General features: G+C 43.0%; 32 protein-coding genes (1 of these 32 cut by a window edge). 5 read left to right on the top strand and 27 right to left on the bottom strand.

Going from position 1 to position 49,758, the window contains the following annotated elements; genetic code table 11:
* The 3 genes from G563_RS0122095 to G563_RS0122105 all read right to left on the bottom strand — a co-directional run.
* On the bottom strand, positions 1-2,757 hold the 5' portion of the coding sequence (locus tag G563_RS0122095) for a SusC/RagA family TonB-linked outer membrane protein (protein WP_028667230.1). 618 nt of this gene lie to the left of the window's left edge; 2,757 of the gene's 3,375 nt are visible here — the first part of the coding sequence; it begins with the start codon at positions 2,755-2,757; its stop codon lies beyond the left edge, outside the window.
* An 18-nt stretch (positions 2,758-2,775) separates the two neighbouring features.
* Positions 2,776-3,771, bottom strand: coding sequence for a FecR family protein (locus G563_RS0122100; RefSeq protein WP_028667231.1), 996 nt, complete (start codon positions 3,769-3,771; stop codon positions 2,776-2,778).
* 81 nt (positions 3,772-3,852) lie between these two features.
* Positions 3,853-4,518, bottom strand: a complete 666-nt coding sequence (locus tag G563_RS0122105; protein WP_229598550.1) for an RNA polymerase sigma-70 factor — start codon at positions 4,516-4,518, stop codon at positions 3,853-3,855.
* Positions 4,519-4,894: 376 nt separating this feature from the next.
* Here G563_RS0122105 and G563_RS0122115 point away from each other — a divergent pair, with 376 nt between their 5' ends.
* Positions 4,895-5,422: a DUF2911 domain-containing protein gene (locus G563_RS0122115; protein WP_028667233.1), complete on the top strand. Its 528-nt coding sequence runs from the start codon at positions 4,895-4,897 to the stop codon at positions 5,420-5,422.
* A 95-nt stretch (positions 5,423-5,517) separates the two neighbouring features.
* On the opposite strand, the gene G563_RS0122120 is transcribed toward G563_RS0122115, so the two are convergent.
* The 12 genes from G563_RS0122120 to G563_RS0122175 all read right to left on the bottom strand — a co-directional run bounded on the left by G563_RS0122120 (position 5,518) and on the right by G563_RS0122175 (position 26,905).
* Entirely contained in the window at positions 5,518-7,149 is a 1,632-nt protein-coding gene (locus G563_RS0122120) for an FAD-dependent oxidoreductase (RefSeq protein WP_051211129.1), read from the bottom strand.
* Entirely contained in the window at positions 7,146-8,720 is a 1,575-nt protein-coding gene (locus G563_RS0122125) for an FAD-dependent oxidoreductase (RefSeq protein ID WP_028667235.1), read from the bottom strand. The genes G563_RS0122120 and G563_RS0122125 overlap by 4 nt, the downstream gene beginning before the upstream one ends.
* A gap of 87 nt (positions 8,721-8,807) precedes the next feature.
* Positions 8,808-10,232, bottom strand: a complete 1,425-nt coding sequence (locus G563_RS0122130) for a RagB/SusD family nutrient uptake outer membrane protein (RefSeq protein ID WP_028667236.1) — start codon at positions 10,230-10,232, stop codon at positions 8,808-8,810.
* 20 nt (positions 10,233-10,252) lie between these two features.
* The gene (locus G563_RS35560) at positions 10,253-13,720 is read right to left on the bottom strand and encodes a SusC/RagA family TonB-linked outer membrane protein (protein WP_037327807.1); all 3,468 of its coding nucleotides are present in this window, start codon (positions 13,718-13,720) and stop codon (positions 10,253-10,255) included.
* Positions 13,721-13,750: 30 nt separating this feature from the next.
* Positions 13,751-14,764 (bottom strand): FecR family protein, encoded by a 1,014-nt coding sequence (locus G563_RS0122140; RefSeq protein WP_028667237.1) that lies wholly within the window; start codon positions 14,762-14,764, stop codon positions 13,751-13,753.
* A 49-nt stretch (positions 14,765-14,813) separates the two neighbouring features.
* Complete coding sequence (locus G563_RS35565) at positions 14,814-15,461, bottom strand: RNA polymerase sigma-70 factor (protein WP_229598551.1); 648 nt, start codon at positions 15,459-15,461, stop codon at positions 14,814-14,816.
* A gap of 194 nt (positions 15,462-15,655) precedes the next feature.
* Positions 15,656-18,814: a PVC-type heme-binding CxxCH protein gene (locus G563_RS0122150; protein WP_028667238.1), complete on the bottom strand. Its 3,159-nt coding sequence runs from the start codon at positions 18,812-18,814 to the stop codon at positions 15,656-15,658.
* A 62-nt stretch (positions 18,815-18,876) separates the two neighbouring features.
* Positions 18,877-19,713, bottom strand: a complete 837-nt coding sequence (locus G563_RS0122155; protein ID WP_051211130.1) for a ThuA domain-containing protein — start codon at positions 19,711-19,713, stop codon at positions 18,877-18,879.
* Between the two features lie 224 nt (positions 19,714-19,937).
* On the bottom strand, positions 19,938-21,443 hold the full coding sequence (locus G563_RS0122160; protein WP_028667240.1) for a RagB/SusD family nutrient uptake outer membrane protein: 1,506 nt from the start codon (positions 21,441-21,443) through the stop codon (positions 19,938-19,940).
* Positions 21,444-21,471: 28 nt separating this feature from the next.
* Entirely contained in the window at positions 21,472-24,900 is a 3,429-nt protein-coding gene (locus G563_RS0122165; protein ID WP_028667241.1) for a TonB-dependent receptor, read from the bottom strand.
* A gap of 268 nt (positions 24,901-25,168) precedes the next feature.
* Positions 25,169-26,257, bottom strand: a complete 1,089-nt coding sequence (locus G563_RS0122170; protein ID WP_028667242.1) for a FecR family protein — start codon at positions 26,255-26,257, stop codon at positions 25,169-25,171.
* Between the two features lie 57 nt (positions 26,258-26,314).
* Complete coding sequence (locus tag G563_RS0122175) at positions 26,315-26,905, bottom strand: RNA polymerase sigma factor (protein WP_028667243.1); 591 nt, start codon at positions 26,903-26,905, stop codon at positions 26,315-26,317.
* Between the two features lie 239 nt (positions 26,906-27,144).
* Here G563_RS0122175 and G563_RS0122180 point away from each other — a divergent pair, with 239 nt between their 5' ends.
* Together G563_RS0122180 and G563_RS0122185 are read left to right on the top strand one after the other, a co-directional pair.
* Positions 27,145-27,879, top strand: a complete 735-nt coding sequence (locus tag G563_RS0122180; RefSeq protein WP_028667244.1) for an EcsC family protein — start codon at positions 27,145-27,147, stop codon at positions 27,877-27,879.
* 142 nt (positions 27,880-28,021) lie between these two features.
* Complete coding sequence (locus G563_RS0122185) at positions 28,022-29,053, top strand: hypothetical protein (RefSeq protein WP_028667245.1); 1,032 nt, start codon at positions 28,022-28,024, stop codon at positions 29,051-29,053.
* 22 nt (positions 29,054-29,075) lie between these two features.
* Here G563_RS0122185 and G563_RS0122190 read toward each other — a convergent pair whose 3' ends face one another.
* On the bottom strand, positions 29,076-29,693 hold the full coding sequence (locus tag G563_RS0122190; protein ID WP_028667246.1) for a response regulator: 618 nt from the start codon (positions 29,691-29,693) through the stop codon (positions 29,076-29,078).
* A gap of 16 nt (positions 29,694-29,709) precedes the next feature.
* Positions 29,710-31,686, bottom strand: coding sequence for a tetratricopeptide repeat protein (locus G563_RS35570; protein WP_084650941.1), 1,977 nt, complete (start codon positions 31,684-31,686; stop codon positions 29,710-29,712).
* 200 nt (positions 31,687-31,886) lie between these two features.
* On the opposite strand from G563_RS35570, the gene G563_RS0122200 reads away from it, so the two are divergent.
* Positions 31,887-32,333 (top strand): hypothetical protein, encoded by a 447-nt coding sequence (locus G563_RS0122200; protein WP_028667247.1) that lies wholly within the window; start codon positions 31,887-31,889, stop codon positions 32,331-32,333.
* A 99-nt stretch (positions 32,334-32,432) separates the two neighbouring features.
* On the opposite strand, the gene G563_RS0122205 is transcribed toward G563_RS0122200, so the two are convergent.
* From G563_RS0122205 to G563_RS0122245, 8 genes are all read right to left on the bottom strand, one after another.
* Positions 32,433-33,002 (bottom strand): hypothetical protein, encoded by a 570-nt coding sequence (locus G563_RS0122205; RefSeq protein WP_028667248.1) that lies wholly within the window; start codon positions 33,000-33,002, stop codon positions 32,433-32,435.
* A gap of 395 nt (positions 33,003-33,397) precedes the next feature.
* Positions 33,398-34,288 (bottom strand): hydroxypyruvate isomerase family protein, encoded by an 891-nt coding sequence (locus tag G563_RS0122215; protein WP_028667249.1) that lies wholly within the window; start codon positions 34,286-34,288, stop codon positions 33,398-33,400.
* 7 nt (positions 34,289-34,295) lie between these two features.
* Positions 34,296-37,001 carry a c-type cytochrome gene (locus G563_RS0122220; RefSeq protein ID WP_028667250.1) on the bottom strand — a complete coding sequence of 902 codons (2,706 nt, stop codon included), beginning with the start codon at positions 36,999-37,001 and terminating at the stop codon, positions 34,296-34,298.
* A 181-nt stretch (positions 37,002-37,182) separates the two neighbouring features.
* Positions 37,183-38,691, bottom strand: coding sequence for a RagB/SusD family nutrient uptake outer membrane protein (locus G563_RS0122225; RefSeq protein ID WP_028667251.1), 1,509 nt, complete (start codon positions 38,689-38,691; stop codon positions 37,183-37,185).
* Between the two features lie 72 nt (positions 38,692-38,763).
* Entirely contained in the window at positions 38,764-41,859 is a 3,096-nt protein-coding gene (locus G563_RS0122230) for a SusC/RagA family TonB-linked outer membrane protein (protein WP_028667252.1), read from the bottom strand.
* Between the two features lie 443 nt (positions 41,860-42,302).
* The gene (locus G563_RS0122235) at positions 42,303-43,235 is read right to left on the bottom strand and encodes a sugar ABC transporter substrate-binding protein (protein ID WP_028667253.1); all 933 of its coding nucleotides are present in this window, start codon (positions 43,233-43,235) and stop codon (positions 42,303-42,305) included.
* A gap of 42 nt (positions 43,236-43,277) precedes the next feature.
* A complete protein-coding gene (locus G563_RS0122240) occupies positions 43,278-44,231 on the bottom strand; it encodes an ABC transporter permease (RefSeq protein ID WP_028667254.1) in 954 nt (317 codons plus the stop codon).
* A gap of 39 nt (positions 44,232-44,270) precedes the next feature.
* On the bottom strand, positions 44,271-45,758 hold the full coding sequence (locus G563_RS0122245; RefSeq protein ID WP_028667255.1) for a sugar ABC transporter ATP-binding protein: 1,488 nt from the start codon (positions 45,756-45,758) through the stop codon (positions 44,271-44,273).
* A 508-nt stretch (positions 45,759-46,266) separates the two neighbouring features.
* Between G563_RS0122245 and G563_RS0122250 the strand changes: the two genes are divergently transcribed.
* Complete coding sequence (locus G563_RS0122250) at positions 46,267-46,983, top strand: LytR/AlgR family response regulator transcription factor (protein WP_028667256.1); 717 nt, start codon at positions 46,267-46,269, stop codon at positions 46,981-46,983.
* Positions 46,984-47,323: 340 nt separating this feature from the next.
* Here the strand turns inward: G563_RS0122250 and G563_RS0122255 are convergent, their stop codons facing one another.
* On the bottom strand, positions 47,324-48,487 hold the full coding sequence (locus G563_RS0122255; RefSeq protein ID WP_028667257.1) for a Gfo/Idh/MocA family protein: 1,164 nt from the start codon (positions 48,485-48,487) through the stop codon (positions 47,324-47,326).
* A gap of 72 nt (positions 48,488-48,559) precedes the next feature.
* Positions 48,560-49,594 (bottom strand): sugar phosphate isomerase/epimerase family protein, encoded by a 1,035-nt coding sequence (locus tag G563_RS0122260; protein ID WP_028667258.1) that lies wholly within the window; start codon positions 49,592-49,594, stop codon positions 48,560-48,562.
* Between the last annotated feature and the right edge of the window lie 164 nt (positions 49,595-49,758).

Genomic DNA, 49,758 nt, shown 5'->3' on the forward strand with positions numbered 1-49,758 from the left:
GTCGAAATTCGTACCCAAAGGCTGCCCAATAAACCACCCGCTGGCAATGTCATCGTCTTCGATGCCGTCGTTGTTGATATCTCTGCCCGTGAGTTGTACGATTTTGTTTCTATTGAGCGAAAAAGCGATATTGGTATTCCATCCCCAATCGCCGCGTTCGATATTCTTGGTTTTGAGGTCTAATTCAAATCCTTTGTTTTTGGTTTTTCCAATATTGCGCAAGAAAACCTCAAAGCCGTTGGTATTCGGAATCGTTTGATTGAGGAGCAGGTCGAAGGTGTTGGAAACATAAAAATTGAGCGAAGCCGAAATACGACTTGAAAAAGCCTGAACATCGGTACCAATATTGAAACTTTCGGTGGTTTCCCAACCCAAGTTCGGATTGGCAAGCGTGGTAGGGATTAGACCGATTGATACGGGTTGGCCGTCTCCAAAAACATAATTTCGCTGTCCAACTTGGCTCAAAGAAGAGTATTCGCTCACGCCTCGGTTTCCATTGCGTCCCCACGAAGCCCGAAGTTTAAGAAAGTCAATTTTTTTAACATCCTTCATAAAATCTTCATCACTTATATTCCAGCTAAAAGCAGCGGAAGGGAAAGTTCCGAATTTACGCCCTTCTCCGAAAGCCGAAAAGCCGTCTCTACGCACACTTAAAGTAAAAAAGTATTTACTTTTCAACGAATAGCCCAAGCGCGCCATCGAAGAGATTTGGCGGTTTTGAGTTGCGCCTACGTCAATGGCATATCCTTCGCCAATTTCCAATGAATTGTAGCCCAAGGCATCGTTGAAAATATTTTGGCTTGATAGGAATGAAAACTGATTTGACAACTGATAAATCCCATAAAGTACCGTCAAATCAAGACTGTGGTCTTGGGCAAATCGGCGTTGGTATTTAAGAATATTTTCTAAGGTAAAATTCTGAGTTTCTCCGTGTCTTTTTGAACCAGAACCTAGGCGGTTGGTAGGGGCATAGGTAGGGCTGTAAGCGAATGTTTTAGAGTCGGTTCGGGTATAGCCTCCGTTGAGTTTATAGGTCAAACCTTCTAAAAGATTTACATCAGCGTAGGCATTGGCAAAGAGGATATTAGTGATTGATTTGTTGGTATTTAAGAGGGTTCCCAACAAGGGATTGGCTACTAAACCCCAATTTTGTGGAAGGGGATTTGGCGAAACACCATCCTCTAAATACAAGCTTGCAAAAGGGCTTAAATAAGAAGTAGCTACGAGGTTTGCTCTTACGCCTGAGTTATCTCTGGAAGAATATCCAGAATTGATACCCAACTTGAGCCAATCGGTAGCTTGTACGCCCAAGTTTAATCTACTCGACAACCGGCTGAAATTATCCCCTCTAACGGGCGATTTAGAGTCGGTATAAGCGCCCGAAAAAAAGTAACTTACCCTGTCTGTTTTTCCTGAGACATTGAGCTCATAATTAGACATCGGAGCACGTTGTTTGATTTCTTGGAAAGGGTCAATGGTTTTTCCAGCGGCAATATTAGCTTGCTCAATCACCGAAAATGGCACACTTCCTCCTTCGGCTTCTTCGGCATCTTTACGCGCCGCCAAATACTGCTCTGGTGTACGGTAAGCGGGTAAAAAAGCATAGTCAGAAGCACCCAAATAGGTAGTAAACGTAAATTTAGGCTTGCCTGATTTTCCTTTTTTGGTAGTAATCTCAATCACACCGTTGGTAGCCAAAGAGCCATAAATAGCCGTTGAACTGGCATCTTTCAGAATATCAATGGTTTCAATGTCATTGGGGTTGATATCGGCCAAATTTCCACCCGCGTAGATAATCCCGTCTAATACAATAAGGGGAGAACTATTGGCGGAAATTGAATTGATTCCCCGGATTCTTATGGTTCCGGCTTGTCCGGGACGACCATTGTCAATGACCTGCACCCCTGCCGTAGTTCCTCTCAGGATTTGTGAAGCATTGGTATTGGGCTGCAATCGAGTGGCTTCCACATCCACACTGGCGATGGCCCCCGTCAGGTCTTTCTTTTTCTGAGTTCCGTATCCTACTACTACTACTTCTTCTAGCGATTTGTTGTCAACATTCAGAGCAATAGACAATTGAGTGCGACTCCCTACTACCACTTCTTGTAGTACGTAGCCCACAAAACTAAACACCAGCACGGCATTGTCGTCAGGAACACTTAACGAAAACTCCCCGTCGGGATTGGTAGTAGTGCCTCGCTGAGTTCCTTTGATAATCACGTTTACGCCAGGCAAGGACTCTCCTTTTTCGGCATCGGTTACTTTGCCTTTTACGATTTTATCCACTACCCGATTGACTTCGCCCACGGCCGGCGCAAGCGCCTCTATGGCTGCGGGTGCGGATTGGCTTGGGGCTTTTGGGGCGGACGGAGCGTCACCTTCGGGAAATCGTGACACGTTTTGCTCCGACCTCCTTTCGGTACGTTTGTCGGTAATGACATAGCCTCCATTTTTTGATTTTTTGTAATACAGCCCCAAAGGTTTGAGAAGTGCTTCGAGATTTTGTTCCAATTTCGCATTCGGATTGACGACGTTGCTCATTACCATAAGCCCATCAACATTGCGGTCAAAAAACAAAATATCTACCCGATACTGCTCTTTTAGCTCGCGCAACACATCCTTTAGTTTCTTCTGGGAGGGTTTGTGGGAGGCGTCTTTGCTGTGGTTGGTTTGAGCACTGGCCAAAAATTGGGCAAAACTTGGCTGTACCCCTCCCAGCAATACCCCCAACAACAGGGTTTGTATTGTTTTTTTCATTCTTAAAAAACGTTAGAGTTATGGATTGGTGGTTATGATAATTTTCTTTCCTTCTTTTTGGTAAGTAAGATTAGCAGCTTCGGTAAGCGTTTCTAAAAGTTCTTCGGCATTGTGCGCCGTAAAAGACCCCGTAAGTGTCCATTGGGCAAGTTCGGTCTCGGGGATTTCGACAGTTACTCCAAAATTATCTTTAAACAATTGGGCTACTTCCTGCAAGGTAGTTTCTTCAAATACAAACCGATGATCTTGCCAAGCGGCGTAGTTTTGAGGCTCTTGAGTCTGATGTAAATTCACTTTCCCCCCTTCTCCGAGCGTTACCAAATCGCCCGGCTTCATCATGAGTTGTTTTTGATTGTTGCCTTCCTGATATCTCAGTTGTACTTTACCTTTATTTAGGACGACCTTCGCAACTTTCGGGCGGGTATTTACCACAAATTCGGTTCCTAGCACTACCACATCAAACTCTTGCCCCGTTTTGACAATAAACTTCTGATGATTAGGCAAATGCGTCACCGAAAAATTAGCCTCCCCTGTCAGATATACTTCACGGGTTTGGTGACCAAAACCAAAACGTGGCACTCGAAGCGACGAATTGGCATTGAGTACGATTTGGCTGCCGTCGCTCAATGTCAAACGTTGGGTTTGGCCATAAGCAGTCTGGTAAGTTTGGTACTGAATAGCATCTCTAAATAACCAGCCACTAACAGCTACTATCAATATTATCGACGCTGCCGCCCAAAACCACCACGGCATCCGTCGAGGGGATACCTCCAAAGTCTCTCCCTCTTCTTTTTGGCTCTGATAGCCTCTCATTCGTTCTTGATGCCGAGCTAGTGCAGCGTTGGCATCAGCAATATACTGTGGATGTTCGCTTTCCCACATAGCCAAGTAAGCATAAAACAACTCACGGTTTTCGTTGTTTTGCGCCCATTCCTCCACCATTTGCTTCTGAAAAACAGTAGCTCTACCAGCGAAGTAATTGAAAAGCATTTCTTTGGTTATGTGCATTTTCATGATGAAATGATTTAAAAACAAGACGTGTTGAAACGTCGAAAACACTTAGCGATGTGGATTATTTATTAGAATATTTTGGTCTCAAAGCCATCCTCCTCCGATGAACATCACGATAACAAGCCACTTATCTTTCAAAGAAGTCCGAATCTGACGGATGGCTTGGTACAAGTGAGCCTCAATGGTTCGCAGAGATAGATTGAGTTCATTGGCAATTTCTTGGTACTTTTTTCCTTCAAAACGATGCATGACATAGATTTGGCGGCGTTTCAAAGGCATACTGTTGATGGCATTTTCGACATCGTGATAGAGCTCTTCGTATTGGGTAATGGAGTCGGGCTCATAGGTGGTGGCTATCGAAAACTGCGTGGCATTGTCTAAGGACGTATTGCGACGCATTTCGCTTCTAACGTAGTCGAAAGCCCGGTGCCTCACCGATGTAAACAAAAACGCCCGAAAAGAAGTAGTAATGGTGCGGTATAAATGCTGTGTGTGAAACTCATAAAAAATATCCGAAACAATATCTTCGGCAATGGCCTTGGAAGAAACATAACGTACGGCATGGCTGCACAACAATGGGTAATATTGCTGAAACAACAACGCTATGCCAGTATCGGGGTTGGTCTCAAAAGCGACTCTAATCATCCGTTCGGGGTCAAGCACCGTATGTTTGGTTGAGGGATTTTCTCGCTCATGCCTCCCAAAAACCGGTTGGGCCTTATCTTCTTCCTCCATAGTATGCTTGACCATTCTCATTTTCTATATAAAGATAAGTTTTTTCTTGGAAACGTTTTATTTAAACCTGTTTTTGAGATAGACGTTTTTGTCCGCAGAAAACACTTAGTGAGAAATAGGATTTTTTTACTTATTTTTTTAATTTATATCAAAAGAAGACCTCGGTATTTCCAACGCCTCTTTCTTATCAGGGCCTTGCAATGCTATTTTTATGGCTTCTTCTTGAAAATACGCACTTCTAAAAACAGAAATCATCGTACTGATTATCAACAAATTACAAACTTGAACAAACTTGCTCCAATTTGAACACCGTTTGCATAGGTCTTCTATGTGTCTTTGCTGAGATTTGCGCTCTCAATTTTTATTTCAATTCTTAATTTTTATGTCAGCTATGCAAAAGAATGCAAAAATCACCCTGTCTTTACTCACGATTTTGGCAGTTTGTCTGGGAAGTTTTTCGGTTTGGGCTCAAGACAAAAACAGCCGGCCTAGTCCGCCCGCCCAAGTTTCTCAAAAAGTAGAAAATACCAACATTACCATCAGCTACGGGCAGCCTTCGGTAAAAGGTCGAAAAATATGGGGAGAACTCGTGCCTTACGGACAGGTATGGCGTACAGGTGCCAACGAAGCTACGACCTTTGAGATAAGCCAAGATGTGAAAGTAGAAGGGCAAATCTTAGCCCAAGGCAAATACGGCTTTTTTACCATTCCTAACGAAAAAGAATGGACGATTATCTTTAATAAAGTACCTAACCAATGGGGTGCTTTCAAGTATGATGACAAGCAAGACGCTTTGCGCGTCAGTGTAAAACCCAAAAAATCTTCAAAATTTCACGAACAACTTACCTATACCATTTCGCCTAAAGGAACAGTCGCGATTTTGTGGGAAAATTTAGAAGTAAACTTCAAGGTAAAATAAGAATCTACTAGCTCATTTACAGCCATTTTAACATTCATTTTGTGGGGGTCGCTTGCGGCGACCTCCACATTTTGCCATTTATTTAAACTCTTTTTCTATTCCAATCCCAATACCTGTTTACCTTCCAGCAGTTTGGCTTTCAGTTGGGGATAGTTTACGTTTTGAATCGTAGTTTTATTGTCTAGTGCCAGTGCCGCAGCCGTACCCGCCGATTGCCCCAAAATCATAAAAGTCCATTCCAGGCGAATCGCTCCGTAAGCAATATGACTTGATGAGGGGCAAGTAGGCGTAATTAAGTTGGTACATTGGGACGCTTTAGGAACCAAAGATCGGTACGAAATAGGCAACGGTTGCCAATAATCACCCCCAAATACAAAGCCTTCGTTGTAAGCGTAGCCGTCTTTGACGATGCGCCGCACGCTGTGTACATCTGTAGGCCAATACGCCATGCCGATAGGGTCAGATACGGGTGTGGGGTTTTGTTTTTTGACATGATGCTCCGTAATCACGTAATCAGACACCATTCGGCGCGCATCGCGTACATAAAACATTCGAGGCCAGCCGTCATTGTCAGTAAATTCATCTTTGGGCAACCCCCAACTAGCCCACTCTTTTTGCAAAGCGGAGTCGAGTTGGCCTACTTCAGGGTCATTGGCTAAGAAGTAAAAAAGCCCTTGCGTAAACGTTTTATGTTCTTCCAATATCCTTTCTCGCACAGCGTAGCTACCTTCTGGGTAGTCGATATTCATACCGTAGAGGTTATGCGATAGGTCGTGCCAAGCACCTAAGTCCGTTTTGCCGTTGGGAAGTCCTGCGCCAGGCCGATACAATTTTCCACCTGCTTTGATATACCGCAGATAAATCTCGTATTGACCTCGGTCGTAGTCCTTAGGTTTAGTAAACGGAATTTGATTGTCAGGATTTTTGGTCAAACACATCCGAAAACAAAACGCCTGTAGGCGTTTATCTCCCGCGCCAGGTGTTCCTAGAGGTTCGTTCTGAATCGTCGGAATCACTCCGCTGTTTGGATCATTGGGGTTTTTATAAGGGTTTACTTTGACCAAAAATTGTGCATGATCGGTTTCGGCACGAATACCGTTACGGGTTTCATGGTAAACAGAATTGGCCTCACGTCCTACCGTTGTACTGACACCAGCCCGCGCCAGCAAATCTCCTTCAATGGTCGCATCCACGAAAAATTTTCCCTTGAATACTTCTCCTTTTTCGGTACGAATTTCGGTAATAGTGGTATTTTTTTTACTGACCGCTTGGGGCGTTTCGGCCAAGCGTCTTCCCAGAAATACTTCGATTTTGTGTTCTTTTATCCAATCATTAAACACCTGTTCTGCTACCTTCGACTCAAACCGCCAGAGACTTGTGTTTTTTACTTTGTTATTGAGCGCGTTCTCAAAAGCCTCTTCTCTTCCATAGACTTTGGCGATACGGCGATAAAACTCCAGTGCTAACCCTCCCACGGCGGGGCTATTTTGAAAATCTTTATGATTGTCAATGTCAGTTCCACCAAGCCCTTCTACACTCATTCCGCCAATGTGCTTAGTGGGTTCGAGAAGCGCTACACTTTTCCCCATTTTGGCCAACTGAATTGCCGCCGTCACTCCTGCTGCCGTTCCGCCATAGATGACCACATCGTAAGAAAATTTGGTTTTTTGGGGCTGAAATGAAGTCAGCCCCAAAAAAGTGAAGAACAACGTCAGTGTTTTTCTCATTTTTTACCATCTTTTTCTCCATCCCAAATTTGGTGATTAATGCTCAAAATCACTCCTTTCTCTTTTAAATTTGTCTGTAAATCAGCGATGTCTAATTTCTGAACGGATTTTTTTTGACGAGCGGCCATTGCTGCGGCAATGCCAGCACTATTTCCTAGCTGCATCCAGGTACATTCCACCCGTGCTGAACAAAACGCGACATGCGACACCGATAAGCATACTGGCACAAGTAGATTGGTGCATTCTTGCTGCTTGGGCAAAATAGTACGGTACGAAAATTCGTAGGGTTTGGTCAATACTTCCCAGATTCGTCCTTCATTGACAAATTGGGTTTTAGATACAGCCACGCGTTGTACGTGATGACTATCTATCCAATGGGAGCCCAAACAAATCGCATCAGGTTTTGTACGTTCTTCCAAAATATCCTTTTGGGTCTGCACCAATTCGCCCTTCATTCGTCGTGCCTCACGAATGTAAAGATAATAGGGGAAATTTCCGTTGTCCTTGAACTCATCAGCCGTAAGACCATATTGATTTACCGCATCGTGTAAATTACGTGGGACCGAGGGGTCATTGGCCAAGTAATATAAAAGACCCAAAGTCCAGTTTTTATGGTCATCATAGATAGCTTTTCTTTCGGGATAATCGGCATCGGGGTAGTTGACATTCCCGCCAAAGTGCCCTAAAGAGATGATTGATTTCTGTTTGTTGTTGGTTTCGTATTTCCCTTTGGGATAATTCCAACCGTACAAATCAATGATGTCTTTGAACTTGACATTGGGCTCATTTTTAAGCCATCGCGAAAGCAATATATAACGCTGAGGTTCGTAACGTTCGGGTTTGGGAAAAGGAACTCGGTCGTCTCTTGTTGACATCATCACCCGAAAGTTATAATTCATCACCCGTTTATCGGCTTGCCCTTCGGTAAGTGTGCTTCGCTCGGCAAATCCAGGTAGTAGTTTGCCATTATCATCATAGGGAGAAGCTTCAATGGGAGTATCAATAAACCTTACACCCGCCAATGACTCACCATACTGGTCTTTGCTTTCACGCCCATACGTATAAGATACTCCCGACCGTGACATCAAATCTCCTTCATAGGTAGCATCAATGAATACTTTGCCCGTAACGGTGGTGCCGTTTGATAATGTAATGGTCTGAATAGCAGCATTTTTCTTATTTACTTTTTGGGCAAATGCTTCATAGACAACCTTGACGTTTGCTTCTCTCAAAAGGTCATTGAAGACTTTCTCGGCTACATGCGATTCAAAGTAAAACTCGGTTTTAGGTTTTCCGTAAAATTGACTCATACGACTATAAAACTCTAACGGTAATCCCGAAATAGTTTCTTCAATCATGTGTTCAGACTCGGCAGTGCCAATACCGCTGGTATTTAGTCCTCCGACATGTTTTGTCTGCTCTATGAGCATCACTTTTGCCCCTTCACGAGCGGCAGCCACGGCAGCAATGACACCGCCTGGTGTGCCGCCATATACCACTACATCGAAAGAAGCCTGAGCATACGCCAGCCAAGTATTCAGTATTAATAAGAGGGTAAGACAAATTTTCATATTAAAATAAAAGTGTAAAAGGTGAATATTAAAGCCATTCTGAGGGGTTAACCTTTAAGCTCAGAATGGCCATACTAGTATCAACAATCAATAACCAGGGTTTTGTACCAAAGCTGGATTTACATCAATCTCTTGAATTGGAATAGGATAAAGCAGGTGCTTTGCTTCGGCATTTATTCCTATTTTTTTCATCTTTTCAATGTATTTTCCTGTTCTTAGCAAATCCCAACGACGATGTCCTTCAAAACAAAGCTCCCAACTTCTTTCTTGCCAAATTGCCTCACGCAATTGTGTTTGAGTCAGGTTACTGAAGTCTTTTAAATCTGTTGGCGTTTTTCGTGCCCTTGCCCGCACGGTATTAATGGCCGTATAAGCCTCGGTGGTAGGGCCACTTAATTCATTGAGAGCTTCGGCATACATCAACAATACATCGGCATAGCGAATGACTAAAAAGTTGTTTCGCGCCGACTGCGACCCACAAGCCTGTGGATCCCAATATTTGTCCAAATGAGGCCCCGTACGCGAGGCTACTACGGTGCCGTTGGCTATTTTTTTCTCATAAATCACCGTTACGTCTTTCCGTAAATCTCCTGACAAGTATGAAGCCGCGTGCTGTGGTACTACTTGATAGCTTCCCCCCGTCAAATTAATAGGATAGCTGAAGTATATAGAAAAATTTACTGCCATTGGGCTGCCATACGCAGGCAAGACACAACTGTACTGAATCGAAAAAATATGTTCAGGGCCATTCTCTTTTTCGGGTAAAAAGACATCCTTAAAATCAGGGACCAAAGCGTATGTTTTTGAATCTATGACCTCTTTAGCTTTAGAAGCCGCATTGGCCCAGTCTTTACGGGTTAAATATACCTTTGCCAACATGGATTTAGCTGCCCCAATCGTTGCTCTGCCATTTTCGGAAGCTACGGTATATTTTACTGGGAGCGTTTTTTCAGCCTCTTGTAAATCAGAAATTATTTGCTGATACACTTTTTCGGCTGGTTCGCGGGGGATCTGCACATTGATAACATCATTGGAAACACTCGTTACAAGGGGTATATCTCCAAAAGCTCGTACCAAATTAAAGTAGGCCAACGCGCGTAAAAACTTGGCTTCGCCCACAATTTGATCCCGTAGCTTGGTATCCATCGTAATCTTAGGAACATTGACAATCACCCGATTGGCGCGGTCAATCAATACATAACTATTGGTGTAAAACCCATCAAACAAGCTCGTTCCACTGTTAAATAGATTCTTATGTATCTCATCTCCACTGCCATTGTCTTCGCGTACTTCGCATTCATCACTGTTGAGATCCGCCAAATTAATCATGGTCATGCCATAGACATTTTTGAGGCGGTCATATACGCCATTGATGGCAGAAGTGGCGTCGGCGGCAGAATTAAAGGAATTTGATTCTTCAAAAAAACTGAGAGGTACCTCTTCCAAGTTTTTTTCACATGCTGTCAACAGAAATACTGTGAGCAATGCCGAAAGTAAGGTTGTATTTTTCATCTTTAATTTTTTTAATCTGATCAGAAAGAAAGAGTAGCCCCACAAGTAAAGGTACGAGCGGCAGGATAAGCGTAATTATCGACACCGTATTGCACATTGCTCGTAAAATCAGAGTTTACTTCTGGGTCGAAACCACGATAAGAAGTAAACGTCCATAAGTTTTGGCCACTTATGTAAACGCGTGCCCGTTTAACAAACTTTGTCCGAAGGGGGAGTTGATAGCCCAATGATACATTTTTGACGCGGAGAAATGAACCGTCTTCAATGTAGAATGAGTCTGTTCCAGTGTTTCGCCATTGCCGAATCGACGGCAATGTATTCGAGGGTTTATCAGCCCGCCAAGCACCCTCAATGACAGTTCGGAGTAAATTATCACTGGGGTCTGACTGTTCCATTGATTTCCGTGTGACATTCAACAGTTTGTTTCCCTGTGTACCTTGCAGAAAAATAGAAAAATCAAAAGATTGGTAAGAAAGAGTATTAGTCAGGCCAAAAATAAATTTGGGAAGTCCAGTCCCCAAAATTTGGCGGTCGGTGGCTTCATTAAAAATGCCATCTCCATTTAAGTCCTTATAACGAATAGCACCCGGCAAATCTCCCGAACGAGCCAACGTTCCTGCTGCTTTGATTTCGTCGGCTGTTTGCCAAATACCATCAAAGACATTTCCGTAAAATGAACCAACAGACTCCCCAACTTTCACGATGGAATTGCCCGTAAAAAACTGGTCAGCGTTGTTGAGTCTGATCACCTTATTACGATTAAATGAGATATTACCATTGGTTTTCCATTGAAATTTGCCGTCTATATTGACCGAATTGACGCTCAACTCCACGCCTTTATTTTCTAAACTACCCACGTTTCTAGTAACACTTGTAAAACCAGTGGTGGCAGGTAGTTCAACACCTAACAACAAGTCTGTGGTCGTTTTGATGTAATAATCAGCGGTCAATTGAAGACGATTGTTGAATAATCCCAAATCAAAACCAGCATCAAGTTGGGCGGTTTTTTCCCAACGCAAATCTGGATTGGCGATGCGTGAAGCCTGAATCATCAACACTTCTTGGTCACCAAATACCGTACGTGCAGTGCCATACTGTGACAATGAATTGTAAAGACCAATGCCGTCATTGCCTGTGATACCATAACTCAAGCGCAGTTTTAGCTCACTTATCCAACGGTTATTTTTTAAAAAGTTCTCATCCGAAATCCGCCAAGCAAATGCTCCTGATGGAAAAAATCCGTACTTATTATTAGCTCCAAAACGCGACGAACCATCCACTCGACCCGTTATGGTGAGCAAATAACGATCTTTGAAGCGATAATTCAGCCTTCCTAAATAGGAGTTCAAGCCCCATTCCTGCACTCCACCCGTTGATGGAAGCGGTTTGTTTGCTAACCCAATGTTGTTGGCACCAAGGGTATAATTTGGAAAATCTTGCGCTTCGGCGTAGGTGCGTTCTTCACGATTGTTCTGAAATGTCACCCCTGCTACGGCATCCAATGTATGCTCATTAAAGGTCTTTGTATAAGTCAAGATGTTTTCATTCAGCAAATTAATGTTGTTAGAGGTACCATTACTTCCATAGCCATTCACGGTATTAGCGATGAGTGTCTGAGGCGTATAGAAGATGTTGCGACGAGAATTGAGAATATCCGTACCTATACTGATGCGTGCAGTCAAGCCCTCCGCGAGCGTAATATCCCCAAAAACACTTCCTAGAACACGGTCACTAGTGAGAAGATTGGTGCTAGTCCTAGCCACTGCCACAGGATTGGCGACCGAGCTAAATCCCGAACCTGGCCCTACATTTAGAAGCTGATAACTGCCCGTTGCATCATAAATAGGACTAGCAGGAGACGCTCGCAGTGCCAAGCCTACCAAGCTGCTACTGCCTACTTCGTTGACACTATTGTTATAACTACGGGTTATGGTAAAATTTGCCCCTATTTTTAGTCGATTACTGACTCTGGCATCTAAATTAATACGAGAAGTATAACGCTTGAAATTAGAAGTAATCACAATACCGTCTTGGTTAAAATAGTTGCCACTCACAATATACCTCAACTTATCTGTCCCACCCGAAACCGATAACTGGTAATTCTGCATGGGTGCTCCCTGAAAGATTTCTTTTTGCCAATTAGTACCCACTCCATACTCCGATGGTTTTTTGGGGTACGCTCCCGTTGGATTTCCGTAGCGTTCGGCAAAATTTAGATTTCTTAATTGCTCGTTTTTGGCAGCAGTATGCTCCTCAGCAGTAGCCATATCAAGCATCTTGGTGACTTTTTGATAGCCATAATAAACGTCGAAATCAACCGTAGCTTGTCCTTCTTTTCCACGCTTGGTAGTGACCAATACCACTCCATTGGCACCACGAGACCCATAAATGGCCGTAGCAGAGGCATCTTTTAATATTTCGATAGATTCGATATCATTAGGATTGATTGTCGCTAGTGGATTAGGATATAGTATTGAGTTGCCTGCTCCTGTTGCGGGGGCAGGATTAGTAACTGGAAAACCATCAATGACATAGAGAGGGTCGTTACTAGCTGAAATAGAATTACCACCTCTGATCCGAATCGTAATTCCACCGCCAGGAGCATTGGAGGAGTTGGTTACTTGCACTCCTGATACACGCCCTTGCAGGGCTTGGTTAAACGAACTCACGGGTTGAGCTTTCAATTCAGTCGACCCAATAGAACCCACTGCTCCCGTCAAATCTCGCTTTTTTACAGCACCATATCCCACTACTACAACTTCACTTAGGGCTTTGGTATCCGTTTTAAGACTAATATCAAATTGTGTACGATTACCTACCACTAATTCTTGTGATTCATAACCTACAAAGCTAAAAACTAGAATTGCCTTCTCATTAGGAACGGTGATTGAAAACTCTCCATTGGGATTGGTAGTAGCTCCTCGTTGGGTTCCTTTCAACAAAACATTTACACCAGGCAGCGCTTCTCCTTTATCAGCATCTACCACTTTGCCTTTGATGACCTGCTCTAAGGCATTTTGATGTGATACTCTTTGCAAAGGCGCTATTTCTTGAGAGGACTTTATTTCAACCATGGCAGCGTCCATTTCTTGCTGATTTGCAGAGGTATTTTCGGCGGCTTTTTGTGATTTTTTATCTGCAATCACTAAATAAGAACTGGTATTTACCTTCTTAAATCGCAACCCTAACGGACGTAAAATATGCGTTAAGTTTTTTTCTACATCCCACCGATTATTGATTACTTCTGGTCTTACGGTCATCCCTTCCACCACTTTTCGCTCAAACATAATTTCCACCCCATATTGGGTTTTTAGGTCGCTAAGTACGTCTTTGAGAAGACGAGAGGCACCATAGCGTGTCTGTTCGGTCGTCTTGTGAGGATTGTCTTGGGCTTTGGCAAAGGCTTGCGACCAGCCCAATTGCTTCCCAAAAAACAATACGCCTATCATAAGCCCCATTTTTGAGGCTTTTTGTATTTGTTTATTCATAAAAACTAGAGTTGAAAGTATGCTATCGAATTACTTGTCGGTCAGCTGTACGTGGTTTCCCTGTCTGACCACATTGATGTCTAAAAGTTCAGAAATAGAGCGTAACAATTCATCTACATTTTCGGCACGGAAAGAGCCCATAATTACGCGTTCGGCTAGCGGTTTTCCACTGATTTCTACCTCTAGACCATAGTTTTCTTGGAGTAGATACGCAACCTCTTGGAGGGTAGTTTCTTCAAAAACAAACCGTTTTTGTTCCCAAGCCGCATAGTTTTGGGGCTGATTGGTTACTTTTCGAGAAAGGCGATTTTGGTTATCAAGGGTTACCAAGTCACCGGGTTTCATCATCAAGTGTTTTTGGGTATTGCCTTCTCGGTATTGAACCTTTACTTTTCCTTTGTTGAGCACGACCTTAGAAATCCGCTGACGCGCATACACCGTAAACTCCGTCCCAAGTACCACTACTTCAAAGTTTTTATCGGTTTTTACCACAAACTTTTGGTGATTGGCTTGATGTGTCACTTCAAAATTAGCCTCTCCGACTAGGAAAACTTCCCGCGCTGTTTGGCTAAAGCCAAAACGGGGGATTCTCAATGAAGAGTTGGCATTGAGGGTTACGTGAGTACCATCCTTGAGGGTTAGTGCCTCTGTTTCGCCAAAAGTTGTTTGATACGTTTGATAAAGTATATTGTCTCGAAAAAACCACCCTCCTATTGTCAACCCCCCTACTACCATTGCCGCCGTCATACCCCACTTCCACCAAATGGTTGGTTTAAGAGGCAATATCAACTCTTCTGTTTCCTCAGAAGAAACAATGAGGGGTTCAACAGACTGAGGGTTGTTTTCCAAAAAAGCTTCATATTTCAGTAATGCAGCCTCGCTATCGGGCAAGTACTGCGGATGCGTACTTTCCCATTCTTCGAGCCATTCGTAATATTGCTCTTCATTGGTCTTGAGCCATTCTTCTACTAGCTTCCGCTGGAGTGGAGAGGCTTTGGATGCAAAATAGCTAAAAACCAATTCTTTGCTTATCTCTGTTTTCATCGATGGTGCTTTTACTATTAAAGATGAGAATCAGGCCAAATCCCCTTAGTCATAAATACATTTTAAGACCGCTCCGCATGATACCCAAGGCCTTTCCTAAGTGAACTTCTACGGTTTTGATAGAGATGCTTAGTTCATCAGCTATTTCTTGGTATTTTTTACCTTCAAAACGACTCAACAAAAAAACCTTCTGACACTGAGGAGGTAGCGTTTCGACCAATTCTTCCACCTTGCGGCATACTTCCTCGTACTGAGTGGCGTGGTCGGGCTGATGTCCCAAGGAGGATTCTCGCTGTATGGCTTGCTCTATTTCTTCGGTCTCTTTAAATTCCCATCTGAGATAATTGATAGCCTCGTTTCTCACACTCCGAAACAAATACAATCGATAAGAAGTAGCAATTGATTCATAGGCTTTTGTTTTCCAAAATTTACAGAACACATCCGCAACCAAGTCTTCGGCAATTTCTTTGGAATACACAAACCGAACGGCATGATTACACAGGGCCTTGTGATACCGCCTAAACAATAAAGCGCATCCTTTGGAGGGATTGTCTTCAAAAGTTGATTTCAGAAAAAACTCTGTATCATGCAATCGGCCTTTTTCTGGCAATGCCTCTGTATGGTCGCTTCTCTCCCCCGACAGCAATGATGACTGAGACTGCGCAGGTTGGTCGTCGGTATAATCTGGGAAAGCCACTTGCACCATATCAATTTTGGATAAAATTTTCTTTGACTCTTTATATAAAAGACAAGTTTCGGAAAAAGTCCCCTTAGTGTTTTGGATACTTTGTGAAATAAATTTTTGAGTGGCCAGAATTTTATCACAAAAAAAGGCTTTGCTGATGCCCACACACCATACAAAGCCTTTTTGAGGAAGTAATTATTTTAGGTTTATTTTTCTAAAGGATGTTCACTGAGGAGTTTGGTAGTGGTATAAAAATCCTTCTTACTTTCGGTAGCCGCCCGTACTTGTTTCACCTTCTCTGGTGATACAGCAGGCGCCTGATTACCGAAAGAATTACGAACATAAGTCAACACTGCCGCTACTTCTTTGTCGTTGAGCAACCCACCGTAGGGAGTCATTGGCACTTGACCCGCGTATTTTACGCCGTTGATTTCCAAAGGCCCCATGAGTCCTTTCAACACAATCTTGATAAGGCGTTCTTCACTGCCTTGCACCCATTTATTGCCTGTCAACGGAGGAAAACCCGACGCCGACAAACCTTTGCCATCAGCTTGGTGACAAGTGACACAGTAGCCTTCTTTGCCATAAATTTCTTTTCCCATTGCAAATAGCTCTGCCTCCGCACCTTTGAGGTTAGATTTGGTTTCGGCTTCTTTGGCTTTCTTGACTGAGGTTCCGCTTAAGTGAGCCACCGCCGTTTCGTGGGCATGAATCATCCACTCGTCAAGTGGTTTTTTTGCGGCTTCTGCCAAAATCGGCAAGCCTTTTTCTTTGGACAACCACGATGCGGCCACAATCGCCACTAGACGCACGCGACTGTTTTCGTCTTTTACTGCTTGCATGAGTAGCTCCGCTTGGTCAGCCACTTGATGCCCCGTGTATCTTACTACTTGTACGGCCGCCGCTCTTACGTGATAATCTTTGGCTTTGAGCAATTGACGTAGCAATTTTTGATCGACTTTGTCCAATCCCCAGCTCACCCAAAGCCCTTCTAATAAATAGTGCTCATAACGAGGGGCTTTTTTATCGAGTTTGGCAATCCAAGCGTTTAGTTTTGTAAGCACTTGAGCAGTATTATGCTCTCTCAATTCGCGACGCGTCCGATAACGGGTACGGTATTCGGGCAGTTTAAGGTTTTCGAGTAGCTCATCAATGCTCGCCCCATCTACTTTAGCGGGTTTGACGAGAGGACGTGAAGGATACGTAATCCGATATACCCGCCCGTGCATGTGGTCGCGGAGGGGGTCGCGGGCGTTGTGCTGCATGTGTCCAATCAGGATATTGTGCCAATCAATCACATACAAGGAGCCATCAGGTGCAAATTCCATATCTACTGGGCGGAAGTTGCGGTCTTCGCTCACAATCAAATCTACCAAATGACGGCTTTTATAACCCGTGCCATCATCTACCATGCTATGGGCTTTGGTCCCCAAAAATCCGATGGTATTGTTGATGAGAAGTGCCCCTTGAAGTTCGTCAGGAAAATGACGGCTTGATACAAACTCCAAGCCTGAGGTAGGCCGTACCCGATGCTTATCTTCTATTAACTGAAACGACTTGTGGGTGGCTTCGCCGTAGCGAGGCAATACGCTTCCCGGAAGCATCCAACGCACGTCAGGGCTAGAAGTTTCGGCAAAGAAAGGCTGTCCCCATTCATCAAAGGCGATTCCCCAAGGATTTGGAATAGACAACTGAGCCGTTCGTTCTAATTTTTTGAGTTGTGGGCTATAACGATAAAATCCGCCATTGGTAGCCCTCACTGTGCCATAAGAAGTTTCTACACTTGTGTGCAAAAACACACCCTCTCCGGTATAGATAGCTCCTGAGGGATCGGCACAAAAAGCACTACTGTTGTGGTGTGTATCGTGGTCATCAAAACCACTCATGATAATTTCCACTTTATCTGCTTTATCATCGCCGTTGGTATCTGTAAAAAGCTTGAGGTTGGTTCCTTGCGAAACATATACACCTTCAGGAGCCATTTCAAAACCAAGTGGCAAATGCAAATGATCAGCAAAAACGGTGCTTTTATCAGCCTTGCCATCACCATTGGTATCTTCAATGATGATGATTTTGTCGTTGGGCTTGGCATCGCCAGGTTTGTAATGCGGATAGCTAGGCATGGCCGCTACCCACAGACGGCCTTTGTTGTCAAACGACATCTGCATCGGCTTGGCCAAATCTGGAAACTCCTGCTCAGAAGCAAACAGTTCTATCTTAAATCCGTCTGGCACTTTGAGTTTGCTTAAGGCATCTTGGCCATAGAGATAGGTCAAACTACCATTTTTGTCAGGATTGAAATTGGTCTTCACCTCAGGCAGTGTACGGGTATTTTTATCAGCGGCGGCGAGGTCCATTTTTTTACCTTGGGTAGCGGCAAGCCATACGGCACTATCCCGAATAGAGGTCATTTGTCGAATCTTCTCAATCTCAGCAGGATAGTTGTCGGGGCCAAAAGGATTGTAGCGACGCCCATAGACGTGTACACCGTTGGGGATTTTGTAGTCGTTGTGCCACATCCAGTTTTTTTCCAAAACCATCTCTTTTACAAGTTGACGATTCGACTCTGCTTTAGCAGAAGTTTTGCCAAATACTTTGTCGGTCAACAAAAGCGAAAACTTTTTATAGCCTTCTTCGTTGAGCTGCGAGCCATCAATCGTTAAGGGGTCTTTGCTTTCGGCGTACCATTGTTTAGAAGGGGTAAAAGCATCCACAAAAAGTACATTGTTACGCTCCGCTACTTCTTTCATGGCTTGGGTATAAAGCCACAAGTTCTCGTTTTCTTTTTTGCCATTGGGTACATCATAAATAGACGACAAATCTTCAAAAGCAGTCGGTGATACGATGGCAAGTTGAGGCGCTGATTTACCGTTGTATTTTTGATTCAGCGTCCATTTGATAAAGGCGTCCAATTCGGCTTTATAATTTTCTAGTCCTTCTTTGCCTTGAAAAGACTCACTGTAGCCAAACATCGCCACAATGATGTCGGTTTTGAGGCGCGTAAGCCATTCATCAGGATATTCAAAATGCCCTTCGCTGTGAGAATTGGTTGCAAATTCGGTCTGAAATTTTTCAGCACCTGGAAAAGCCCAAGGAGTATTGCGGCTAGCGTGAGGGCGAAATCCGGGGGTATCGCCACCATCACACATATTACGAATCAGTAATGAATTGTCGGGATACCGAACGTACATTTCGGTTTCAAAGAATCCATAATTCATCATTCGAGAGCCTAAATTGCCCCCAATCAACGAAATATGGCTTCCTTTTTCAACTTGCAGGGCATTGGGCGGGGTAGATTGGAAAGAACTAAATCCAATCACCATCATTCCAACTGCCACGAACAATCCCTTGATGCTTAATTTCATGGGTTTGTGGGTTTTATATGAAGGGTTTATTTTTGATTATTTGTGTTGAAAGCCAATGAGCTTTATTTGACAATACCTCTGTAGGGTACATTAATGTCCATTTTTCCTTTCCATTTTTTAGGAACAGACTTACCCAACAACCAGTGGATAGCATTGATAGTGAGGTGCTGCAGAGGCTCGTCTTTGAAATCTTCGGGGTGCCCGAGGGTTGTAAAAAACACCTTCGCCCCTTCTTTGTTTTTCCAAGTCCAAGCCACCGGATTGTCGATAGCCGCTTTGTCAGGATTTACGGATTTGCCCATCAATAAAACAGTGGCATCTTGAGGTGGATAATCAGGACGCACGCGATAAAGCCAAGAACGTACATGAAATGAAGGAGCCACACCGGTAAGGATTGGATTTTTGGCAGCTTCTGGGGCAATCGTCACATCGGTGGAGCTGTTGTGTCCATAATGCGTATGGCCTGCTCTTCCCCAACCCGGAGGCGAGCCAAAAGCTCTTTCTCCAAAAGCATTCCAAACTTCTGAGGGATGCCCTTTAGGGAAATTGAAAGCATGGGTGGTAGTCCGAAAACCCATCACTGGCTTGCCCGATTTGAGGTATTCGTCGATATACTGAAGCTGCTCGGGCGGCAACTGTCGCCAGCGCAAAAAGAATATCGCCAAATCCGCTTCCCGAAGCACCTCTAAACCGGGGATATCTTTTTCGGCATTTTGGTCAGGATACGATTTGATGACTTTCGTACGCACCCCATAATTTTTTTCTAATTCGGCCGCAATCAAGGGCAAAGTTTGCTCACCGCTATACTCATGGTCGCCAGCTACAAACACTACCAGAGGCTTTTCTTTGACTTTGGGGGTAGGTTTAGAATAGGCAAAAGCCCCGATAACAAGGGCCATAAGAAGGCATACATGGCTCACAAAGCGAGCCATAAAACGCTGATTTTTAACACTCATACTCATATGTGGCAATGATTTGGGAGGCTTCTTTTCTCAGGCAGAAGCATTTTGTAAATGACGGATTATTTTAACAACTCTTAATAAAGAGTTAAAAGAAGGCTTTATACCGTAAGCACGCCATAAAACATGCTTACGGTATCACTACTATCTACTTATTTATAAAACTAATAACCCGGGTTCTGCTTCAATTTGCTGTTGTTACGGATTTCGGCAGTAGGTATTGGGAACAACAGCTCTCGTTCTTTTAATACCGGTCCGTAGGAGAATTTGTGCCCTACATAATCTTCAAATTTACGGGTACTTACATTAAATGCTTTGCGCAAACGCACCATGTCGTACCACGTAATGTTTTCAAAACTTAACTCATACCAGCGTTCGCGCCAGATAGCTTCGCGGAGTTGTTCTTTCGACAAACCAGCCAAAGCAGGCAATTCAGCTCTTTTACGAATCGCATTGACAGCTTCATATACAGCCGCCGAGGGCCCTCCGACTTCATTGGCGGCTTCGGCATAAGTCAACAACACCTGAGCATAGCGCATTACAGTCCAGTTTAGATTGCTACTTGTGGTAGAAAGTTGCGCTTCTGTATCGAAGTGTTTGTAAAGATAATAACCGCCCAAATCACGGGTTTTGGTACGGTCGCTACGCAGCGAAAACGTTTTATAATAAAATTGTTTTTCTGCTACGCGTTTATCACCTTGTTCGTACGATTCCACAAATTCTTTATTGGCAAAAATTGCTCCTGTTTCGTCGGTATAAGCCGAAATTCCTTGGTTATAAGGAATGATAGACGTTTGCCAATTGGAAGGCAAAATGAAGGCCGCAAACTGTACCATGAAGATATTCTCGCCGGTGTTTTTCTTGGCGGGATTGTGGAGGTCATCGTACGAAGGAAAAAGACTATAACGCCCTGATTGAATCACTTCTTGCGCCTTGTCAGCGGCTTTTTTATAATATTCTGCTCCTTTTTGAAGAGGATAGCCAGCCATTGTTAAATAAACACTCGACAAGAGCGACTTGATCGCTCCCAACGACACCCGTCCGGTAGCATCGGTATAGGGTAGTCCTGAAGATTCGGCCTCCACCAAATCTGCCTCAATGAGCTTATAGACTTCTTCTACGGGTGCTTGTGGCGCGTACAAATCTGCCGATTTCAAATCCACGGGTTCTTTGATGAGCGGAATGCTTCCAAACATCCTTACTAACTCATAATAGTACAACGCCCGCAAAAATCTAGCTTCGCCCAAGTAGCGTTTTTTGGCGGCCTCGTCCATATTGATGCCAGGGATTTTGGCAATGGCCAAATTTGCGTTGGCAATACCACGATAATGGTTGGTCCAGTAGGTAGCACCGTAGCCATTATCAGAGTTGTTGACCAAGTTTCTAACAAAAATACTATTTTGCGCTTGTCCTAGCTCGGTATTGGCCAAACCTGTGGCAAATTCGAGCATCATCCAAGGTGCGCCATTGAATCCTCCCCCTAATACGTTTCTAAGGTTTTCATAAATGGAATTGACCACACTTTCGGCGTGTTCGGGCTTCGTAAAATAGTTTTCCATGGTGAAATTGGAGCGGTCGGGTTCTTCCAAAAACTCCGAACAGCTGCCTGCCGAAAAAAGCAGGGTGCCACAAATCGCCAATCGACTGAAAAATTTTATATGGTATTTCATTTGAGTTTACTTTAATGTGAATCAACGATTACAAACCTATGTTTAGCCCCACCATGAAAACGCGAGGTTTGGGATAAGCATACAAATCAACCCCTTGGTCAAAAGCCGAGCCCGAAGTAGAAACTTCTGGGTCATAGCCTTCATACTTAGTGCTCAGGAAGAAGTTTTGTACCGAAGCAAATGCCCTTAACCGATTGAGATGAATTTTTTCGATCACCTTCGTAGGGAAGCGATAAGAAAGCAGCAAGTTGCGACCTCTTAAGAAAGAGCCATCACGTACGCGGTCGGTGTCGTTGTTGGTATTATAACCTGCCGATACAGGTCTGAGCTGAGCGAGCGGTGTATTTTGATTTTCGGGCGTCCATGCATTCAATACAGTCTTGAAGCTATTGGCGATACCGGTGCGGTCTTCGGCGGAGTGCTTACTTCTAAACAACACATCGTTGCCATACATAAACTGCAAATCTACGGTAAGCTCAAAATTGCGGTGAGCCAGTGTATTGATTAAGGTTCCGAATCCATCAGGGATTCCTTTTCCGATAATAACGCGGTCGTTGTCGTTGATACGACCATCTCCGTTCACATCTTGGTATTTGATGTCACCTGGCTTTTTCAGATATTTGGCCGCTTCTGATTCTTCATTCAAGCTCCAAGTACCTTGGTGTACAAATCCAAAAAACGAACCTACAGGCTGTCCTTCACGGATGATTGTAGAACCATTGAAAATATCTGCGCCACCTGTGAGGGCAATTACTCTATTTCGGTTAATAGAAATATTGAAAGTAGAATTCCATGAGAAATTAGGGCGCGCAAAATTGACGGTATTGATACCCAACTCTATCCCACGGTTTTCCATGCTTCCTACGTTTTGGCTAACGGTCGTAAAACCGCTACTCGACGGTACGGGTGCGCTCAGAAGCATATCGGTAGTAAGCTTACGATACACATCGGCTTCGAGCATGATGCGATTGTTGAAAAGCCCTATTTCTACCCCAGCATCCACTTGGGTGGTTTTTTCCCAGCGTAAATCTGGGTTTGCCAAGCGGTTTACGCCAATCCCAATCTGACGAGCATTATTGAAAATCACTGAATAATTGCCCAATCCTGCCAAGGCTTGGTAAGCGGTGATTTCGGAGTTGCCCGTAACGCCAAAGCTAGTACGCAGTTTTAAATTGGAAACAAAAGGCAGATTTTTCATAAAATCTTCCTCTATCACCCTCCATGCCAAAGCTGCCGACGGAAATACCGCATAGCGATTGGCCGAACCAAACTTAGAAGACCCATCTATACGTCCCGTAAAGGTTAGTAAGTACTTTTCCTTTAAGTTGTAGTTAAAACGCCCAAAATACGAGTTCAAGCCATACGCACTCACTCCCGACGAAGGTGCCAAGGCTACCGCACCTGCACCAAGATTGTTGAACTGAAAATAGTCATCTTGGAAACGCTGTGCACGCGCTACCGAATTGAATCTATCTACGTGCTGCCAAGCAAGCCCCAACAAGGCATTGAGCGAATGGTCTTTGTTTATCTTTTTGTTGTAAGTAAGATAGTTTTCAAACTGCCAAGAATTGTGGCGTTCATTGGTAATGGAAGCATCACCGCCCTGATTACGAGAGATATAGTTGAGAGTCCGTCCACCGTAGTAATCTATTCGTTGATTGATGATGTTGGTTCCGAGGGTAGTTCTTAGCTCCAACCCTTTGGCTAAGTTGATATTGGTATAAATATTACCCAACATCGTTTGGGTTTTTAGATAATACAAACGCTCCGTAGCCACGTGGATAGGATTGCCACCACCTTCCATACCGGGATAGTCTTCATTACCACCCCAGCGGCCATCAGGGTATTTTACAGGAATGATAGGCAGCGCTTCTAGTACCTGACGCATCGCGATGATTCCACCGGCACCGAGCGGGTCTACTTGGCTTTCATTTTGGTCATTGTAACTCAAGCTACCACCTACTTTGAGCCATTTTTTGATTTGACTATCCATCACAAAACGTCCCGAAAAACGTTTGAGCCAAGAGCCTTGCATCAACCCGTCTTCGTTGCGATAACCAAGGTATAGGCCAAAATTATCTTTGGAATTTCCGCCCGTAAAAGAAAGTTGGTGATTTTGGGTAAATGCCTTGCGGAAAGCCTCATCTTGCCAATCGGTATCGTATAGGGGTTTGCCGTTGGCATCAAATAGCAGAGGATTAGTGCGTTTGGTTTTAGGATCTACGTATTTGCCACCAGCCCAGCCTACGGGGTCGTATTTTTGGGCATTGGCATAGGCGATTTCTTCCACCCGCAAAAACTCCGCCGAGTTGAGCAACGGGATTTTGCGCGGAAGGGTACCAATACTAAAATCTGTATCATAACTTACGCGGCCTCCATCTTGGCTACCACGTTTGGTGGTCACCAAGATAACACCATTGGCGCCTCTAGCTCCATAAATAGCCGTGGCCGAAGCATCTTTCAATACTTCTATGGAAGAGATGTCGTTGGGATTGATGTAATCGATAGGGGTACTACCATTTCCCAAATCGGTTGCATTCAAAATCACACCATCGATTACATACAGTGGATTGTTGGCCACACTTACCGAGGTATTTCCTCGGATACGGATATTAGCTCGCCCACCCGGACGCCCTGAATTGACTGAGACATTGACCCCCGTGATACGTCCCGAAAGAGCTTGATTGAGCGAAGCCGCAGGGCGCTCTTGAAGCGTTTCGCCTTTCACCGTTCCTACGGAGCCCGTTAAATCGCTTTTACGCTGCACTCCATATCCGACCACTACCACTTCTTCCAACGACTTGGTATCTACTTTTAGAGAGACATTGAGCTGAGTCTGATTTCCTACCGCCACTTCTTGGGAAAAATAACCCAAATAGCTAAATACAAGAATAGAGTTGTCGTTGGGTACTTCAATATCAAACCGCCCCTCTGCGTTGGTAGTAGTACCTCTAGTAGTACCCTTTACAACTACACTCACCCCCGGCAAGCCAGCGTTGTTTTCGTCGGTTACGGTTCCATTCACCCGCTTGGCAAAAGGCAGCGTTCTTACTTTCGGAATAGTATTTAAAGATGAATTAGGAGTCTCATTTTCTTTTTCACGACTCAAAATAATCTGATGCCCCACTATCTCATAACGCAACTTTAGGGGCTTAATGAGTCGCCCAAGCACCTGAGCTAGAGGTTCATTGGAGGCAATAAGCGTCACTTTTTTATCATACGGAAGGGCTGCTGGGCGATAGGCAAAACGGACTTTGGCCTGTTTTTCTAAAGCCGAAAGTGCTTTTTTAATTTCTTGATTTTCGACATGGATGGTCACTCTTTGATTGAGTATCTCTTGGGCACTAGCCACACGAGCTAGTGATACACCCGTAAAAATCACCGCCAGTAGGCATTGTATCAGTGAAATTTTCATAAGGTGATACACGAAGGGTTTGAAACGTACCTTTTTTTTCATTAGATTTGATTGTTTTTGTTTAAGAATTGAGCAAAAACTCCTCCTACACGTCTTACCAAAAGACGCTTGCTGATCGGCCAAAATCACAAGGAGGCGGTGGCATCAGTAGTGGTCCTAACACTGCTGATGCTTTTTAATTAAAAGAGTAAGGGGTTTGAAGTCATAAAATCAAATGAGCATTAAAGGTTTAAGAATAGTTTTATGATAAGCACACTGTTTATCCAATAGTTAAGTACTAATGTTTATTCAGGGCATAGGTTAGTAGTCTTTAGCACTCTTTACTGTAAATGATGATTTGCCCGTCGATAAGTTTATAACTGGCATCCAGCACTTTACAGATTACTTCCAATTTTTGATATAAATTTTCGTCAGTCAAATTAATCGTCAAGGTGCAATTCTTGATAATCTCTTCATCAAATAACACTTCTACACCGTAGGCTTTTTCTAAGGCCTCAAATACCTTTTTGGCAGGGGCAGCTTCAAACACCAAATGAGCCACTTCGGCAGGTGGTAGCTGTAGAGCTGGCACCTCTACCAACAACTTACTGATGGTAGCTTCTTGACGATCAAATACCGCCTTTTGATTAGGAGTAAGTACTACTCCCGCTACTTCAGGATCTTTCTCCGGATGGGGACGATCAGCATATACCGACACTCGGCCCGTTTTGACGGCCACTGTCACATTAGGGTCTTTTTGATAGGCCTTCACGTGGAAGCTCGTCCCCAACACCCTAGTAACCAAACCATTGGCAAAAACCAAAAAAGGACGATTAGGATTTTTTTGTACGTCAAAAAAAGCCCCTCCTACCAGATGCACTTCCCGTTTTATTTTTCCAAATTCGGTGGGATACTTCAATCGGCTGTTTTTTTCTAGCTGCACAATGCTACCATCAGACAGCTGTATGAGCATGGTTTTGTCGGCTCCATTGACAGCCTCTACCCACTCAGGAGCAGCCACATACGGCGTTGCCATAGGCGATACAGTACGGTGTTCGTCATAGCCACTCCACCATATCCACCCTGCCCCAAGCACTACTACCACCATAGCCGCCACAAGCCACACACGGGGATTCCACCGATTGGAAGAATGCGCTATGACAGGTGTTTCGAGGCTATTGATTGTGTTTTCGATACGCCACCAAATATGGTGCACCGACTTCGCTGCATCAGGTGTAAGATTGAGATGTTGAAGCCCTCCAACCAAGCGCTTTGCTTCTTCTACATGATAGTAGCGCTCGGGATAATCTCGCAAAAAATTTCTCCAAAAAGTTTCGCTCTCCACCGTCGGCGCACAAACCCACTCCTTGAAGTAGTCGTCGGCGGCAAAGTCTTCGGCAGTATATTGATAATAGTTCATCGGGTAAAATGTAATAAAGAATAGGAAAAGGGTATGGATATAGTATTCTGACTTCGATTAGAAAATATGGTTCATACCTACGGCTATCAATACTGAAAAAATGCGTACTGTTTCGCGCAGGGTTTTGAGGGCGGTGTAGATAAATCGGCAAGCTGATTGATAATTAACGCCCATGATATGGGCTACTTCTTCGTTAGAAAAATGATGCGTATATCTCAAATCAATGGCCTGCTGCTGACGCGGACTTAGCATTCGATAGCCTTCTCGGAGCTGGCGGAGCATTTCTTCATGACCTTCGCTTTTGATGAGTTGGTTTTCGATAAAATCGTCTTCTTCGGTGGTATCTATTTCTCCAACATCCGTAGCTTGATAAAATACATCGCGCTGCTGTACCCGAGTGATTTTGTTACGCAGTGACCTAAACAAATAAAACTTGATAGAATCTGTTTCGCTGAGATTGCCACGGCTTTGCCACAACTCAATAAAAAGGTCATGAATACAATCTTCTATCAATTGGACATTGCCCGTAATTTTGTAACCATAGCTTACCAAATCTCGGGCATACAACTCATAAATACGCTTAAACGCACTACGGTCACCTTCACGAAAAGCATTCCAGAGAGTAGTATGTAGATGATTTGGTATCACAAAACAATAAGGGTAAAATAGTATAAGGGTTAGAAATAAATGTATGCGTATCTTCGTATTGAGACAAACGACCTTCCTATATACTAATGGCACAGATTGTGTTTTTTAATCCTATTTTTTCTAAAAATTTTTTAATTTTTTTATATCCTTATTACGTATTGGTATATTAACCATCATTTTAAAAACACAAATCAGTGATTTACAAAGCTTTATCAAAACACAAAATCGCGCTTTTATTTATGACCCCTTACGAACAACTCGCCCTCAAAGAACTTAAACAATGGCAACGTCAAATGCTCAGGAAGCCTTCGGCGGTCAATCGGCTTGCCAAATCGGTACAGACTTGGGTCAACAATCTTATCCCTGAGAAAATCCATGAGGTCATTACGACCACCATCAAACAAATGACCCGCGCTGTTTTGTTTGGAGCCGAATTCATCACTCCTCAGCCTAGCCCTGCTCCCACTTTCGAATTGCGCGAAGCCGCTGTTTTCAAACGTATCACTTTTTACAAAACCGCCGGTGCTGCTGAGGGTGGTGTAGCTGGAGCGGGAGGCTTCTTATTGGCGATTGCCGACTTTCCCCTATTGCTTAGTATCAAGCTAAAATTACTTTTTGACATTGCAGCTCAGTATGGCTACCCTATCGACGACTACCGTGAGCGCGTTTATATCCTACACATTTTCCAATTGGCATTTTCGAGTCAGCAGCGCCGCAAAGAAGTTTATTTACAGATGGTAGATTGGGAACAAAAAAGCAAATTATTACCTGAAGATATCCACGCTTTCGATTGGAGACAATTTCAACAAGAATATCGCGATTATATCGACCTTGCCAAAATGGCCCAACTTATTCCCGGAATCGGCGCAGCGGTAGGCGTGGTGGTCAACTATCGTCTTATCGACAAACTAGGTAAAACCGCTATGAATGCTTATCGAATGCGGTGGGAAGAAACAACTAAGCAATTAGCCTAAAAACACGATTCCATAAATTTGGAGACCGCTTACTCGAAAAACTTTTAGTCTATGCTTCCTTTTTTCTAGTTTAGAAATCCAGCCACACTTACGCTTCTGGCACGAGATTTTTTACTCTTTATAATTCTAAAAAATAGTCTGTATGAAATTAGATAAAAAAGAAGCTGCCACCCTCAACAACGCTATTCAACATTGGGTAACTACCCAAACTATTTCCCCAGAGTTAGCAAGCAAACTACGTAATTCTTACGAAATCAAGAATTCCAACGTCGATACCATCACTTGGTACGCTTTTATTTCGGCAGTTTCGTGCGGTTTATTGGCTTTTGGAGCCTTGGTCATTGATGAAAAATGGATTGAACTCCTACGCAAGCAATGGGAGTTTTCGGAAGCAAGCGTGGGCATTGTATTCACTTTGATAGCGGGGACGTTTATTTACTTAGCCCGAAAAAGATATTTAAAAAATCCTCATTCGCACATAAGCAATGAGTCTTACACCATCACGATTGCCCTCAGTATGGCGGTGGCGATTGCGTATTGGAGCCGAAGCTTTGGGCTCTTAGAAGATTCGCATTATGGTTCGTCTTTGTTGATAGCTACGTTGACGTATGCGTTAGTGGCTACTTTTTTACCTTCTAGTCTTCTCTGGACCGTTGCTTTGTTTGCATTGGTAAGCTGGTGGGTGGCCCAAACCTACCAATGGTCAGGTGGTCATTTTAGGTTTGCGGGCATGAATTATCCACTTAGTCTGACGTTGGTGGGGTTATTTATTTGGGGAAGCTCATGGGTGATTGAAAAAATCAAGCCTCTTTATTCGTTTGAGCGAGTTACGTATGTATTTGGGCTTATTTTGTTTTTGTTGGCAGCTTGGCAGCTTTCTATTTTTGGCAACTACGATGATTTTGAGCGCTGGTCAAATATCAAACAGCAAACCTTGTGGTATTGGGCTGTAGGTTTTACGATTGTGATTGTTGGACTTACGGTTTATGCCTTCAAAATCAAAAACGAACTGCTTCGTGACATATGTTTAGTGTTTTTCTTGTTGAATATTTATACGCGCTATTTTGAGTATTTTTGGGACCGTACCCACAAAGGCATTTTCTTTTCTATCCTAGCGCTGTCGTTTTGGTGGGTAGGAAAAAAAGCCGAACAATGGCGCAGTCAGGAAAAATAATTGGGCTTTTTGGGTTCTACTGTTACTCTTCTAAAAGTCCTTGCTGGGCCGCGACTTTGATAAGAGAAGCGGTGTTTGATACCCCAAATTTCATCAACAAGTTTTCACGGTGAGTTTTTATGGTTGTAGGACTCACAAAAAGTTTATCCGCAATTTCGACATTGGTCATACCATCAGCAATAAGTCCAAGAACTTCTTTTTCACGACGAGTCAAAAACGGCACTGTTAATGACTTATCAACGACGGTTTCGCTCATAGTTACATTCATGAAATAGCCTCCCTCATACACTTGCCTAATCGCCCTGATGAGTTCATCTTTGGAAGAGCTTTTCATTAGATACCCTACTGCGCCATTTTGCATCATACGCCCAATAATAGTGCGCTCATTGGAAGTAGTAAGTGCTATACACTTGATATTTGGCCACTTTCCTTTGATTTTTTTACATAATTCAATGCCATTGACATCTGGCAAATTAATATCCAGAAAGGCAATATCAATATTGACCTTTTGGAGGATTTCAAAAGCCTCAAAGGCATTAGCAGCGGTGGCTACTACCTGTATGTCGTCTATGCCATACAAGAGTGACTTGAGTCCTTCTACGACAAGTGGATGGTCATCCACAATAAAGACATTAATCATAAAAAAGCGGACATTATTAAACTTGGATTTCTATCAAGATTGAGGTACCTTCATTAGGTTGACTTTGGATATCTATCGTGCCTCCTAAATAAGCCACTCGATTTTCGACATTAGTCATACCCGCACTTTTATGACGGTTTATTGTGGCCGTGTCAAATCCTTTTCCATTATCTTCTACCGTAAGATGAATCACACTTTCTTGTTTTACTAATTGCAGATAGGCTTCAGATGCCTGAGCATGCTTGAGGATATTGTTGATTAATTCCTGCACTATGCGGTACAATATGACTTCTGTCGAAGATTCTAATCTTTGGTCTATTCCCAAAAACTGGTATTTGATTCTAATCTGTCTTGTTTCATTGATATCTTCACAAAAATCCCTCAGTGAATCAGGTAAGCCATATTTTACGAGGGTTTCAGGCATCATACTATGGGCAACACGCCTCATCTCATTGATAGCACCGTCTAATTGGTCGAGTACGCGGCTAAATAGCCCCACACTAGCTTCTGGCAAAATAAAATTTCCTCTCACTTGATTTAAAGTTAGTTTGACCGTTGTCAGAATTCCTCCCAATCCATCGTGTAAATCTCTTGCCACGCGCGTTCGTTCTTCTTCTTGTCCTTTTAAGATTGAATTGGTGGCTAATAGTTGTCGCTCTTTTTCGAGTTGTTGTATTTCTTTTTCTTTTAAAAGAGTTTGCTGTTGGGCTATTTTACGTTGGTTTGAAAGGTTTTGGTATCCAAATCCAATCACTACTGCCAACAGCAGCATTCCTCCTAACAAACTATATATCCATGCTCTCTGATACTGTTTATCTTTTTCCAAAGTTAGTATTTGATTTTCTTTTTGAGCTGTCTGATATTTGGTATCAATTTCGTTGAGTTTCACCTTGGTTTCTTCTGCTTGGAGACTATCATTCAACACCAAATACTGGGATAAATACTCAAATGCTGCTTTATCATTAGCTAGTTGATGATATACTTCTGCTAATCCTTGTAGGGCATTTTTTTGGGTTTCTAGGCGATTGCTCTTTTGGGAAATCAAAAGCGCTTGCCTAAAAAAAGGCAAAGCTTGTTTAAACTTTCTGAGTTTTTGGTAGCACTTTCCTATACTTAAATACGCACTTACTTCATATGCTATTTTTTGGGATTGTTGGGCGTATTGAAGCATCATTTTATGACTCTCCAGTGCTGCTTCAAATTGTGATTTTTCAAAAGCAATCTCTCCTAGTGTACCATAATATCGCATATAGAGCACAGGGCTTTTGATTTCATTTACAATCTCTTCTACTGTAGATAAGTACGCCGAAGCGCTATCTAGTTGATGATTTCTTATAAAAGCATTGACCAAAAAAATGTAAGAGGTAGCCAAATCACTATCTCTTATATTGGCATTAAGCCGCGTGTCAATTCCTTTTTTGTTGTAATAAATAGCTTTCTCAAATAGCTTTTCTTTACTGTAAAGTCCCGCAATGCTTACATACAGATTCCCTACGGCTACATATCTTTCAGGAAAGGATGTGGCATTCCAGACTTCAAGCGCTTTTAATTTTAGCCCTACGGCTTTTTCAATATCACGCTTTTCTTCCGCAATCTGACTAAGATTGGCAAGGGCAGTAGCTACTCCAAGAGGTGCTGTATCTTTTGCACTTTTTTGAAAGTAATCATGGCTTTTTTGAAAGTATGCTTCTGCTTCCACAAAACGTGAAGTCTCTAGATATAAAATACCATAACCATTATAAATATGCCCCAAGCCATAATCATATCCATGTTTTTGACTAAGCTGCAATCCTTCCTTGAGCAATTTGAGCGCTTCGGAAGTATCTGAGTTCATGATTAGCATTCTTGCCAAATCGCCAATGATATGAATCCGAGAAGTATCGATTTTCTCGGCGGCAAGTTGTTTTCGATACTCATCAATATAAGCCTGCTGTGCCCACAATACCCGTGAACAAAGCACTATCATTATGAGAAGGGCAAAGGTGTTTTTCATAAAATAGAGGCAGTCAATTTCCCTCTAATTTAGCACCGTAAAGTTCTGAAACAAAACCATTTAATAAAATCCTCCAAAAGGCAGATTTTATTAAAATCCGCTTTTTAGAGGATTGACTTAAGCGTTTCGTAAAGCCTAGTTTTGTAAGACTATTTGTAGTGTATCTTCAAACGCATTCATCCTTTCAATGAATTACTACTATGAAATCCTCTTTCAAATTCTGCTTTGTAACTATCGGATTGATAGTACTGCTAGCATCCTGCAAAAAAGAAGACCCAGAGCCTATTTTGGCTGATCAAATGGCGGGTGAATACAAAGGTACCTATTATACCGTAGGTGGTACAACCCGCGTAAATCTGCCTGCTACCAACACCTCTGGTGTAACAGCGACCTCAAAAATTAGTGTCATCAAAATCAGCGATGAGACAGCTACTTTTAGAATTACGTTTACCCTCACTGATAAGGCCGGCAAAAGCAGTGATTCATTTTCTACTCACGAAAGTTTAACGCTAAAAAAATCTTCTTCCGGCGAAATAGAAGGATACCAAGGCACTACTAAACTCGCTTCTTTGATAAATGGAGAATTGGGAGTTACTTTTCCAAATGCTGACCCAAAATCTATAGTGGTTTTTTATGGAAAAAAATAATTAATACGTTTCATTAAAAACACTAAAAAAGGCGTGTCTTCGGAGTTTTATCTCTTTCTGACACGCCTTCTATATCTGATTTGGAAACTAGCGAGTTTATTATTCTTCAGTCAAACGAGTTGATACTGAATGATTTTTCAAGTCTGTAGCTTTGATGTAAGTATCTACTACTACGCTTGTTTGGATATGCTCATCGCTGATAGGCAAAGCAGCCATCCATTTTGTCATATTTACTTTCAAAGCAGGAGTTTCTACGTTTTCATCTACGGTAGGCAACGAAGCTACTAAAGCTTTAGGGTTGATGCTATTCAAAGAAGGTATCTCCACATTTTCATCTACGGTAGGCAAAGCTGCTACCAAATTTCCAACGTTTCTCAAAGTAGGCATTTCTACATTTTCGTCAACGGTGGGTAGAGAAGCTACCAAAGCTTGAGCATTTGACCATGTGATGCTTGGTTGTACATTTTCATCTACGATAGGTAGAGAAGCTACCAAAGCAGCTCCATTTACATGTACATAAGAAGCAGTGGTATATATTTCAAAATCTTGAGTAGGCAACGAAGCTACCAATTGAGTAGCGATTTCTGTTTGGTTTTTTCCATTCTGAGCTTCTGCAATAGTGCTCAATGTAAGAAGGCTTAAAGCGGCGGTGGCAAATAGAGTTTTCATGATTTAGTTTTGTCTTAAAGTTGGCTGTATTATTTATTGTTTTTGGCTGTTATGTCGTGTTTGACTCTACAAAAGTGGCAGCTATTTCTGGGGTAAAAAAGGGAATTAGGATGAAGCGTTGTTTTTATAGGGTGAAGCACACTAAAATCGGGTTAAACGGAAGTATATTCTAATATATTCTTTTTTAGTCCTAGATACACCCAAAAAACAATATAAAACAAACAAAAATAACTACTTTTGCAAAATATTATTTTGATTAAATTAATCCAACATTTACATAATATGGCATTCAGAGAGATTAATATCATACCTAACCTTTTGAAAAATCGCTCAAAAACAAAAACGGCCTTTGCTTTGGAAGCAGAGGCCGTTGAAGTATAACTACTCAAAGCATATCAAGACACATCACAAATCTGGAAAGCTTGCTTCAATGAAGCGATTGGGTCGGGGCGTTTGGGAATAAATTCTTGCCCTACAAAACCCTGATAACCCGTATCGGCGATAGCCTTCATGATAGCGGGGTAGTTCAATTCTTGTGTGTCATCGATTTCGGCACGACCAGGTACACCGCCTGTGTGATAATGACCAAAATACATATGATTTTTTTTAATGCTGGCGATGATATCTCCCTCCATGATTTGCATATGGTAAATATCATACAACAGCTTAAAACGCTCCGAACCTACCCGCTTACACAACTCAACGCCCCATTCGCTATGGTCGCATTGGTAATCTTTATGATTGACTTTGCTGTTGAGAAGCTCCATAATCATCGTCACTTTGTGCTTTTCGGCAGCGGCCATGAGGCGTTTAAGACCTTTGGTACAATGTTCCAAGCCTTCTTCGTCCGAAATACCCTTACGATTTCCTGAAAAACAGATAATCGTATTGAGACCTGCTTCTACAAGTTTTGGAAAAATCGCTTCATAACTAGCCACCAATTCATCATGGTAGGCGGGGTTGTTGAAACCTTTTTCGATACCCATACCCGCGCCATTGGGGAGGGCGCACGTCAGACCGTATTGTTGAATAATAGGCCATTCTTTAGGCCCTTGCAGCTCTATCGACTGTATCCCTATAGCCTTGGCTTCTTTGCAAAGGTCTTCGAGGGGGATTTTGCTGTAGCACCAACGGCACACCGATTGCTTGATGCGGCCATTCAATACCGGACCTAAAGCTTGGGCAGAAGCCGCCATAGCTTCTGTAAGCGAAATAGGGGCAGCCAGCAAAGCTGTACTGCCCACTATTGATTTGAGTGCCGAACGGCGAGATGAAACTTCTGCCATAAGGAGATTATTTATCGCCGCTTTTTGTTTCGGTTTTGGCGGCAAAAATTGGATTCTTTTCGTTTCCACCCGCCATCAAATAAGCCATCAAGTCTTTTAATTCTTCTTCGTTGAGGCTATTGATGAGATTTCCGAACATAATCGAAACAGGAGAGTATTTGTGAGAAACTACATTCTTTTTCGGAATTTTCACCACTGTTTCGGGCTCGTAGGGGTTTTGAGATACATAATAGGTATTAGCATCTTCGTTGGTCAAACGACCCACAATCGACTGCCCATTTTTAAGCGTAAAATGCGTAGCAGCATATTGGTCAGATACCGCTTTGCTTGGGTCAATAATGGCCTCTAGCATATCCTTGGCTGAGAAGCGAGTACCTAGTTGGGTCAAATCAGGACCAATACTTCCACCTTCTCCACGCATACTGTGGCAGCGGTTACAAGTGATAGCTTCGTACATATTTTTTCCGTTTTGGAAATTGCGGTTGGTCAAACCTGCTTCAAGGATAGGCAAAGCATTGTCCATTTTCCAGTTTCTACCAGGGCCTTTTGGATAGGTGATTTTCACAAGATCATTACCTGATTTGCTCAGCAATTCCCCACCCGAAAGTTTGTCATAATAAGCCACTTTGTTTTCAGGTACATTTTTCAAAGCTAGTTTGCGAGCTCTGTCAATAAACCCAACGTAGCTACGTCCACCTTTGTAGCTAAATGCTTTATAAAACCACTTAAAGTAACGCTCATGCAACTCGGGGGTCCAACCTTTTTTAGCCAAACTCAACATAGTCGCATAATAAGTCTGCTGGGCGGGAGGCATGTTTTTCAACATATCGGCAATATCCAAACCATACTGCGGATTTCTCATAATCAACTCAGCAGAGGCCGTCGCGGTAGAGCCTCCAGCGGTAAGATTGGTAGGTTGCTCTTTAGCCTCAAGAAGTGCTAATGTCTTAGGAATCACCCCAGGAGCTTCCAAATAAATCAAAGCTTTGCTAAGAGCCCGATTCAAATCAGCTCCTGTAGCAGGGTAATACGGACTCAAATAAGCTGCGATTTGGGCATTTTGAGCAGCATCAGGCTGTCCTGTTCTTAAAAATACCAATTCAAAAGCACGCAAAATATCCAATTGCTGAGATTCTGACAATGATTTAAAATTGACATTGAGCAACGATTTAATCATTGCACTTTTGTTTTCAGGTTTGCCTTGACGAGCCAATGCAATAATCGCATTGATAGAAATGATAGGATCTTTTTCGCTCAATGCTTTGGCTTCCCACTCGGCCACGGGCTGATGCTCTACCGCCAATCTAGCTGCGTAGCGAATGAAGCGGTCAGGGTGTTTTAGGTAAGGCCATGCAGTGGCAACAGCCGCAGGATTAGGATCTCCATGAAAACGCTCTAGGCTTCTTCTCAATTCATTTTCTTTATTGATAGGAGCCGCCGCTACAGGGGCAGTATTCTCAGTTCCATTGTAATACACGCGATACATATCGGCCTCCAATCTACGACCACCTGTCAAGAAGTACAAAGCACCATCAGGGCCAATAACTCCATCAGTAAGTGGAAGTGGAATACCCGACAAAAACTCCTCGTGCTCAGCGGTGTATGTAGAACCAGAAGGCTTCAAGTGAATTCCGTGCATGATACCGAAGCTCCAGTCAAAAGCCAAGAGTGTTCTTTTATATTTAGCTGGGAATTTGGCGTCTTTAAGGTGAATCAAGTTGGTAGGCGACCCCTGTCCGATGTTCATTACAGGAGGCAAGTTGTCGGGGAAAGTAGCCGACCATTTGCTATTTCCAGTACGCCATCCCCATTCGCTAGCACTTGTAGCATGACAAATACGCGTAGGGCGATACCAAGGTAAACCAAAATCCCACTCCATATCAGCATCATACACAAACAAATCTCCTACTTCGTTGAAAGCCATATCAAAGGCATTACGATAACCAGCACTGATCAACTCCCAACGCTTTCCTTCAGGGTCGAGATTGGCAATCCATCCACCCGGTGCCATGCGGTCGTTGGCGTGGCCGCGTGGGTCTTTGATAAGTGGAAAAAGGTTATCTTCTTGCCAATTAGAAGGCAGGCGGTAAGCATCCATTTTAGGCACATCGGTGTGATTTCCAGCAATTACAAAAAGCGATTTTTTATCGGGAGATAAAATAATGCTGTGAGGACCGTGTTCGCCTTCTCCTACCAATTCCTTGATTAAAGTAATTTTGTCATACTGGTCATCATTATCAGTGTCTTGTAAGCGATACAAACCACTTCTTCTGGGAAAAGTTTTGTTGTTTTTGCCATTGTTAATCATTACGTAAAGGCTATTAAAAGCATACAGCAAGCCATTGGCATAGCCCATACCGATAGTATCGACCTCGGTACCTTTTCCAATTTTCAACGGCTCCACTGAAGTAGGCTTTGTGCCTTGTCCAATCGCCGGAATTACGATTCGATACAAGGTACCATACTGATCTGATGTAATCATCCGGCCTTTGTCGTCAAAAGTCATTGCTACCCACGAGCCCTGTTTGTTGTCGGAAGGGCTATAGAGGTGTTCGGCCACAAAACCTGGTTGAAGCTTTAATTTTTCGGTTTTGGGGTTATCGCGCCCATTGATAGCGGGCTCGGTTTTTTGAAGAATCGTAAACGAAGCTCCAAACACAAAAAGAGCCGCAATCACCAAAAATACGGAGGAAAAACGGTGTTTAGGATACATAACTTTAGAATTGATAAGATAAAATTTGCTGATTAAAATCCCTTTTTTAGAGGCACTTTTAGGGAATAAACTCACCGTTAAAAGCGCATATGTCAATTGTTTTTACTCAACTATTTTAGGAATAGGCCACTTGCCTCCTGAAAAAGTTCGGGTCAGTCTTTTCTGACTGACCCGGCTTTATTTAGAAGTTAGGACTTAAGTCAGCCTCTGCCGCAGGAAGTCCGTAATAAGGACTTATATTGGTAAAGGCATCGCCCGGTACAAATCCCTCAGCAGGGAAATAATATCTTGCTTTGTTGGCTTTCACGCGGTCGCCGTAGGCTTTGATTACTGTCTCTAAACGACCCGTACGCACCAAATCGTGCAGACGTTTTGACTCAAACGCCAACTCTACACGTCTTTCTTTGTATACCAAATCACGCATGGCAGCTTGGCTACCTACTGTAGCATTTGGCAAACCTGCACGAGTACGTACTTGATTGATAAACGGCAACGCGTCTGCCAATTTATTTTGCTCAACCAAAGCTTCCGCCAAAAACAACAATACTTCCGAATAGCGATAGATAGGCCAGTTGGTTCCGTGGTTGTTGTGCAAAGCGTGTGGTTTCGCATATTTTTTGATGTATGGAAAAGTTTTGTTGGCATGCAAAGCTCCCGACAAAGTAATGTACGCAATAGTCGCATCTTTGCGAGCATCTCCTGCCTCATAAGCTTCTATTAGGTCGGGAGTAGGAATATTGTTGCCTTCTCCTGACAAAGGTTGAGGGTTGGTAGTACCAGTAATAGTCACCAGCTCATTAGCCGCAATCGGGAAAGGAATCATGCTATAGAGGAAGTTACCATTAAGTCCTTGTGAGCCTTCCAAAAATTGTACCTCAAATACCGATTCTTTGTTGTTTTTATTGCTAGTGCTGGTCGAGAAAGCATCGGCGTAGGTTGGCATCAAGCTATACTCATTGCTTGTTACTATGGCACGAAGCTGTGTTTCGGCTTCAGCCCACTTTTTCTGGATGATGTATGCATTTGCTAACAACGCACGCGCTGCTCCTGAAGTAGCACGACCCGCTTCCTGAGCTGATTTTGCAGGCAATAATCCTACAGCTTCGGTCGCATCTTTGATGATTTGATCATACAACTGACTAGCTTCGGCAAGAGGAGCAGCTGCTTCCGAACGATTGCTTACGGGCGTCAATTGAAGCGGAGCACGGTTGAAGTAACGCGCTAACTCCAAATAAGACAATGCTCTCAAAAACAAGGCTTGTCCTTTTACGTTTTTCTTGGTCGCATCCGGAATCGTAGCCGCATCTATAAGCGCCAAAATCTGATTGGCACGAGCAATGATAAGGTAATTTTGGCGATACGCTGTCAGGACGTTTGAATTGGTAGTGATTCCATTGGCAGTAGGTACGTTAAAATCAGCCAAGTTAGACTGGTTTTCAGTAGCTCCAAACAAGATGTTACGCACATACCTTGCATTGTCGGAGTGCTGCTCAGCCAAATAGTGCGAGTTGATATTGTGAAGCGTACGCAAAGGAGCATAAGCCCCATTGGCAGCTTGTATAAAGTCTGACTCGGTTTTGAAGAAAGTAGCAGAACTCAACGCAGTCTCGGGTACTACCGTCAGGAAGTCGTCGCTACAGCTAAATGCTCCTAAACTTAAAGCAATAGAGAATATGATTGATTTTTTCATTTGTGTTCAATGTGTTTAAGTTGATTTAACTTGATTAGGCTCAGAAAGAAGCTTCAGTCAAAATCGACTTTTTTAGAAATTAAAGTTTACACCAAGAGTTGAAGTACGTGGCACAGGATAGTTAAATAAGTCTACCCCTGGGCTCAAGTTACCACCGTCACCAGCACCATTTTGTTGGGCACTTGTTTCAGGATTGGAGCCACCCCAGTATTTGGTGAAAACAAACGCTTGTTGGATTGATGCATACAAACGCGCAGAACGGAACAGCTTGTTAGGTTTGTTGAAGGTATAACCTAACGTGATGTTTTTGATAGTAAAGAAAGACGCATCGGCTACGAAGCGGCTATTTTGCCAGTCACGCTCGATACCCGTTACAGTACCTCCACCTACAGTAGTACCATAGAATCCTTTGCCGGGATTGGCTTCTGAGCGCCAACGGTACTTCACTTCTCTGTGAAGGTTAAATACCCCATCAAGGTTGGCAGTACTATACAAGTGGCGCACCCAAAGCTGATTGCCTTGCGAACCAGAACCTACCACACTAAAGTCAAAATTACCATATGATAGGTTGGTAGTGATACCATAAGTAAATTTAGGGAAAGGATTACCCAAAATAGTACGGTCATCTTTATCGCCACCGTTGGTCAAGACACCATCACCATTTACATCTACAAGCTTGATACTACCTATGGTAGAGCGCCCAGGTACTACTGGAGAATTTTTAAGGTCTTCCGCATTTTTGTATACACCATTTGCTAAGTGTCCATAGAATTGACCAAATGGATAACCCACCCGAGTAATGTGGTGCAACCCATACACACGGTCAATACCTTCGGCAAGGGCAATTACCTTGTTGCGGTTGAAAGAAATGTTGGCATTGGCATTCCATTTCAATTTGCGGTCGATGATACGAGAATTCAACGAGAATTCGTGTCCCCAGAATTTAATTTCACCAATGTTGTCATTGAAGTTACCAAAGCCCGACTCTTGTGGGATTTGAACGGCGTATAACAAGTTGGTGGTATTTTTGAGATAGTAGTCATAAGTAAATTGGAAACGGTCATTGAGAAAGCCCAAGTCAAATCCTAAATCTATCTGACGGGTAGTTTCCCAACCAAGATTTGAGTTAGCAAGCGAAGATACCACCGCACCAGCCGCTACGTTGTTTCCAAATGCTACGTTTACTGTATTGTTAATAAGGGCATATTGGGTATAGTTACCGATGTTATTGTTACCTGTTACTCCTATACTAGCTCTCAATTTAGCAAAAGAGATAACACCGTACTGTTTCATAAAATCCTCATCAGATAGCACCCAACCTGCTGATAATGAAGGGAATGTACCCCAACGATTGTTTGAACCAAAACGAGAAGAGCCATCACGACGAATAGAAGCCGTGAAGAGATATTTGCCTTTGTAGTTGTAAGTCAAACGAGAAAGCAAAGAAGTAAGTCTCCATTCTTGTACGTTGCTATTGGTACCACCGCGGTTGATATTGATAGCTCCTTGAATAGTTGGAAGGCGGTCGTCAGCATACGTATCTGCTTGAATACGGCTTGTTTCTCTTCTATAACTTTGGTTGGTATAACCCGCCAAAAGCTCAAAGTTGTGATTATTAAATGACTTAGAGTAAGTAGCCAAGTTTTCGTTCAACCATCCAAGGTCGTCGGTATATTCCCGAATTGTATTGGCCGTAACAGGAATAGCCGTGTTGATGGCGTTGGTAGCAGTCGATGGATTGAAGAAGAAGAATTTTTGATTGAGCAATTCTACGTTCATCGACGATTTGAACGTCAAACCTTTGATAGGGCTATAAGCTACAAAAGCATTTGAAAGTAAATTCACTTGACGAGTTTCGTTGACGAGCTCGTAAGCCGCTCTTACCCAGTTAGGATAAGCGAAGATGTTACCAGTACTTGAAGGAAAACGGTTGAAAAGCGTCAACTCACCTTTTTCGTCACGGATAGGCATCACCGGCCAAGTGTGGATAGCATTAAACAAGATACCAGTCCCACGGTCTCCGTCGGTACGAGGTGTATTGTCAAACACGTAGTTAGGTGCAATGTTTACACCTAGGGTCACTTTGTCCGATACTTTGTACTCAGAGTTTAAGCGAAGTGAGTAGCGTTGATATTTGGTATTGAGTACTACCCCTTGTTGATTAAATACCCCTGCTACTACCGAAGTATTTACTCGGTCTTTATTAGACGTCACCGTCAAGTTGTAGCTTTGTACGGGAGCACGACGCAGAAGAGCATCATACCAGTCGTTGTTTTTGCCTTCATATTGAGAAGGGTTTTGAAATTCTACAGGTACAGGACTTCCTTGGTCTTCGTAGTATTCTTTTTTAAATTGCGCAAATTCTACGGCGTCCATCATTTCAAAACGGCCTTTTTTAGGCACTACCTGCGTTCCAGTAAAGACATTTAAACTTACGTTGGTCTGACCCGACTTCCCTCTTTTGGTAGTGATAAGCACTACACCATTGGCAGCTCTCGAACCATACAATGAAGTAGAAGCCGCGTCTTTCAAAATAGAAATATCTTCGATTTCGTCAGGGTTGATAGCGCCGATATTACCCGTAATAGGGAAACCATCAATTACGTACAGAGGGTCACTACCCGCAGTTACCGAAAGCTGACCACGAATACGCACGTTCATCCCCTGTCCAGGACGGCCCGTGGTTTGGTTGATTTGTACCCCCGCTACTTGCCCTTGAAGTTTTTGGGCAATCTGTGAAACAGGAATATCTTTGATTTCTTTAGACGTAATGGTCTGAACGGCCCCCGTTACTTCTTTTTTCACTTGACTACCGTAGCCTACTACTACGATTTCGTTAAGGATTTTGTTATCAGTACTCAAAGTCACATTGAGCGTTGACTGATTACCCACTTGTACCTCTTTGGCCGTGTACCCAATGTAACTAAACACCAAAGTGGCACTCTCGGCCACATCTAGTTTATAGCTCCCATTTCCGTCAGTGGTTGTACCTTTGGTAGTGCCTTTTACAGCCACACTTACCCCCGCTAAAGCTTCACCTTCTTGACCGGTCACTTTTCCTTGGACCGTTTTTTGAGCAAAAGATGTGGAGGAAAAAAACATCACCAGTGCCAAGATAAAGCTTGACCCCCAAAGCCCCCTCTTAAGTAGGATAGATCTTTGTTCCATTTGTTAATAATTTAAAGGTTAAAAGTAGATAGATAACAATCTCATAGAGTTTTAAAAAAGTACCATAAATCCATAAGATTATACAAATATTTGAAACACTCTCAAAACAACTATCCTATGCCATCCTGTAAGAATGACATTCTACCCATAAATTGTACAAGTAAGTAATAAAGAAAAATTGAGGCTTTAAGGAGAGACCTATATGTAGAAGCACAAGCACATATTTCAAGTGACCAAATCAGACACCTAATACATTAATAATCAATAACTTAATCTATTTTTAGATATTTATTATCTCTTCCTATTCTAGGCTAAATCAGATATAAAAAGAGGGAATTATTGAGGGATAGAGAAATGTAAGATTTTACGAAAAATTATTCTGAATATATTTTCAAAAAACACTTTGAAACCTATGTACTTGTTCAAAACATAGGTTTTAGAAGCTACTTCGCAAACTGCGCCACGTTTTCGGCCGTCACCAGTTGAAAAGGAATCAAAACTGACTTCTCATAAGCTTCTCCCTTGGCTATTTTTACAGCCGTTTCTATGGCTTTTGCGCCTTGTTGTTGCGCATTTTGGAAAACTGTAGCATTGAGGGTTCCTTTCTTTACCGCCTGTAATGCATCAGGAATCGCATCAATACTCACCACAATTACTTTATCTTTTAAACCAGCATCGGTAAGTGCTTTGACGGCTCCCATACCCATTTCATCGTTTTGAGCAAATACCGCATTGATCTCCTTACCATATGACTGTATCCAGTTTTCCATCAAAGCCATAGATTTAGCGCGATCCCATTCGGCTGTTTGGTGTGCTAGGAGTTTGAGATTAGGATATTGTTTCAAAATCTCACGAGCACCTTGCTCTCTTTTAATCTGAGCTGCTTGCCCCATATAGCCATGCATCATCAATACGTTTCCTTTCCCGCCGAGTTTTTCGGCAATGTATTTCATAGCGATACGCCCCGATTCTACATCATCTGACCCCACAAAAGCCGAAGGTGTGGCTGTAGTCTCAGAATTGACATTGATAATCGGGATTTTGGCCGCTAGTGCCTTAGTTACGGCAGGCGAACTTGCTTCTACCTCACAAGGGTTCATCACAATCACATCTACTTTTTGAGCAATAAAACTCTCAACCTGCTCAATCTGCTTCAGGGCAGAGCGTTCGGCATCAACAGTGATAAGCTCTACGCCCAGCTCTTTGGCCTTTTTTTCCATTTCATCACTCACATTTACGATAAACTCATTTTGCATACTCAACATCGTCACTCCTACGGTCAGTTTATCGCCACTGCTTTTATCTTCACTTGAAGATTGATTACAGCCTCCTAAAAACGCTACTAAGACCAGCAAACCCAAACTTATATTTCTCATCTTGAATCAATTAATGTTTTCTAAATCAGATTATTAAGGCTTCTATTTTTGTGAGGATTGGTTCCAACTATCTAGCACTACCGCTCCGATAATAATCGCCCCCATCACTACTTGTTGATAATAAGAGGTGACATTGAGCAAATCAAGCCCATTGCTAATCACTCCTATCAGCAATGCCCCAATCAACGTACCCGTCATCGTGCCAGTGCCTCCCGAAGTGCTAGTACCGCCAATGATAGCCGCCGCAATAGCGTCTAGCTCAAAGCCTACACCAGCATTAGGTTGGCCAGTAGTGATGCGTGAAGTAAGCAATATACCCGCTAAAGCCGCTAAACCTCCACAAAGGGTATAAACCGCCATTTTCACTTTATTTACCCTAATCCCTGAAGCTTTGGCGGCTTGCTCATTACCGCCTACCGCATAGATATACCTTCCCAAAACGGTTTTTTTTAGAATAATAGAGCATATCACAAAAGCTATTATCAAAATAATAATGGGTAAAGGAATACCTAAAATTTGACCTCCTCCAATAAAGTTAAATTCATCAGAAAGATTAGATATAGGACGCCCTTTGCTCAAAATCAACGCTAATCCTCGTCCAATGGTCATCATTCCAAGTGTCACAATAAAAGGTGGAACTTTGCTCTTCGTAATAACGAGGCCGTTGAGCGCCCCCATAGACACGCCGGCCAAAATTCCTACCAAAATCGGAACCACTACGGGATAAGTCTCAGGATGCGCCATTGAGGCAGCCACAACCCCCGTAACTGCCACCACCGAACCTAGCGACAAATCAATTCCACCCGTAATAATCACAAATGTCACTCCAAATGCAAGCAATGCATTGATAGATACTTGCGTGATAATAATAGTCCAGTTGGAAACTGTTAGAAACTTGGGCGTTATAAAAGACAATAGTAAACAGATAAGCACAAAAGCTACAAAAATGCCGTATTGTCCTAATCCTCTCGTATTTATTTTAAAGGTATTTTTCACCGTGTATTAAGTATTTATTCTCTCATTTTTAAAACTACATTATTCGTGCATGGCGTATCGCATGATGGTTTCTTGTGATGCTTCTTCTTTGGCAAAAAGGGCTGTTTGTTTGCCCTGCGACAATACCAAAATGCGATCGCTCATTCCTAGGATTTCGGGCAATTCTGACGAAATCATTACGACCGCCATCCCACGGGCTGTGAGGTCACGAATCAATTTATAAATTTCGGATTTTGCTCCAATATCAATGCCCCGTGTAGGTTCGTCCAAAATCACCACTTCAGGCGATGCTTGAAGTACTTTCCCAATGACGACTTTTTGCTGATTGCCTCCGCTGAGATACCTGACCTTTTGCTCCATACTCGACGCCTTGATTTTAAGCTCCGAAATGGTCCGACTTGCTATTTCTTCTTCGCTTTTTGATTGTAGCAACCCTCGCTTTGAGTGGCGTCGCAAACTCGACAAGCTGATATTTTGCTTCACAGATAACCCCGGAATAAAGCCTAATCCTTTGCGATCTTCACTTACGTAGCCTATGCCCACTTTGATAGCCTCTTGAGGAGATTTTATAGTTACTTTTTGGCCTTTAAGCCATATTTCTCCTCTATCAAATGCATCTAGACCAAAAATAGCCCGCGCGATTTCGGTACGCCCGGCTCCCATAAGTCCCGCCAAACCTAGTACTTCTCCCGCTCTTACTTCAAAGCTAATGTCCTCAAATTTCCCCTTACTACTAAGGTTTTTTACTTCTAACAGTACCTCCCCTTTAGAAGCTAGCGCGGGCGGAAACAAGCTTTCTATTTCGCGCCCTACCATCATAGCGATAAGGCTCTTGTTGTCTATATCTTTGGTGCTTTTGGTTCCGATATACTTACCATCGCGTAGCACAGTGATAGTGTCAGTGATTTCGTATATCTCGTTCATTTTGTGAGAAATATACAAAATAGCCACACCTTGCCCCTTGAGATCACGAATGATTTTGAAAAGTGCATCTACTTCTTTGTCCGAAATGGCCGACGTGGGTTCATCCATGATAATCACCTTGGCATTGTTAGAAATAGCTTTGGCAATTTCAACCATTTGCATTTCGGCTACACTGAGGTATTTCATTTTGGTACGCGGATTGAGCTTCATTCCCAATTGCGCCAGCAGTGTAGCAGCTTCTTGGTCATTAACATGGTCTTTGAGCCATAGGGCATTTTCTCTTCCCAAAAAAATATTTTGTGCCACGGTCAATTCTGGCACCATCAATATCTCCTGGTGAATCATCGAAATGCCTCTCTTCAATGCCTCATGAACACTGCTATGGCGCAACTCTTCTCCTTCAAAAAAAACCTGCCCTGCATCCGCTTGTAGCAGCCCCATCAAAATTTTCATGAAGGTGGATTTGCCAGCACCATTTTCACCCATAATGGCATGGACTTCGCCTCTACGTACGTTGAGTTGAACCCCTTCGAGCGCTTTTATACCCGAAAACGACTTGGTAAGATTGAAAACTTGAAGAATATATTCAGGATTGAGGGTCATTTTAAGTTAGCCCTTTGGTGGCAAAATTACCCTCATAAGCACAAAAAGAGCATAAAATACTCATAGAGAGTCTGACCAAATAGTCAAACATACATCGTCTTTTCGTTGGTGTATACATACTAAAAGCGGGCTGTGAGATTCACAGCCCGCTCAAAAAGCTAAATTAAAGTAGGGTAAAATTAAATAACTTAAACTCTCACAGGTGGTTTTAGGAAAAGTTAGGACAATTTTCTCCGTATTTTATAGTTTTGGTATCAATTTTGAATTTCCTTGTGAGTCAATCTATTTTATTTTTTAATTACGATGCCAAAATGACTTAGACATTATAATTAAATGCACGTGGAAAACTCACATATTTTGTTACATTTGTCAACACAATATCTCATAAACCCGAGTCAAAATTAATAAATATATTAGGTTACTTTAAAATAGAAATTACACTAATTGACTAAACCTATTGATTTGTCAACAAACACCTACAAACTATCCTTTAAATTAGAGTACTTTTATGAAAATTAACACCCTTATTATTGACGATGCTCCATACTGGCAAAAAATAGTTGCAAAGTTTGTGGACATGAACCCACTACTTCATCTGATAGGTACTTGTGATTCGGCCATGCAAGCGTATGAACTCATCGCCGAACAAAAAATAGATCTTCTTATCTGTGACATCGAAATGCCCGACCTATCAGGTTTGAATTTTGTAAAAAGTCTTCAAGCTCCCCCCTTGGTTATCTTCGTAACAGCCCATCGCGATTATGCTCTGGATTGTTATGAAGTATCGCCCGTTGATTTTTTGCTCAAGCCGCTAGAATATGATCGGTTTTTGAAAGCCATTGAGAAGGTACGCCTCCGTATGGACACTGCCATCGAATTAGCCTCTATTGAGCCGTACTTTTTTGTAAGGGAAAACCTCAATTATATACAGATTCGCTATAGAGATGTGCTTTACATGAAGGCTCAAGAAAATTTTGTGCAAATCGTGACAAAAAATGAAGTATATCTGCCGATTTTGACAATCAGCAGTCTGGCCGAAAAGCTCAAGCACGACGTTTTTTTAAGAGTACACCGCTCTTATCTTGTACATAGAGATGCCATAGCTCGTATTGGTAAAAACGACATACAATTGGTCAATGGCGAGCAGATTCCGATTGGGGACTTGTACCGCAACAAAATCAATCAGAAGCATATTCAGATGCACACTATTTCGCGTAATAACTAATACATCTCAAAGTGGCAGTTTTGTCGTATCTCAAAAATGAGCCTATCTCTCCCCATCAACTTGGGCAGCAAATCTTACTGACCCACTCAGAATGTTATTTTACAAAACTACATTTTAGTTTTGTGCTTACTCCTTGCTTATATAACGACATCAATAAGTCCTGACAATCAAGATTTCTCGTCTAATGAAAGGCTTGGTATCATAAGACTATTTATCTAATGTTTATAATCTCCCACAAAAAAGCGCGAACTATTGTCCGCGCTTCAAGAGGTTTTCGATTAGTTGTGCCAAGTTTTGAAAACTTGGCACAACTAACGAATATGTGAATCTTCAGTGAATTTTAACCAATATGGCCTTCCACGCCCGTGTCTTTCCAACTACGAGAGTTGGCAGAAGCAATCACCGCTTCGCATACTTTTTGAGTTTGTAAAGCATCTCTGAAAGTAGGCCCGCAAGGCTCTCCTGTTTCAAGGCTTTTCAAGAAGTCGGCTACTTGGTGAATAAAGCTATGCTCATATCCGATACCACAGCCCGGAATCCACCAACGGTTCATGTAAGGTTGGTCGCCATCGGTGACGTGGATAGAGCGCCATCCGCGTACGATAGACTGATCACTGTGGTCGAAGTATTCGAGGCGGTTGAGATCATGCAAGTCCCAGCGAATAGAAGCATGCTCACCGTTGATTTCAAATGTATAAAGTGCCTTGTGTCCACGGGCGTAGCGCGTAGATTCAAACAAGCCTAAAGAACCATTTTCGAAGTGACAATGGAAAATACACGCATCATCAATACCAACGGGGGTCATTTTGCCCGTCACTTGGTGCATACGCTGCTTTACAAAGGTCTCTGTCATGGCCGACACGTCGGTGATAGCGCCGTTGAGCCACATAGCGGTATCGATACAGTGTGCGAGCAAGTCGCCCGTAACGCCTGAGCCAGCCGAATCCACATCCATCCGCCAAAGCCCCGTTCCGCCTTGTGGAAGGTCGGCATTGATGGTCCAGTCTTGGAGGAAATTGGCACGGTAGTGAAAAATCTTACCCAATTTACCCGAATCTACGATTTGTTTGGCTAAAGTTACCGCCGGAATCCGACGATAATTGTACCATACTGTAGTAGCTACACCAGCTTTTTCGGCGGCCTCTACCATGGCCTCACCTTCGGCTAAAGTACGAGAAAGGGGTTTCTCGCACAAAATCATTTTGCCAGCTGCGGCAGCGGCAAGGGCGATTTCGGCGTGAGAGTCGTTAGGAGTACAGATGTCTACGGCGTCGATGTCATCGCGAGCGACCAATGCTTTCCAGTCGGTCTCGTATGACTCAAAGCCCCACTGCTCGGCAAAAGCCTGCACTTTCTCAGGGTTGCGTGAGCATACCGCTTTCAATACAGGTTGATATTCTAACTCAGGGAAAAAATTAGCGATACGGTTGTATCCATTGGCGTGGGTGCGACCCATTAAGCCTGTTCCCACCAATCCGATTCTTATGTGTTTTTTTTGTGCCATTTTGTTAATGAGTTTAGTGATTTTCAAACTTTCCCTTAAAGTGTTTTTTTAAGAGAAAGTTTCCTAATAAAATTAGGCTTCGTACCAGCCGTGTACTTGACGTACTTTAATCATAGCAGCTAGGATGTCGTTCCAAGTTTTTTGTTCGGTCATGACGGCATTTGGGAACATACAGCCATCCCAACAAATATGACGGAAGGCTTTGGTAAGTTCGCCACTTTCGTCGCGTAGCCAAAGGCCAGCATCATGCGTAATGTCCAGTTTGCCATTAGGGTCCGTAGCAAGGCAGTGGCGACCTGTTTTGTCGTGCGAGCCTGAACCAAATACAGTACCGTCGTTTTGGGCTACGTGAAAATCAATTGTCCAAGGGCGAAGAGCTGCCGTCAGTTTTTTCAAGCCTTCAAGGAAGGTCTCGCGATCACCCCACTGAAAATCTTCGGGCAATACGCGGTGCTCAGGAGCATTGTAGCCCAACAAATAAAGGGTCGTATGCGACATATCCGCTTGGAAGCCAACGTTTTTACGATCTACCGCTTCGAGGGTTTCAATCATGTATTTCCATGAATGCATACCGCCCCAGCAAATTTCGCCTTCTGCCGCAAGACGCTCGCCAAAGTCGGCAGCTACGTCGGCAGCTTCGCGGAAGGTTTGAGCGATCAGTTTGGTATTGCCAGCAGGATCAACTGCCCAATCGTGCGGGCTACTAGCTGAGTCTATACGTACAATACCATTAGGACGAATGCCCATTTCACGGAGTTTTTGACCGATTTGGCAAGATTTACGAACCATTTCTACAAATTCAGCTCGTTGTTCTTTGGTACCCATAGCAGGTCCACCCCAAATAGGCGCTACTAAGCTACCAATTTGAAGGCCATGATTGGCTACTTTATCAGCGAGACGTTTGATGCCGTCATCTGATGTATCTAGGTCGTAATGAGGATCAAAAAGTCCTAAATCCACTCCATCGAATTTAACACCATCTACCTCAGCAGCGGCAGTCATTTCGAGCATGGTGTCAAGTGCAATAGCTGGCTCTGAATCAGGGCCTTTCCCCACAATCCCAGGCCATGTGGCGTTGTGGAGTTTAGGATAATTATTCTCTGGCATAGTTTGAAAAGGTTTATTTATTTTGATTTATATAGTTGGCTTATGATGATTTACCGATATATAGCCCCTACGGGGCATGGTTGACTTTTCTTTCGTTCATGTTTTGTTTCTACCGATATATAGCCCCTACGGGGCATGGTTGATTTCTTCATTATTCTATTATT

Origin of the sequence: Runella zeae DSM 19591, from assembly GCF_000423565.1 — a bacterium.
Classification (GTDB): Bacteria; Bacteroidota; Bacteroidia; order Cytophagales; family Spirosomataceae; genus Runella; species Runella zeae.

Excerpts from the sequence above, each read along its gene's own strand:
- G563_RS0122100 (WP_028667231.1), bottom strand. The coding sequence starts at position 3,771 with ATGAAAATGCACATAACCAAAGAAATGCTTTTCAATTACTTCGCTGGT.
- G563_RS0122105 (WP_229598550.1), bottom strand. The coding sequence starts at position 4,518 with ATGGTCAAGCATACTATGGAGGAAGAAGATAAGGCCCAACCGGTTTTT.
- G563_RS0122115 (WP_028667233.1), top strand. The coding sequence starts at position 4,895 with ATGCAAAAGAATGCAAAAATCACCCTGTCTTTACTCACGATTTTGGCA.
- G563_RS0122120 (WP_051211129.1), bottom strand. The coding sequence starts at position 7,149 with ATGAGAAAAACACTGACGTTGTTCTTCACTTTTTTGGGGCTGACTTCA.
- G563_RS0122125 (WP_028667235.1), bottom strand. The coding sequence starts at position 8,720 with ATGAAAATTTGTCTTACCCTCTTATTAATACTGAATACTTGGCTGGCG.
- G563_RS0122130 (WP_028667236.1), bottom strand. The coding sequence starts at position 10,232 with ATGAAAAATACAACCTTACTTTCGGCATTGCTCACAGTATTTCTGTTG.
- G563_RS35560 (WP_037327807.1), bottom strand. The coding sequence starts at position 13,720 with ATGAATAAACAAATACAAAAAGCCTCAAAAATGGGGCTTATGATAGGC.
- G563_RS0122140 (WP_028667237.1), bottom strand. The coding sequence starts at position 14,764 with ATGAAAACAGAGATAAGCAAAGAATTGGTTTTTAGCTATTTTGCATCC.
- G563_RS0122150 (WP_028667238.1), bottom strand. The coding sequence starts at position 18,814 with ATGAAATTAAGCATCAAGGGATTGTTCGTGGCAGTTGGAATGATGGTG.
- G563_RS0122155 (WP_051211130.1), bottom strand. The coding sequence starts at position 19,713 with ATGGCCCTTGTTATCGGGGCTTTTGCCTATTCTAAACCTACCCCCAAA.
- G563_RS0122160 (WP_028667240.1), bottom strand. The coding sequence starts at position 21,443 with ATGAAATACCATATAAAATTTTTCAGTCGATTGGCGATTTGTGGCACC.
- G563_RS0122165 (WP_028667241.1), bottom strand. The coding sequence starts at position 24,900 with ATGAAAAAAAAGGTACGTTTCAAACCCTTCGTGTATCACCTTATGAAA.
- G563_RS0122170 (WP_028667242.1), bottom strand. The coding sequence starts at position 26,257 with ATGAACTATTATCAATATACTGCCGAAGACTTTGCCGCCGACGACTAC.
- G563_RS0122180 (WP_028667244.1), top strand. The coding sequence starts at position 27,145 with ATGACCCCTTACGAACAACTCGCCCTCAAAGAACTTAAACAATGGCAA.
- G563_RS0122185 (WP_028667245.1), top strand. The coding sequence starts at position 28,022 with ATGAAATTAGATAAAAAAGAAGCTGCCACCCTCAACAACGCTATTCAA.
- G563_RS0122190 (WP_028667246.1), bottom strand. The coding sequence starts at position 29,693 with ATGATTAATGTCTTTATTGTGGATGACCATCCACTTGTCGTAGAAGGA.
- G563_RS35570 (WP_084650941.1), bottom strand. The coding sequence starts at position 31,686 with ATGAAAAACACCTTTGCCCTTCTCATAATGATAGTGCTTTGTTCACGG.
- G563_RS0122200 (WP_028667247.1), top strand. The coding sequence starts at position 31,887 with ATGAAATCCTCTTTCAAATTCTGCTTTGTAACTATCGGATTGATAGTA.
- G563_RS0122205 (WP_028667248.1), bottom strand. The coding sequence starts at position 33,002 with ATGAAAACTCTATTTGCCACCGCCGCTTTAAGCCTTCTTACATTGAGC.
- G563_RS0122215 (WP_028667249.1), bottom strand. The coding sequence starts at position 34,288 with ATGGCAGAAGTTTCATCTCGCCGTTCGGCACTCAAATCAATAGTGGGC.
- G563_RS0122220 (WP_028667250.1), bottom strand. The coding sequence starts at position 37,001 with ATGTATCCTAAACACCGTTTTTCCTCCGTATTTTTGGTGATTGCGGCT.
- G563_RS0122225 (WP_028667251.1), bottom strand. The coding sequence starts at position 38,691 with ATGAAAAAATCAATCATATTCTCTATTGCTTTAAGTTTAGGAGCATTT.
- G563_RS0122230 (WP_028667252.1), bottom strand. The coding sequence starts at position 41,859 with ATGGAACAAAGATCTATCCTACTTAAGAGGGGGCTTTGGGGGTCAAGC.
- G563_RS0122235 (WP_028667253.1), bottom strand. The coding sequence starts at position 43,235 with ATGAGAAATATAAGTTTGGGTTTGCTGGTCTTAGTAGCGTTTTTAGGA.
- G563_RS0122245 (WP_028667255.1), bottom strand. The coding sequence starts at position 45,758 with ATGACCCTCAATCCTGAATATATTCTTCAAGTTTTCAATCTTACCAAG.
- G563_RS0122250 (WP_028667256.1), top strand. The coding sequence starts at position 46,267 with ATGAAAATTAACACCCTTATTATTGACGATGCTCCATACTGGCAAAAA.
- G563_RS0122255 (WP_028667257.1), bottom strand. The coding sequence starts at position 48,487 with ATGGCACAAAAAAAACACATAAGAATCGGATTGGTGGGAACAGGCTTA.
- G563_RS0122260 (WP_028667258.1), bottom strand. The coding sequence starts at position 49,594 with ATGCCAGAGAATAATTATCCTAAACTCCACAACGCCACATGGCCTGGG.